The organism is Bacillus sp. NMTD17, from assembly GCF_002998735.1.
GTDB lineage: Bacteria > Bacillota > Bacilli > Bacillales > Bacillaceae > Bacillus.
The window spans coordinates 1-55,625 of sequence record NZ_PVRH01000009.1; the positions used below are offsets into that span (position 1 = coordinate 1).

At 41.8% G+C, this 55,625-nt stretch carries 58 protein-coding genes, 2 tRNA genes, 2 rRNA genes and 1 pseudogene; 62 read left to right on the forward strand and 1 reads right to left on the reverse strand.

Annotated features, from left to right (window positions below; all coding sequences use genetic code 11):
* Window positions 1-139 precede the first annotated feature (139 nt).
* From rrf to rsmI, 14 genes are all read left to right on the forward strand, one after another.
* Window positions 140-255: ribosomal RNA gene (rrf, locus tag C6347_RS18605) — 5S ribosomal RNA — on the forward strand.
* A gap of 171 nt (window positions 256-426) precedes the next feature.
* On the forward strand, window positions 427-618 hold the full coding sequence (locus C6347_RS18610) for a sigma factor G inhibitor Gin (protein ID WP_003217973.1): 192 nt from the start codon (window positions 427-429) through the stop codon (window positions 616-618).
* A gap of 128 nt (window positions 619-746) precedes the next feature.
* A complete protein-coding gene (locus tag C6347_RS18615) occupies window positions 747-1,361 on the forward strand; it encodes a 5-bromo-4-chloroindolyl phosphate hydrolysis family protein (RefSeq protein ID WP_106031933.1) in 615 nt (204 codons plus the stop codon).
* 19 nt (window positions 1,362-1,380) lie between these two features.
* Window positions 1,381-2,439 carry a toxic anion resistance protein gene (locus tag C6347_RS18620; protein ID WP_106031934.1) on the forward strand — a complete coding sequence of 353 codons (1,059 nt, stop codon included), beginning with the start codon at window positions 1,381-1,383 and terminating at the stop codon, window positions 2,437-2,439.
* A 77-nt stretch (window positions 2,440-2,516) separates the two neighbouring features.
* Window positions 2,517-3,926: an aminotransferase class I/II-fold pyridoxal phosphate-dependent enzyme gene (locus tag C6347_RS18625; RefSeq protein ID WP_106037502.1), complete on the forward strand. Its 1,410-nt coding sequence runs from the start codon at window positions 2,517-2,519 to the stop codon at window positions 3,924-3,926.
* On the forward strand, window positions 3,923-4,561 hold the full coding sequence (gene tmk, locus C6347_RS18630) for a dTMP kinase (RefSeq protein WP_034665671.1): 639 nt from the start codon (window positions 3,923-3,925) through the stop codon (window positions 4,559-4,561). Before C6347_RS18625 ends, tmk begins: the two co-directional genes overlap by 4 nt.
* A gap of 79 nt (window positions 4,562-4,640) precedes the next feature.
* Entirely contained in the window at window positions 4,641-4,970 is a 330-nt protein-coding gene (locus tag C6347_RS18635) for a cyclic-di-AMP receptor (protein ID WP_024425625.1), read from the forward strand.
* 12 nt (window positions 4,971-4,982) lie between these two features.
* Entirely contained in the window at window positions 4,983-5,423 is a 441-nt protein-coding gene (locus C6347_RS18640) for a YaaR family protein (protein ID WP_058015827.1), read from the forward strand.
* A gap of 11 nt (window positions 5,424-5,434) precedes the next feature.
* On the forward strand, window positions 5,435-6,424 hold the full coding sequence (holB, locus tag C6347_RS18645; RefSeq protein ID WP_106037503.1) for a DNA polymerase III subunit delta': 990 nt from the start codon (window positions 5,435-5,437) through the stop codon (window positions 6,422-6,424).
* 2 nt (window positions 6,425-6,426) lie between these two features.
* Entirely contained in the window at window positions 6,427-7,254 is an 828-nt protein-coding gene (gene ricT, locus C6347_RS18650) for a competence/sporulation regulator complex protein RicT (protein WP_012008643.1), read from the forward strand.
* A 14-nt stretch (window positions 7,255-7,268) separates the two neighbouring features.
* Window positions 7,269-7,622 carry a DNA replication initiation control protein YabA gene (gene yabA / locus C6347_RS18655; RefSeq protein ID WP_003217957.1) on the forward strand — a complete coding sequence of 118 codons (354 nt, stop codon included), beginning with the start codon at window positions 7,269-7,271 and terminating at the stop codon, window positions 7,620-7,622.
* 55 nt (window positions 7,623-7,677) lie between these two features.
* The gene (locus C6347_RS18660; RefSeq protein ID WP_106037504.1) at window positions 7,678-8,421 is read left to right on the forward strand and encodes a tRNA1(Val) (adenine(37)-N6)-methyltransferase; all 744 of its coding nucleotides are present in this window, start codon (window positions 7,678-7,680) and stop codon (window positions 8,419-8,421) included.
* On the forward strand, window positions 8,408-8,704 hold the full coding sequence (locus C6347_RS18665) for a GIY-YIG nuclease family protein (RefSeq protein ID WP_003217970.1): 297 nt from the start codon (window positions 8,408-8,410) through the stop codon (window positions 8,702-8,704). Before C6347_RS18660 ends, C6347_RS18665 begins: the two co-directional genes overlap by 14 nt.
* Entirely contained in the window at window positions 8,682-9,560 is an 879-nt protein-coding gene (rsmI, locus tag C6347_RS18670) for a 16S rRNA (cytidine(1402)-2'-O)-methyltransferase (protein ID WP_106039736.1), read from the forward strand. Before C6347_RS18665 ends, rsmI begins: the two co-directional genes overlap by 23 nt.
* Window positions 9,561-9,605: 45 nt before the next feature.
* Here the strand turns inward: rsmI and C6347_RS18675 are convergent, their stop codons facing one another.
* Entirely contained in the window at window positions 9,606-9,896 is a 291-nt protein-coding gene (locus tag C6347_RS18675; RefSeq protein WP_087975202.1) for a transition state genes transcriptional regulator AbrB, read from the reverse strand.
* 520 nt (window positions 9,897-10,416) lie between these two features.
* Here C6347_RS18675 and metG point away from each other — a divergent pair.
* The 48 genes and pseudogenes from metG to C6347_RS18915 form a co-directional block, all read left to right on the forward strand.
* A complete protein-coding gene (metG, locus tag C6347_RS18680) occupies window positions 10,417-12,414 on the forward strand; it encodes a methionine--tRNA ligase (protein ID WP_106071956.1) in 1,998 nt (665 codons plus the stop codon).
* Window positions 12,415-12,496: 82 nt separating this feature from the next.
* Window positions 12,497-13,264, forward strand: coding sequence for a TatD family hydrolase (locus C6347_RS18685; protein ID WP_034665688.1), 768 nt, complete (start codon window positions 12,497-12,499; stop codon window positions 13,262-13,264).
* 244 nt (window positions 13,265-13,508) lie between these two features.
* Window positions 13,509-14,711: a G5 and 3D domain-containing protein gene (locus tag C6347_RS18690; protein ID WP_034665691.1), complete on the forward strand. Its 1,203-nt coding sequence runs from the start codon at window positions 13,509-13,511 to the stop codon at window positions 14,709-14,711.
* A gap of 160 nt (window positions 14,712-14,871) precedes the next feature.
* On the forward strand, window positions 14,872-15,432 hold the full coding sequence (gene rnmV, locus C6347_RS18695) for a ribonuclease M5 (protein WP_060595350.1): 561 nt from the start codon (window positions 14,872-14,874) through the stop codon (window positions 15,430-15,432).
* The gene (rsmA, locus tag C6347_RS18700) at window positions 15,425-16,303 is read left to right on the forward strand and encodes a 16S rRNA (adenine(1518)-N(6)/adenine(1519)-N(6))-dimethyltransferase RsmA (RefSeq protein ID WP_060595351.1); all 879 of its coding nucleotides are present in this window, start codon (window positions 15,425-15,427) and stop codon (window positions 16,301-16,303) included. Before rnmV ends, rsmA begins: the two co-directional genes overlap by 8 nt.
* Window positions 16,304-16,438: 135 nt before the next feature.
* The gene (gene yabG, locus C6347_RS18705) at window positions 16,439-17,323 is read left to right on the forward strand and encodes a sporulation peptidase YabG (protein ID WP_034620903.1); all 885 of its coding nucleotides are present in this window, start codon (window positions 16,439-16,441) and stop codon (window positions 17,321-17,323) included.
* Between the two features lie 213 nt (window positions 17,324-17,536).
* Window positions 17,537-17,794 carry a biofilm formation stimulator Veg gene (gene veg, locus C6347_RS18710; RefSeq protein WP_003217979.1) on the forward strand — a complete coding sequence of 86 codons (258 nt, stop codon included), beginning with the start codon at window positions 17,537-17,539 and terminating at the stop codon, window positions 17,792-17,794.
* 163 nt (window positions 17,795-17,957) lie between these two features.
* Window positions 17,958-18,143 (forward strand): small, acid-soluble spore protein, alpha/beta type, encoded by a 186-nt coding sequence (locus C6347_RS18715; RefSeq protein WP_012008653.1) that lies wholly within the window; start codon window positions 17,958-17,960, stop codon window positions 18,141-18,143.
* Window positions 18,144-18,289: 146 nt separating this feature from the next.
* On the forward strand, window positions 18,290-19,159 hold the full coding sequence (gene ispE / locus C6347_RS18720; protein WP_060595352.1) for a 4-(cytidine 5'-diphospho)-2-C-methyl-D-erythritol kinase: 870 nt from the start codon (window positions 18,290-18,292) through the stop codon (window positions 19,157-19,159).
* Between the two features lie 55 nt (window positions 19,160-19,214).
* Window positions 19,215-20,048, forward strand: coding sequence for a pur operon repressor (purR, locus tag C6347_RS18725; RefSeq protein ID WP_034665706.1), 834 nt, complete (start codon window positions 19,215-19,217; stop codon window positions 20,046-20,048).
* A gap of 38 nt (window positions 20,049-20,086) precedes the next feature.
* Complete coding sequence (gene ridA, locus C6347_RS18730; protein ID WP_034665708.1) at window positions 20,087-20,464, forward strand: 2-iminobutanoate/2-iminopropanoate deaminase; 378 nt, start codon at window positions 20,087-20,089, stop codon at window positions 20,462-20,464.
* A gap of 225 nt (window positions 20,465-20,689) precedes the next feature.
* Entirely contained in the window at window positions 20,690-20,986 is a 297-nt protein-coding gene (spoVG, locus tag C6347_RS18735; protein ID WP_034324487.1) for a septation regulator SpoVG, read from the forward strand.
* Between the two features lie 199 nt (window positions 20,987-21,185).
* The gene (glmU, locus tag C6347_RS18740) at window positions 21,186-22,556 is read left to right on the forward strand and encodes a bifunctional UDP-N-acetylglucosamine diphosphorylase/glucosamine-1-phosphate N-acetyltransferase GlmU (RefSeq protein ID WP_034665711.1); all 1,371 of its coding nucleotides are present in this window, start codon (window positions 21,186-21,188) and stop codon (window positions 22,554-22,556) included.
* A 22-nt stretch (window positions 22,557-22,578) separates the two neighbouring features.
* Window positions 22,579-23,532 (forward strand): ribose-phosphate diphosphokinase, encoded by a 954-nt coding sequence (locus tag C6347_RS18745; protein ID WP_060595354.1) that lies wholly within the window; start codon window positions 22,579-22,581, stop codon window positions 23,530-23,532.
* A gap of 137 nt (window positions 23,533-23,669) precedes the next feature.
* Window positions 23,670-24,296: a 50S ribosomal protein L25/general stress protein Ctc gene (locus C6347_RS18750; RefSeq protein ID WP_106071957.1), complete on the forward strand. Its 627-nt coding sequence runs from the start codon at window positions 23,670-23,672 to the stop codon at window positions 24,294-24,296.
* Between the two features lie 140 nt (window positions 24,297-24,436).
* Window positions 24,437-25,003 (forward strand): aminoacyl-tRNA hydrolase, encoded by a 567-nt coding sequence (pth, locus tag C6347_RS18755; protein ID WP_012008658.1) that lies wholly within the window; start codon window positions 24,437-24,439, stop codon window positions 25,001-25,003.
* Between the two features lie 55 nt (window positions 25,004-25,058).
* Window positions 25,059-25,289, forward strand: coding sequence for an anti-sigma-F factor Fin (fin, locus tag C6347_RS18760; RefSeq protein WP_003217967.1), 231 nt, complete (start codon window positions 25,059-25,061; stop codon window positions 25,287-25,289).
* Window positions 25,290-25,356: 67 nt separating this feature from the next.
* Window positions 25,357-28,890, forward strand: a complete 3,534-nt coding sequence (mfd, locus tag C6347_RS18765; protein ID WP_060595356.1) for a transcription-repair coupling factor — start codon at window positions 25,357-25,359, stop codon at window positions 28,888-28,890.
* A 139-nt stretch (window positions 28,891-29,029) separates the two neighbouring features.
* The gene (spoVT, locus tag C6347_RS18770) at window positions 29,030-29,566 is read left to right on the forward strand and encodes a stage V sporulation protein T (RefSeq protein ID WP_003217990.1); all 537 of its coding nucleotides are present in this window, start codon (window positions 29,030-29,032) and stop codon (window positions 29,564-29,566) included.
* A gap of 193 nt (window positions 29,567-29,759) precedes the next feature.
* Window positions 29,760-31,364: a putative polysaccharide biosynthesis protein gene (locus tag C6347_RS18775; protein WP_066031451.1), complete on the forward strand. Its 1,605-nt coding sequence runs from the start codon at window positions 29,760-29,762 to the stop codon at window positions 31,362-31,364.
* A complete protein-coding gene (gene yabN, locus C6347_RS18780) occupies window positions 31,354-32,838 on the forward strand; it encodes a bifunctional methyltransferase/pyrophosphohydrolase YabN (RefSeq protein WP_106048783.1) in 1,485 nt (494 codons plus the stop codon). The genes C6347_RS18775 and yabN overlap by 11 nt, the downstream gene beginning before the upstream one ends.
* Window positions 32,835-33,095, forward strand: coding sequence for an RNA-binding S4 domain-containing protein (locus C6347_RS18785; protein ID WP_008341839.1), 261 nt, complete (start codon window positions 32,835-32,837; stop codon window positions 33,093-33,095). The genes yabN and C6347_RS18785 overlap by 4 nt, the downstream gene beginning before the upstream one ends.
* Before the next feature lie 74 nt (window positions 33,096-33,169).
* Complete coding sequence (yabP, locus tag C6347_RS18790) at window positions 33,170-33,478, forward strand: sporulation protein YabP (RefSeq protein ID WP_034665732.1); 309 nt, start codon at window positions 33,170-33,172, stop codon at window positions 33,476-33,478.
* Window positions 33,475-34,113, forward strand: a complete 639-nt coding sequence (gene yabQ, locus C6347_RS18795) for a spore cortex biosynthesis protein YabQ (RefSeq protein ID WP_060595359.1) — start codon at window positions 33,475-33,477, stop codon at window positions 34,111-34,113. The genes yabP and yabQ overlap by 4 nt, the downstream gene beginning before the upstream one ends.
* Window positions 34,114-34,131: 18 nt before the next feature.
* A complete protein-coding gene (locus tag C6347_RS18800) occupies window positions 34,132-34,506 on the forward strand; it encodes an FtsB family cell division protein (RefSeq protein ID WP_003217952.1) in 375 nt (124 codons plus the stop codon).
* 82 nt (window positions 34,507-34,588) lie between these two features.
* Window positions 34,589-34,987: a S1 domain-containing RNA-binding protein gene (locus C6347_RS18805; RefSeq protein ID WP_003217901.1), complete on the forward strand. Its 399-nt coding sequence runs from the start codon at window positions 34,589-34,591 to the stop codon at window positions 34,985-34,987.
* Window positions 34,988-35,164: 177 nt separating this feature from the next.
* Window positions 35,165-35,238 (forward strand) — tRNA-Met (locus C6347_RS18810).
* 26 nt (window positions 35,239-35,264) lie between these two features.
* Window positions 35,265-35,336, forward strand: a tRNA-Glu gene (locus C6347_RS18815).
* Between the two features lie 203 nt (window positions 35,337-35,539).
* Window positions 35,540-38,023 (forward strand): stage II sporulation protein E, encoded by a 2,484-nt coding sequence (gene spoIIE / locus C6347_RS18820; protein WP_034665738.1) that lies wholly within the window; start codon window positions 35,540-35,542, stop codon window positions 38,021-38,023.
* Window positions 38,024-38,100: 77 nt separating this feature from the next.
* Window positions 38,101-38,838 carry a vWA domain-containing protein gene (locus tag C6347_RS18825; RefSeq protein WP_066031448.1) on the forward strand — a complete coding sequence of 246 codons (738 nt, stop codon included), beginning with the start codon at window positions 38,101-38,103 and terminating at the stop codon, window positions 38,836-38,838.
* The gene (locus C6347_RS18830) at window positions 38,822-39,829 is read left to right on the forward strand and encodes a protein kinase domain-containing protein (protein ID WP_106031945.1); all 1,008 of its coding nucleotides are present in this window, start codon (window positions 38,822-38,824) and stop codon (window positions 39,827-39,829) included. The genes C6347_RS18825 and C6347_RS18830 overlap by 17 nt, the downstream gene beginning before the upstream one ends.
* A gap of 96 nt (window positions 39,830-39,925) precedes the next feature.
* Window positions 39,926-41,348: pseudogene (tilS, locus tag C6347_RS18835) on the forward strand (tRNA lysidine(34) synthetase TilS).
* On the forward strand, window positions 41,345-41,884 hold the full coding sequence (hpt, locus tag C6347_RS18840; protein WP_003217950.1) for a hypoxanthine phosphoribosyltransferase: 540 nt from the start codon (window positions 41,345-41,347) through the stop codon (window positions 41,882-41,884). The pseudogene tilS and the gene hpt overlap by 4 nt, the downstream one beginning before the upstream one ends.
* Before the next feature lie 95 nt (window positions 41,885-41,979).
* On the forward strand, window positions 41,980-43,881 hold the full coding sequence (ftsH, locus tag C6347_RS18845; protein WP_060595363.1) for an ATP-dependent zinc metalloprotease FtsH: 1,902 nt from the start codon (window positions 41,980-41,982) through the stop codon (window positions 43,879-43,881).
* Window positions 43,882-44,043: 162 nt separating this feature from the next.
* Complete coding sequence (locus tag C6347_RS18850; protein WP_060595364.1) at window positions 44,044-44,820, forward strand: type III pantothenate kinase; 777 nt, start codon at window positions 44,044-44,046, stop codon at window positions 44,818-44,820.
* A gap of 15 nt (window positions 44,821-44,835) precedes the next feature.
* Entirely contained in the window at window positions 44,836-45,711 is an 876-nt protein-coding gene (hslO, locus tag C6347_RS18855; protein WP_060595365.1) for an Hsp33 family molecular chaperone HslO, read from the forward strand.
* 46 nt (window positions 45,712-45,757) lie between these two features.
* Window positions 45,758-46,666 carry a peptidyl-prolyl cis-trans isomerase gene (locus C6347_RS18860; RefSeq protein ID WP_034665753.1) on the forward strand — a complete coding sequence of 303 codons (909 nt, stop codon included), beginning with the start codon at window positions 45,758-45,760 and terminating at the stop codon, window positions 46,664-46,666.
* Between the two features lie 77 nt (window positions 46,667-46,743).
* Window positions 46,744-47,667 carry a cysteine synthase A gene (cysK, locus tag C6347_RS18865; RefSeq protein ID WP_012008673.1) on the forward strand — a complete coding sequence of 308 codons (924 nt, stop codon included), beginning with the start codon at window positions 46,744-46,746 and terminating at the stop codon, window positions 47,665-47,667.
* Between the two features lie 124 nt (window positions 47,668-47,791).
* Window positions 47,792-49,210 (forward strand): aminodeoxychorismate synthase, component I, encoded by a 1,419-nt coding sequence (gene pabB, locus C6347_RS18870; RefSeq protein WP_066031446.1) that lies wholly within the window; start codon window positions 47,792-47,794, stop codon window positions 49,208-49,210.
* Window positions 49,211-49,223: 13 nt separating this feature from the next.
* Window positions 49,224-49,817, forward strand: coding sequence for an aminodeoxychorismate/anthranilate synthase component II (gene pabA / locus C6347_RS18875; RefSeq protein WP_060595368.1), 594 nt, complete (start codon window positions 49,224-49,226; stop codon window positions 49,815-49,817).
* A complete protein-coding gene (gene pabC / locus C6347_RS18880) occupies window positions 49,814-50,662 on the forward strand; it encodes an aminodeoxychorismate lyase (RefSeq protein WP_066031445.1) in 849 nt (282 codons plus the stop codon). The genes pabA and pabC overlap by 4 nt, the downstream gene beginning before the upstream one ends.
* 9 nt (window positions 50,663-50,671) lie before the next feature.
* Window positions 50,672-51,529, forward strand: a complete 858-nt coding sequence (folP, locus tag C6347_RS18885) for a dihydropteroate synthase (RefSeq protein WP_106071958.1) — start codon at window positions 50,672-50,674, stop codon at window positions 51,527-51,529.
* Entirely contained in the window at window positions 51,522-51,884 is a 363-nt protein-coding gene (gene folB, locus C6347_RS18890; protein ID WP_034665765.1) for a dihydroneopterin aldolase, read from the forward strand. The genes folP and folB overlap by 8 nt, the downstream gene beginning before the upstream one ends.
* Window positions 51,881-52,384 carry a 2-amino-4-hydroxy-6-hydroxymethyldihydropteridine diphosphokinase gene (folK, locus tag C6347_RS18895; RefSeq protein WP_060595371.1) on the forward strand — a complete coding sequence of 168 codons (504 nt, stop codon included), beginning with the start codon at window positions 51,881-51,883 and terminating at the stop codon, window positions 52,382-52,384. Before folB ends, folK begins: the two co-directional genes overlap by 4 nt.
* Window positions 52,336-52,569, forward strand: a complete 234-nt coding sequence (locus C6347_RS18900) for a helix-turn-helix domain-containing protein (protein WP_106071959.1) — start codon at window positions 52,336-52,338, stop codon at window positions 52,567-52,569. The genes folK and C6347_RS18900 overlap by 49 nt, the downstream gene beginning before the upstream one ends.
* Window positions 52,562-53,563, forward strand: a complete 1,002-nt coding sequence (dusB, locus tag C6347_RS18905) for a tRNA dihydrouridine synthase DusB (RefSeq protein ID WP_034665771.1) — start codon at window positions 52,562-52,564, stop codon at window positions 53,561-53,563. The genes C6347_RS18900 and dusB overlap by 8 nt, the downstream gene beginning before the upstream one ends.
* A 90-nt stretch (window positions 53,564-53,653) precedes the next feature.
* Window positions 53,654-55,153: a lysine--tRNA ligase gene (lysS, locus tag C6347_RS18910; RefSeq protein WP_106071960.1), complete on the forward strand. Its 1,500-nt coding sequence runs from the start codon at window positions 53,654-53,656 to the stop codon at window positions 55,151-55,153.
* Between the two features lie 342 nt (window positions 55,154-55,495).
* Window positions 55,496-55,625: ribosomal RNA gene (locus C6347_RS18915) — 16S ribosomal RNA — on the forward strand; the annotation flags it as partial.

Consider the following 55,625-nt stretch of genomic DNA (forward strand, 5'->3'; position numbering starts at 1 on the left):
ATCAGGTTGATAGGTCTGAGGTGGAAGCGTGGTGACACGTGGAGCTGACAGATACTAATAGATCGAGGACTTAACCTATATTCTAATGTGAAGCATGAACATTGTTATCTAGTTTTGAGAGAACATTCTCTCCATCAGGTTTGGTGGCGATAGCGAAGAGGTCACACCCGTTCCCATACCGAACACGGAAGTTAAGCTCTTCAGCGCCGATGGTAGTTGGGGGTCTCCCCCTGTGAGAGTAGGACGCCGCCAAGCTTTTCTAAGGATCAGTTCCATACGGAACTGGTCTTTTTTGTTTTTTAAGAAAAGGAACAAACACCCGATCTGACATGGATACATATACTAAACTACCATCTAAAACATTCTTAATTTTGTATACAATTGAAAGCGCTAGGGCATACTGAAGCTATAAGTGGAGGTGTCACAATGAGCAAAAAAGAGCGAGAAGCGATTTGTTTGATTTGTGAAGAGAAAAAGACAAAGGGAATTTATTTATATCATCAGTTTTTGTGCCGAGACTGTGAGCGAAAGTTAATTTCTACATCGACCTCGGATCCTAGCTATTCCGATTATGTGAGAAAGCTTAAAAATCTTCATACGCCGCCTTTGTATTCATAGACCACTAGATGGTCTTTTTTTATGAGCTATAAAGGATTGGTCTTGTTTTTTGGAACTTAGTTTGGACATCATCCGTAATTCATAATAAGATAAACAGAGAGCCTGATTATTCATAGGAGTCGATAAACATGAAATCAATCTTTTATACATTTATATGGGCCATCCTCTCTACTTTTTTTTCGCTTGTGATTTTAACCGTTAGTATTGGGGTTTTCCATCATCATGCTGGATTATCGATACTGTATGCGATGATTGGATGGGGTGTGATGTTTGTAGGGAGCAGATGGACTGCTTTCCAATTGTTTTTAAAGAAACACGGACTGTCTCGTAGTGATTATGTATATATCAAACAGCATTTAAAAGAAGCAGGGCAAAAGCTCGTGCGTTTAAAAAAAGCTTTATTTGCTGTGAAAAACGTACAAACGATCAAACATAATTATGAAGTTCTTCGGCTTGCACGACGAATCTATACAATAACAAAAAAAGAGCCAAATCGATTTTATGATGCACAGCGTTTTTATTTCGAAAGCTTGGATTCTGTCGTTGAACTAACTGAGAAATATGCACTATTGTATAATCAGCCTAATCGTAGTCATGAGCTGGAAATGACATTGAGCCAAACCCGAGTGACATTGACAGAGCTGCAAAAGCAATTGACCAATGATTTGCAGCAAGTTTTAGGAAGAGACATAGAAGCTCTTCATATTGAGCTTGAAGTAGCAGATAAAATGATGAAGAAATAGATGAAAGGAGTCAAACTCGATGAAACCGGAAGATCACGCCACACCATCACCTGCCTCCACTACAGATCTTCAGTTTCGGGTGTTTGATACCTTATCTGATGAGGAGAAAAAAGAAGCCGTGCAGCGTGCTAAGCAGATCCCTGACAATCCGCAAAAACTGCTTTTCTATGGTACACGTGTGCAGGAACGACTATTGGAACAATCACAACAGATGATGAAATATGTTGAGAAAAAAGATATTGATCAAATAGGAGACGTGCTTGAGACCTTTTTGCAGCAGCTGCATGTAGTGGAGCCTGAGGATTTACTGCCAAAGAAACAAGGTTTTTTTTTAAAATGGTTTCAACGGGATAAACGATCTACTCAGGAGATCATATCGCGTTTTCAACATGCAAAATCACAGATCGAGAGATTGTCAGCAAGGCTTCGTTATGCAAGAGGCGTATTAATCTCGGACCATATGTTATTAGAGCGTTTATTTGAAGAAAATCAAACTTATTTTCAAGAGATGACGCTGCAGGTCGCAGCAGTTGAAGCGAAAATGACAACGTTAGAGCAGCGGCCTATTTCAGAAACGCAACTTTCTGTTGACCGGACAATAGAGGAGCAATTGATGAGTCAAGAAGTCAATGAGGAAGAGTATGTGGAGAGACTAAAGGAACGAAAGTATGATTTGCTGTTAAGCCGGCAAATTGCATTGCAATGTAATGCTCAAATTCGGATGATCCAGCATACGAATCATACTTTGGCCAATCATATTCAATCAACTGTTTCTGCGTCTATTCCACTATGGATCAACCAAATGTCGATTGCGTTAACGCATATTCAGCAGCGGGCCAACTCAGCTCTTGAGAACCGAATCCAAAAAACATATGAAAAGGTATCGAAGCAGCAGGGACAGCTTCTTGAAGAGGCATCTTTTGCTCCTATAGATACGTTGAAAAAGGTCCAACGTCAATTAGCTGAAACATTACAGGAAACGTTACAGGTGAAAGAGCATGGAAGCCAAGAGCGAGCTCAATTGAAAAGCAGTATGTATGAGGCAGAGCAGCAGCTGGCGAATCCAATAAAGGAATGAGAAACCATCTTTCGGTTCACTTGTTTGAACGTTATAATAGACTTAAGATATCGTTAAAGTGAAAAGGGTCGATTTGTTTGAGAACACCTTTATATACAACATTAGCACAGCATGCGGAAAAGAAGCCTTATTCTTTTCACGTTCCAGGACATCACAATGGAGATGTCTTTTTTGATGAGGCACGGTCCCACTATGCTTCAATCCTTCAGCTGGATGTGACGGAGCTTGAAGGTCTAGATGACCTCCATCACCCGACTGGTGTGATTCAAGAGGCAGAAAATTTATTGACTAAGCTATATGGTTCAGATCAAAGCTTTTTCCTTGTAAATGGCACAACAGTCGGAAATTTGGCGATGGTGATGGCGGCATGCCGCACGGGAGACGAGATTTTTGTCCAGCGTAATTGCCATAAGTCTGTCTTCCATGCGATCGAGCTTGCAGGGGCAACGCCTATTCTGGTAGACGCTGAGATAGACCCACACTTGCATGTTCCAACACATGTGACGGATGATACAGTCAGAAAAGCCATCGCAAGACATCCTAATTGCCGAGCAATCGTTTTGACTTATCCGAACTACTATGGACATGCAGCTGATTTATCAAAGCTGATTCACATGTGTCATGAAGCAGGTGTGGTTGTTTTGGTTGATGAGGCTCATGGCGCGCATTTTGTATTAGGCGGCGCATTTCCTCCATCTGCTCTTTCCTATGGAGCGGACGTGGTGGTACAATCAGCACATAAAACCCTTCCGGCAATGACGATGGGTTCCTATCTTCATCTTCAAGGGGACCGAATCGATGCGAAGCGTTTGAAAACATTGCTCACGATGCTTCAAAGCAGTTCGCCGTCTTATCCAATTATGGCCTCATTAGATGTGGCGAGGGCTTATGTCGAGGAGATCAAAGGAAAAGGGACATTGGATGTAATCATGAAAGAACTGACAGAGCTGAAAGATCAGTTCAACCGTCTGACTCATCTTGAAGTGGTTGAGCCTGACTCGCTGCTTTCCGATCCATTAAAATGCGTCATTCGATCAACAAAAGGACTGACTGGTTACGAACTAAAACGGGTGCTTGAATCAGTGGATGTTCATCCAGAGCTTGCGGACGAACATCAGGTTTTACTTATTCTTAGCTTAGAACAGAGGAAGGACGTTCCTTTCAAGCGGATCGAGCAGGCTCTTAAGCAAAGTGATTCATTGCTCAAAGGAAAAAAACATATCCAAAATGAGACGTTATCTATTGAGACTGATGAGCAAAATCAAGACATAGAGGCTGTCCCATTTGAACATGCAGCAGGCCGGATGAGTGCAGAATCAATTATTCCCTATCCGCCTGGTATTCCTTTGATGATTAAGGGAGAGCGTATTGAGATAGATCAAATTAAGGCGTTAAGCCGTTTGCTTGGACATCAGGTTCATGTTCAAGCAAGTCAGGTCATTCATCAGAGAAAATTATATGTTTATATAGAAGAGGAGACACTATGAGCGGTATGTTTATTACGTTTGAAGGGCCAGAGGGCGCCGGAAAAACGACAGTGATTCGAAAAGTGTACGAAGAAATGGAACGTCAAGGATATGCAGTCATGGCAACACGTGAGCCGGGAGGCATTGAGATTGCTGAGCAGATTCGTGAAGTCATTTTAAATGAAAAAAACACGAAAATGGATGCGAAAACAGAGGCATTGCTGTATGCAGCAGCGAGAAGGCAGCATTTGGCTGAAAAGGTAGAACCGGCATTGCAGCGCGGAGACACAGTCTTATGTGATCGTTTTGTTGATAGCTCTCTCGCTTATCAAGGCTATGCGAGAGGGCTTGGAATTGATCAAGTCAGATCAATTAACGACTTTGCTATTGATGGCACGATGCCGCAAATGACCATTTATTTTTCCATTACACCTGAAGAAGGGTTAAAACGAATTCACGCCAATCAAGGAAGAGAAAAAAACAGATTAGACATGGAGACGCTGAATTTCCACCAGTTGGTCAGAGAAGGCTATGAACTGCTTATTGCGCAATCGCCAGAACGATTCCGTGTAGTAGATGCGTCTCAGCCGATACAGGATGTCTATGAAGAAGTACTTCGGGTGATTCAGGACACATTAAAGAAAAATCAAATATGACCTCATTCCCAATCGTTGTTATAATATAGAGGAAGACATCGGCATGTCACCTGTGCCTAAAACAAAGGAGGCCAATCAAATGAAATTAATTGTTGCCGTTGTACAGGACCAAGATAGCAGCAAGTTGTTGAAAATATTGACTGAACATCATTTCGGCGTGACAAAATTAGCTTCAACTGGTGGGTTTTTAAAGTCTGGGAATACGACTTTTATCATTGGTTGTGATGATGTCCGAGTGGATAAAGCATTACAGCTTATAAAAGAAAATTGCCGCAAACGTGATCAAATGATTGCACCTGTATCTCCAATGGGTGGTAACGCAGATTCATATGTACCATACCCTGTTGAGGTTGAAGTTGGTGGAGCTACTGTCTTTATTCTGCCAGTTGAACAATTTCATCAATTCTAAGGATGGGTTGCTGTGAAAATTAATCAAGATATGCGGCTGCTTTTAGAAAAGCGTGAACTCCAAGGCATTAAAGGAAGCCAAACATCTGCCTCCTTTAAAGCATCGATGGAGACGCAAAGCGGCAAAATGCGCTTAGAGCAGCTGACGGTCATGCTGAGTGATATCGAAGTGTTCGGTAAAAAGCTGACAAAGTCACGAAACCTAAAGGACTTGGCTAGGTTTAAAGGGCTTGTGAAGCGCTTTGTGAAAGAGACAGTCGATAATGGATTAAATATAGAAACATCAAGAAGCTTTGACATTTATGGCAACACGCGTACACTCGCTTTAGTCAAAGCATTAGATGAAAAGCTGATTGAATTAACAGAGGATATGATGGACCAAGAGAAACCTTCTATTGATTTGCTTGAACGTATTGGAGAAATAAAAGGTTTATTGATTAACCTTTACACATAGAGAGTGATAACATGGCAATTAGCTGGGATGACATGAATGATTTGCAGCCGCGCGTCATGCGGCTGATTTTTAATAGTATTGATAAAGACCGACTTGCGCATGCCTACTTATTTGAAGGAAAAAAAGGGACGGGAAAGCTGGATGCTGCGATGCTTTTGGCTAAGAGCTTTTTTTGCTTGAAAGCAGGAGTGAAACCATGTGAATCCTGCCAAAACTGCAAAAGGATTGAGTCAGGAAACCATCCCGATTTACATCTCGTGCAGCCTGATGGTCAATCGATTAAGAAAGCGCAAGTGCAGGCATTGCAAGAGGAATTTACAAAAGCAGGTGTGGAATCTCACCGAAAAATGTATATCATTCTTCATGCGGACAAAATGACGGTCAATGCCGCGAACAGTTTATTGAAGTTCCTAGAGGAGCCTAACCGGGAAACGATGGCAATTTTAATCACTGAGCAATCGCATAAAATGCTGGATACGATTATTTCAAGATGTCAGATGCTTAGCTTTCAGCCGCTGCAGCCGCAATCCTTGGAGCAGCAGCTATTACAAGAAGGCGTATCTCAGCATCTTGCAAGGCTTTTGTCGAATTTAACCAATAATTTAGCAGAAGCACTCGAATTAAGTCGAAATGATCAGTTTGCAGAGTCTAGAGCGAAAGTGATAAAATTGTATGAAGTCTTACACCAGCGAAAAGAACATGCATTTTTTTATATACAAGATCAATGGATGCCTTTTTTCAAAGAGAAAGACCTTCAAGAAACAGGTCTGGATATGCTTTTATTTATATATCGTGATGTATTGTCGATTCAAATAGGAAATGAAGATAAAGTCATTTATCAAGACTTATTCCAGACAATGAAGCAGCACGCGCTGCATTCCACACAGCAGATGGTGACGAACCAGATCCTTGCTGTATTAGAAGCGAAAAAGAGACTTCAATCCAACGTGAATGCCCAAGGGCTGATGGAGCAATTGGTGTTGATGTTGCAGGAGGGATAAGTTTGTACAACGTAATTGGTGTTCGTTTTAAAAAAGCGGGCAAAATCTATTATTTCGATCCTAATGGATTTCATATAGAAAATGATAGTTGTGTCATTGTAGAGACGGTCAGAGGAGTTGAGTACGGACAAGTGGTCATCGCTAATAAAAAAGTAGATGAACACGATGTCGTTCTTCCTCTGCGTAAGGTGATTCGTGTAGCAGACGAACGAGACCGGCTCATCGTTGAGGAAAACAAAGAAGCAGCGATGACAGCCTTTGATACATGTCTTCAGAAGGTAAGTGAACACGGGCTAGAAATGAAGCTGGTCGATGTTGAATTTACATTTGACCGAAACAAGGTCATCTTCTACTTCACAGCGGATGGCAGAGTAGATTTCCGCGAGCTAGTGAAAGATCTTGCTTCAATTTTCAAGACGAGAATTGAACTTCGCCAGATTGGTGTAAGAGACGAGGCAAAAATGCTGGGCGGCATAGGTCCTTGCGGGCGAATGCTTTGCTGTTCGACATTCTTAGGAGACTTTGAACCAGTATCCATTAAGATGGCAAAAGACCAAAACCTGTCGCTAAATCCTACAAAAATTTCAGGGCTTTGCGGCCGTTTGATGTGCTGCTTGAAATATGAGAATGATGAGTATGAAACAGCGAAAGAACAATTGCCCGATATCGGTGAAACGATTCAGACATCTAGTGGCTCTGCAAAGGTAGTAGGGCTCAACATTTTAGAACGAATTTTGCAAGTTGAATTAACCGGGCAAGAAAAAGTGATAGAATATACGTGGGAAGAATTATTACAAGAAGGCGTTGTATCTGCACAAACAACTGAGTAACGAGGTGTGCCACCTTGGATAAAAAGGAACTATTTGATACGGTGATCAATTTAGAAGAACAAATCGGTTCTCTTTATCGCCAGTTAGGTGATTTGAAAAATCATATCGGTGAAGTGATTGAAGAAAATCATCAGCTGCAGATGGAGAATCAGCACTTGCGTGAACGTCTGGATCAGTCTGATCGGGACAAATCGTCTGAGACAGAGAATGATTCTGCTCAGAAGCCAGGTCATTCTGATATAGGAGAAGGTCATGATAACCTGGCTCGGTTATATCAGGAGGGCTTCCATATTTGTAATGTACATTATGGGAGCATTCGTAAAGAGGGAGACTGTTTGTTCTGTCTGTCATTTTTAAATAAAAAATGAGAAAAGGCTTCCGCTGAATCGGAAGCCTTTTTCACAGGAAAAGAAAGGATACATCATGGTTTCGTTAAGAGAAGATGAACGATTAGATTACTTGCTCGCCGAAGATATGAAGATTATTCAAAGTAAAACGGTTTTCGCCTTTTCATTGGACGCAGTATTATTAGCGAAATTTGCGTATGTGCCAATCCAAAAAGGAGAGATCATTGATCTTTGTACGGGAAATGGCATTGTGCCATTGCTGCTTTCGACTCGATCTAAGGCCTCCATTACTGGGGTCGAAATTCAAGAACGGCTGTTTGATATGGCAAAAAGAAGTGTGGCGTATAATCAACTTGAAAAGCAGATTAAATTGATTCATGGTGATTTGAATGATATGCCAGCACGCTACGGCAACCACAAAGTAGATGTCATCACATGTAATCCGCCATATTTTAAGACACCTTCTAAGGAAGAAATCAATGAAAATGAATACTTGGCAATTGCTCGGCATGAAATCCATTGTACATTAGAAGATGTCATTCGCGTTTCTTCCACGCTGCTGAAGCAAGGGGGTAAACTGGCGATGGTTCATCGGCCGGGTCGGCTGCTTGAGATTGTGGAATTGATGAAGAAATACCGAATTGAGCCAAAACGAATTCAATTTGTTTATCCCAAACAGGGGAAAGAAGCCAATACCATCTTAGTAGAAGGTATAAAAGATGGAAAACCAGATCTGAAAATCCTCCCGCCTCTTTTTGTTTATGGAGATGATCAAGAGTATACAGAGGAAATCAGGACGATACTGTATGGAGAAGCATAATCATTATTTCTATGTATTGAAATGTGCAGACGGCAGCCTATATGCAGGTTATACAAATGATTTACAAAAAAGACTGACGACCCACAATAGTGGAAAGGGAGCAAAGTATACAAGAGCAAGACGGCCGGTTGAGCTGTATTATCATGAATGTTTTGCAACCAAAAGAGAAGCCATGCAGCAAGAATATCGTTTTAAAACGTGGACGCGGAAAAAGAAAGACCTTTATATAGAAGAAATGCGAATAGAAAAGGAGGCGGCACATGAAAACACAGAAAAGCTTTGATGGTCAATCAGATATGGGTATTCTATATCTCGTCCCAACCCCAATTGGCAATTTAGAAGATATGACGTTTCGAGCCATACAAACATTAAAAGATGTAGACTATATTGCCGCAGAAGATACAAGACAAACGAAAAAACTTTGTCATGTCTATGAAATTGATACGCCATTAACGAGTTATCATGAGCATAACAAAGACAGCAGCGGCCACAAGTTAATCGAATGGTTAAAAGAAGGAAAAAACATCGCACTCGTGAGCGATGCTGGTTTACCGACGATCTCAGATCCAGGTGCTGAAGTGGTTCGAGACTTTACTAATATCGGCGGCTATGTCGTTCCGTTACCTGGAGCAAATGCTGCACTTACAGCACTCATTGCATCAGGGATTACACCTCAGCCATTTTTCTTTTATGGTTTTCTTGACCGACAAAAAAAGGAAAAGAAAAAACAGCTCGAAGCTTTGAAGAAGCGTCAAGAAACAATCATTTTCTATGAAGCGCCCCATCGATTAAAAGAAACGCTGACTTTGATGAAGGAAGTGTGGGGCAACCGGAATATCGCCATTACGAGAGAACTAACGAAAAAATTTGAAGAGTTTATTCGTGGAGATTTAGAGTCTGTGCTGACATGGGCCGCAGAGCATCAAATCCGGGGTGAATTCTGTCTTGTTGTACAAGGTAATGATCAAGATGAAGAAGAGCTAAATGAAGATGTCTGGTGGAAGTCCTTATCTGAAAAGGAACACGTGATCCATTACATAGAAGAGGGATTAACGTCGAAGGAAGCCATTAAACGTACAGCCGTCGAACGTGGTATACCAAAGCGCATGATATACGATGCCTATCATATTGAACAATAAAGAAAGGTTCTTGCAAACGGTGCAAGAACCTTTTTTATATCAAACTTATTTTTGTGATTGAAGTTGGTTTTGGATTTCGTTAATAATTTGCTCTGCACCTTCACGGCTAAGAACTAATTTACCATTAGCAAGTTTAAGGTTATCGTCTGATACTTCACCTGTAACTTGGCAAGTCATGTTTGGTTTATATTTTTTTAGGATAATTTTTTCATCATCAACATAAATTTCCAAAGCGTCTTTTTCAGCGATTCCTAGAGTACGGCGAAGTTCGATTGGAATCACCACGCGTCCTAATTCGTCAACTTTACGTACAATACCTGTAGATTTCATCTTCATTCTCCTCCCAAAGAGTTCTTATTCTTAATATAATATTATCTTCGTCATTATTCGACAAATTCCTTACATTCATAGCATAACAAGGTTTCCATAAATCGTCAATCATTTTGTTTACTATTGTTTGTAAAATATGACTCTTAAAGTCAAAAGACCTTGAAACTATTGATTTATAAGGATTTCTCGGGTTTTTTCTATGAAAATATGAGAAATGACGAGTTCAGATTAACAAGACTTTTGCCCTAAATTAGACAATTGTAAATCTGGAAATAGATTTCATACGACAATATTCGACAAAATGTCGACAGGTTTGTCGTTTTTTTCGAAAAACTCATCTTTTTCGATCATTTCATCTTGTTCTATGTATATATGCTTGATCTTAAAGGCTAAGATGGTATCATAGAGAAAGCACAAGTGCAAAATTTAATGAATTGATCTAACACATTTTCATGTAATGATGATAACCGCTCTCGTCCATTGGGCGGGAGTTTTTGACATTTACACACACGCAGGAGGTTCCGACATGCCGGAAAAGAAAAAAACGTTTTATCTGACAACACCTATTTACTATCCGAGCGGAAAATTACATATTGGACATGCTTATACGACAGTAGCAGGGGATGCTATGGCTCGTTATAAACGTCTTCAAGGCTATGATGTGATGTATTTAACGGGTACAGATGAGCACGGACAAAAAATTCAGCAAAAAGCTGAAGAACAAAATATTACACCGATCGAGTATTTAGATCCGGTCGTAGCAGACATTCAATCATTATGGAAGAAACTCGACATTTCGAATGATGATTTCATCCGTACAACAGAAAAAAGACATACGAAAATCATTGAGCAAGTGTTTCAAAAGCTGCTTGATCAAGGTGATATTTATTTAGATCAATATGAAGGCTGGTACAGTATTCCTGATGAGACATTCTATACGGAAACACAGCTTGTGGATGTTGAGCGGAATGAAAAAGGAGAAGTCATTGGCGGGAAAAGCCCTGACAGCGGACATCCTGTCGAATTAATTAAAGAGGAATCATATTTCTTCCGTATGAGTAAGTACGCGGATCGTTTACTAGACTATTATGAGAAGAATCCAACGTTCATTCAGCCTGAATCAAGGAAAAATGAAATGATCAATAACTTCATTAAACCAGGTTTAGAGGATTTGGCTGTATCAAGAACAACCTTTGATTGGGGAATTAAAGTTCCTAACAATCCAAAACACGTCATCTATGTATGGATTGATGCGTTATTCAACTATTTAACTGCGATTGGCTACGGAACTGATCAGGATGAAAAATATAAAAAATATTGGCCTGCTAACGTGCATCTCGTAGGGAAAGAAATTGTACGCTTCCATACGATTTATTGGCCAATTATGCTGATGGCACTAGATCTGCCGCTGCCGAAACAAATTTTCGCACACGGCTGGCTGCTGATGAAAGATGGGAAGATGTCTAAATCAAAAGGGAACGTAGTAGATCCCGTCACATTAATTGATCGCTATGGCCTTGATGCCCTTCGTTATTACCTCCTTCGTGAAGTACCATTTGGTGCGGATGGTGTGTTTACACCAGAAGGATTCGTGGAACGTGTAAACTATGACCTTGCCAATGATTTAGGTAACTTGCTTAACCGTACAGTTGCGATGGTACAAAAATATTTTGACGGGACATTAAGCAGCTATAAGGGTCCAGTTAATGAGTTTGATGAGGAACTTAAAGCGGTAGCTGAGCAAACAGTCAAAGCCTATGAAGAAGCGATGGAAAACCTTGAATTCTCGGTGGCTCTTTCAAATGTTTGGACATTAATCAGCAGAACCAATAAATATATTGACCAGACAGCTCCATGGGTGTTGGCAAAGGATGAAACAAAACGAAAAGAGCTGCATTCTGTCATGTATCATTTAGCAGAATCACTGCGCATCACAGCGGTGCTCTTAACGCCATTCCTAACGAAAACACCTGAGAAAATCTTCTTCCAGCTTGGCATTGAAGAAGAGAAGCTTAAAAGCTGGGATAGCATTCTATCTTTTGGTGCCATTCAACAAGCGACGGTACAAAAAGGAGAGCCTTTGTTCCCTCGTTTAGAGGTTGAAGAAGAAGTAGCGTATATTAAAGAGAAAATGCAGGGAAGTGCACCAAAGGAAGAAGAGAAAGTTGAAATAGAAGAAACGGAATTACCTGAGCTTGGAGCAGAAATTGCATTTGATGATTTCTCAAAAGTTGATCTTCGAGTAGCACAGGTACTGGAAGCAGCCCCAGTGAAAAAAGCGGATCGTCTCTTAAAGCTTCAGCTTGATTTTGGATTTGAAAAAAGACAAATTGTTTCAGGGATTGCCAAGCATTATCAACCTGAGGAATTAGTAGGGAAAAAGCTCGTTTGCGTAGCGAATCTCACACCAGTCAAACTCAGAGGGGAAATTTCCCAGGGAATGATTTTAACTGGAGAAACTGATGGGAACTTGCAGGTTCTTGAAGTAGATCGATCTCTAGCAAATGGAACAAAAATTTTATAAATCAACAAAAGGTGTTCCACGTGTAACATTTCGTCGAACACCTTTTGTTTTTTAGAAGAATTGTCGAAAGGAGCAATCAACGATGTTATTTGATACACATGCCCATTTAAATGCTGAACAATATAATGAAGACTTAGAGCAGGTGATCGAAAGAGCGAAAAGTGAAAAAGTCGAAAAAATCGTGGTGGTAGGGTTTGACCGCCCGACAATTACGAGAGCAATGGAATTAATTGAAGAGTATGATTTCATCTATGCAGCCATTGGCTGGCATCCAGTCGATGCCATTGATATGACAGATGAGGATTTGCTGTGGATCAAAGAATTATCTCAACATGAAAAAGTCGTTGCGATTGGAGAAATGGGTCTGGATTACTATTGGGACAAGTCGCCAAAAGATGTACAAAAGGAAGTCTTTAGACGTCAAATTGCTCTTGCGAAGGAAGTGAATCTTCCAATCATTATTCATAATCGTGACGCAACGGAAGATGTCGTGACGATCTTAAAGGAAGAGGGAGCGGCTGATGTTGGAGGGATTATGCATTGCTTTACGGGCAGCCTAGAAATCGCAAAAGCGTGTATGGATATGAACTTTTATATTTCATTCGGTGGACCCGTGACATTTAAAAATGCCAAAAAACCGAAGGAAGTTGTCAAGGACATACCAAGTGACCGGCTTTTAATTGAAACAGACTGCCCTTACTTAACGCCAGCGCCATTTAGAGGGAAACGTAACGAGCCAAGTTATGTGAAATATATCGCAGAACAGATCGCGGAGTTACGAGAAACAAGCTTTGAAGAGCTTGCTGAATTGACCACAAAAAATGCGAAAAAAGTTTTCGGTATAAACTGACAGTATATGATGTCAATCCTTGTTTAAGCTTGTCCAATTGTGAAACATAACGAAAATGTTCTACACGTTTGCGCCTCCTCATAGGATAAGTTGTCGATAAGTCTTTCTTCCCTTCCTTCCATCAATCTCCCATAATAGGGTTACAATCGAGCATTTTTGTACAGTGGGAGGAAGGGTTGACAGGTTTTGAGATACTCTATATAATCTCTCCGAGGAGAAGGAGGCGTTTTTCATCGTACAAAAAATGAAAAATCTGTTTTCTGTTAAGCTAGGAAAAGGCAAGGTTTTATTACTAGTTGTTTGCTTGCTTTTAGCTGGAACTGGGACGGCTTACGGTGCGCATGAGCTCACTAAGCAGTCTATTACCATTTCAATCAATGGTAAAGAGAAGACAATTCGTACACATGAAGAGACAGTAGCACAGCTGCTTTCAGACCTTGGAATAAAGACCAGGGCGGAGGATCATATCTCTCCAAGTCTAAATACAAAAATTGAAGACAACATGAACATTGTGTATGATGCGGCTATACCGGTTCATCTGACCCTAGATGGGAAAGAGAAAACGATATGGACAACAGATCAGACGGTTGGAGCATTATTGAAGAATGAGAAGATAGATATTGGGAAGCACGATCAAGTAACTCCAGGAAAGAATGACAAGATTAAAAAGGATATGAATCTTGTGGTTCAGCAGGCCTTCCAGGTCAGCGTAAATGATGGAGGAAAAGATAAAAAGGTGTGGACCACTTCGACTACGGTCGCTGACTTTTTAAAGCAACAAGAGCTGAGGCTCAAGAAGCACGATAAGATCAAGCCTGCGTTACATAGTAACCTTTCTAAAAAGAGCGCAGATATAAAGATCACTCGGGTGGAAAAAGTCACCGATGTAGTGGAAGAGAAAATTGCTTTTGATACCAAACATAAAAAGGATCGTTCTCTTGAAAAAGGAAAAGAGAAGGTGCTTAAAAAAGGTGAAGAAGGTAAATTGAAGAAGCACTATGCCATTGTGAAAGAAAACGGCAAAGTGGTGTCTAAAGAATTGATTAAAGAAGTGACTGAAAAAGATAGCAAGGATCGTTTAGTGGCTATTGGTACACAAGTGTCCAATAAAGAGCCTAAAGCGACACCTGCCGTTTCAAGAAGCAATGAATCGTCTGGAAAAGAATTTTATGTGGCGTCGACAGCCTATACAGCGAGCTGTGCTGGATGTACGGGCAGAACGTCAACAGGCTTTGATTTAAAAGCAAATCCGGGTGCAAAGGTTATAGCAGTAGATCCGAGTGTCATTCCGCTAGGCTCTAAAGTGTATGTGGAAGGCTATGGATATGCCGTTGCATCAGACACTGGATCTGCTATAAAAGGGAATAAAATCGATGTGTTCGTCCCAAATAAGTCGGCAGCTTATCAATGGGGAAATAAACGAGTGAAAATTAGAGTACTCAAATAAACACATCAAATCATTTATATGAACAGAGGGCTTTGCGCACCCTCTGTTTTTTTGGTTATAATAGAAGCACTGTTTTCTAATTAATTAGACGCAAAAACAGCATGAAAGGTTTCATTTTTTAACCAAAAATTGTTTATTGTTTTTGCAAGCGGAGGAATACATGAAAATCAAAGAAATCATTGTGGTGGAAGGTCGTGATGACACTGCCAGAGTGAAGATGGCAGTTGATGCAGATACGATCGAAACAAACGGATCAGCTATTGGTGATACAGTTATTCAACAAGTGCGTCTTGCTCAGGAGACGAGAGGGGTCATTATTTTAACTGATCCTGATTTCCCTGGTGAGAAGATCCGGAAAACCATCGCAGAAGCGGTTCCTGGCTGTAAGCACGCATTTTTGCCAAAACATCTTGCGAAGGCGAAGCGAGACAAAGGAATTGGTGTCGAGCATGCTTCCTTGGACAGTATTCGAGAATGCCTAGCCCATGTCCATGAGGAAATGGAAGAATCGGAAAGTGACATTACATTAGATGACTTATTTGACGCAGGCCTTATCGGAGGAGAAGCATCGAAACGCCGCCGCGAACGACTAGGTATGCTTTTAAATATAGGATATACCAATGCGAAGCAGCTGCAAAAGCGCCTTCACATGTTCCAAATAACCAAACATGATTTTATTGCGGCCTTAAAGACCGTCATGCAGGAGGAAGCCGATGAATAAAGATATTGCGACACCCATCAGAACGAAGGAAATACTGAAGAAATACGGTTTCTCTTTTAAAAAGAGCTTAGGGCAGAACTTTTTAATTGATACAAATATACTCGATCGTATTGTCGATCACGCAGAGGTGACGGATGAGACCGGCGTGATTGAGATTGGGCCTGGTATCGGTGCATTGACCGAGCAGCTCGCTAAGCGTGCAAAGAAAGTCACCGCTTTTGAAATCGATCAGCGTTTATTGCCCATTTTAAACGATACACTCTCTCCATATGATAATGTCACGATCATTCATCAAGACGTATTAAAGGCGGATGTGAGGAAGGTCATCGAGGAAAATTTTGCTGACTGTAAAGAAGTGATGGTTGTCGCCAACCTTCCATATTACGTGACGACACCGATTATTATGAAGCTGCTTGAAGAAAACCTTCCATTGAAAGGGATTGTCGTCATGCTGCAAAAAGAAGTAGCAGATCGTATGGCAGCAGTCCCTTCATCAAAGGAATACAATTCGCTGTCTATCGCAGTTCAATACTATACGGAAGCGAAAACAGTAATGGTTGTGCCTAAAACGGTTTTTGTTCCACAGCCTAATGTGGATTCGGCTGTGATTAAACTAACCGTTCGTGAAACGCCTGCTGTCTCAGTAGAAAATGATGCGTTTTTCTTTCAATTGATCCGTGCGAGCTTTGGTCAGCGCCGAAAAACATTGATGAATAATCTCATGAACAATTTACCTGATGGAAAAAAACATAAAGCCATCATCGAAGAAGCACTTCAAACAGCAGACATTGATGGAAAGCGCCGCGGTGAGTCATTATCCATTGAGGAATTTGCCTGTTTGTCGAACGTTTTACAAAAAGCTCTGTCTTAAGGGCTTTTTTCTTTTGTTTTTCACCACTTTGTTCGTTCGGGCATAGGCTAGAAAGAACAGCACACATGAAAGAAGAACATATTTTAGCGTAAGACGATACCAACAGGATATGAGCCTGATTGTGGAGTGAAAAGCATGCAATTTCAAATAGGAGATATGGTGACAAGGGCATCCTATCAAATGGATATTTTGTTTCGAATCATTCGAATTGATGAGACCGATCAGCACGAAGCTACCGCCATATTGCATGGGAATGAAGTGAGGCTGATTGCTGATGCCAAGTTGTCAGATCTCGTCAAGGTTCAAAAAGAGGAACAGCTGACTAGAGAGAAAAATGACGAACGAAAAATCAATGAATCGCTTGACTTACTTAGACAGGATTATCAGCTGCTGCGGGAAAAACAAGAGTATTATACTTCTGGACAATATCAGCATCAAGAGCAGTATTTTCACATGCCTGGAAAGGTCCTTCATTTAGATGGAGATGCTTCATACTTAAAGAAATGCTTGGATGTATATGAACGAATTGGTGTACCTGTGTACGGTGTGCATTGCCATGAGAAGAAAATGCCAAGCATGATTGACTCGTTAATTGATCAATATCGACCAGATATTTTGGTCATCACAGGACATGATGCGTATTCCAAGCAAAAGGGCGGCGTACATGATATCAGTGCCTATCGCCATTCTCGTCATTTCGTTGAAACGGTTCAAAAAGCAAGACGGAAAATTCCTCATTTAGATCAGCTTGTGATCTTTGCAGGTGCCTGTCAATCTCATTTCGAATCATTGATCCAAGCAGGTGCCAATTTTGCGAGCTCGCCTTCCCGTGTGAATATCCATGCGCTCGACCCCGTCTATATCGTTGCGAAGATCAGCTTCACTCCATTTGTAGATCGAATCAACGTGTGGGATGTGCTCCGAAATACATTAACAAGAGAAAAAGGCCTCGGAGGCATCGAGACGAAGGGCGTTCTAAGGGTAGGTATGCCATATAAAAGAGACCATGAATCGACATAACCCGACTGATTTCAGTCTGGTTTTTTTTATGTTCAAAAAGAAATTGCAAAAGGATACATAATTCACCGGAATTTGAGAAAAATAGGGAGAAGAAAAGGTAGAAGTTTGTCAAAATTATTTTGTTGACAATGGCTCGTGTTCGTTGATATAATTTAATTTTTATTTGACAAAAACGAGCCGTTGTTGTATAATTATCTCAGTGAGGTGGATGCAATGGCGAAGACTTTGTCCGACATCAAAAGATCGCTTGATGGTAACTTAGGTAAACGTTTGACGTTAAAGGCTAACGGGGGCCGCCGTAAAACAATTGAGCGTTCGGGCATTTTAGCTGAAACGTACCCTTCTGTATTTGTGATTCAATTAGATCAAGATGAGAATTCGTTTGAAAGAGTTTCTTATAGTTATGCAGATATACTGACTGAGACGGTCGAATTAACGTTCGATGATACCGCTAGCTCAGTCGCCTATTAATGGGCAGTGAACTTCTTGTTTACTGCTTTTTGTTTTGCCTTTTTTTCTGAATGGGAGTCTGTCCATTTTTTGAAAGGGGTAAAAGAAAGGATTCGATACAAAATAAGAAAGCCACACAAGCAGTGGCACTGATTCGAATTCTCGACTAAAGGGGCTGTTTCGTTTGGGTAGACGCCGAGGTATTATGTCAGATGAGTTCAAATACGAGCTGGCGAAGGATCTTGGATTTTATGATACCGTCAAAAATGGAGGCTGGGGAGAGATACGTGCGCGTGACGCAGGTAATATGGTCAAACGTGCCATTGAATTAGCTCAACAGCACATGGCTCAGGATGAGAATCAACGATAGAAAAACGGTCAGGGATACCTCGGGTGTCTCTGGCTTTTTTTGATGAAAAAGTCAGTGTGCTCGGCGTAAAAGCCTATATTCATCAGATCCATCAAATGTGATACAATATTGATACTTATGTTTAGATGGAGAAGTAGGTGAAATGTTTGCGTATTTTAGAAAAAGCACCGGCAAAAATTAATCTCTCACTTGATGTTCATGGAAAAAGACCGGATGGATATCACGAAGTGGAGATGGTGATGACAACAATAGACCTTGCAGATCGACTAGAGCTGACGGAGCTGGACAAGGATGAAATCCGTGTATCATCTCATAATCGATTCGTGCCAGATGATCAGCGTAATTTGGCTTATCAGGCGGCTAAATTGCTCAAAACAAGGTTCGGTATTCAAAAAGGTGTATCCATTGTCATCACGAAAACAATTCCAGTCGCAGCAGGTTTAGCTGGAGGCAGCAGTGATGCGGCAGCAGCTCTTCGCGGCTTAAATCGTTTGTGGAAGTTGAACCTCACGTTAGATGAACTAGCTGAGCTTGGAGCGGAGATCGGCTCAGATGTGTCCTTTTGTGTACACGGAGGCACAGCACTAGCGACAGGACGTGGAGAAAAGCTGAAGCATATTGCGACACCGCCGCATTGCTGGGTGATTTTAGCGAAGCCGGTGATTGGGGTATCTACAGCTGAAGTCTATAGACAATATGACGCAAGCAAAGTAGAACACCCGAATGTAAAGCGTATGATTGAAGCGATTGAAGCGAAAGATTATAAAGAGATGTGCGGCTCACTCGGCAACGTTCTAGAGTCTGTGACATTAAAGATGTACCCAGAAGTAGATATGATCAAAAGACAGATGAAGCGTTTCGGTGCTGACGCTGTTTTAATGAGTGGAAGCGGCCCTACAGTATTTGGCTTGATTCAATATGAATCGAAGGTACAAAGAATATATAACGGACTGAGAGGATTTTGTGATCAAGTATACGCTGTCCGCATGATCGGCGAACAAAATGCCCTTGATTAAATCCGTATATTAAGTTATATTTATCATAAATTATTCGGGTTCTGGGGGTAAGTTCATGAAGTTTCGTCGAAGCGGCAGATTGGTGGACTTAACAAATTATTTGTTAGCCCACCCGCACGTACTAGTACCGTTAACTTTTTTTGCAGAAAGATATCAATCTGCGAAGTCCTCTATTAGTGAAGACTTAACGATTATCAAACAGACCTTCGAACAGCAGGGAATAGGCACATTGCTTACTGTACCTGGTGCTGCTGGCGGAGTGAAATATATTCCAAAGATTCACCTAAAAGAAGCAGACGACGTAGTAAACGATATCGGAGAGGCTCTATCGACTCCTGAACGTGTACTTCCTGGCGGTTATTTATATTTAACCGATGTTTTAGGTAATCCATCAATTCTTGCGAAAATCGGTAAGCTGTTTGCGACCATCTTTGCAGACCGTGCGATTGATGTCGTCATGACCGTTGCGACAAAGGGTATTCCAATTGCCTATTCTGTTGCGGGTTATTTAAATGTGCCTGTTGTGATCGTTAGAAAAGATAATAAGGTAACCGAAGGATCAACTGTAAGTATTAACTACGCGTCAGGTTCGTCTAACCGAATTCAAACCATGTCACTTGCAAAGCGGAGTTTAGATAAAGGATCCAATGTCCTAATCATTGATGACTTTATGAAAGCGGGCGGAACCATTAACGGCATGATGAATTTGCTTGAGGAATTTAATGCAAATGTTGCAGGGATCGGTGTTCTTTTAGAAGATGAAGGCGTAAATGAACGTCTCGTTGATGAATATGTATCGCTTTTAAAGCTTTCAACCATTGATATGAAGCAGAAGATCATTGAGATCAATGAAGGCAATTTCCACGAGTTTTTTCATTCGAAAGCTTAAGCTTTGATCAAACATGTAGTTGAATGGGAGAGATTGATATGACAAAAGTTGTTCAAACCAAACATGCACCAGCAGCCATTGGACCTTACTCTCAAGGGATTATTGTCAATAACATGTTTTACAGCTCAGGGCAGATTCCATTAACGCCAGCTGGAGACTTTGTAAATGGAGATATTAAAGAACAAACACATCAAGTGTTCCGTAATCTTAAGGCCGTACTTGAAGCAGCAGGTGCTTCCTTTGAGACAGTCGTGAAAGCAACAGTTTTTATCAAAGATATGGAACAATTCGCAGAAGTAAATGAAGTGTACGGTGAGTATTTCCATACACATAAGCCAGCTCGTTCATGTGTGGAAGTAGCAAGACTTCCTAAGGATGCACTCGTAGAAATTGAAGTAATTGCATTAGTAAAGTAAACAGGCAGTCTCAACGAAAGCCGTTTGGTTTCATCATATGCAGGAAAAGACATCATCATGATGTCTTTTTTTCACGCAAAGAATGTAAGCGTCGTCACCAAAATGACAAATAATGTATAAATATCCCGATATTTCAAAAAAAGTTTAAAAAAAGAGCAGGAGAATCACCACAATCGTTGAATACCTAAGTAATGCTTTTATATTGGGAAAAGGTGGTGAACTACTGTGGAAGTTACTGACGTAAGATTACGCCGCGTGAATACCGATGGTCGCATGAGGGCGATTGCATCCATCACGCTGGACCACGAATTTGTTGTTCATGATATTCGTGTGATTGATGGAAACAATGGGTTGTTTGTGGCAATGCCTAGCAAACGCACGCCTGATGGAGAGTTTCGCGATATTGCACACCCAATTAATTCAGGTACTCGGGGTAAAATCCAAGATGCTGTATTAAATGAATATCATCGCTTAGGCGAAGAGGAAGAAACAATTGAATATGAAGAAGCTGGAGCTTCTTAATCATATGTGAATCCAAAAAGACAGCTTTAAGAGAAAATGGAATGTTTTCTTTTAAATGCTGTCTTTTTTGCGTTTTTTCTCTTGTTTCTTATGTCTTTCATCCATTAGAAAATTATTGCACTTCCTCTTGTATCCTTGAAATCAGTCCTTATTTAGGATATATTTTTCTATGGATAATAGGGATATTGGAGGCCAATCAATGGATAAGCGGTTCGCAGTGATTTTAGCAGCGGGAAAAGGAACGAGAATGAAGTCAAAGCTATACAAAGTACTTCATCCAGTTTGCGGAAAGCCAATGGTCGAGCATGTGGCAGATGAAGCGTTAAAGCTTTCTTTAGCCAAGCTAGTGACGATCGTCGGTCATGGAGCAGAGAACGTCAAAGAGCAGCTTGGAGACAGAAGTGAGTATGCACTTCAAGAAGAACAGCTGGGAACAGCACATGCCGTCAAACAAGCAAAGTCGTTCCTTGCGCAGGAAAAGGGAACAACCATTGTCATTTGTGGTGATACGCCATTATTGACAGCGGAAACAATGGAAGCTATGTTGAGCGAGCATCAAAAACATCAAGCGAAAGTCACTATTTTAACTGCACATGCGGATGACCCGACAGGTTATGGTCGTATTATTCGTGACGAAACCGGTGCTGTCGTGAAAATTGTGGAGCATAAAGATGCGAATGATGCGGAACGTCAAGTGAATGAAATTAATACAGGGACCTATTGTTTTTCAAATGAAGATCTCTTCCGTGTGATTGAGCAAGTATCGAATGAAAATGCACAGGGTGAATACTATTTGCCAGACGTCATTGAAATTTTAAAGAATGAAGGGCAAACGGTTGCAGCATATCAAACACCGCATTTTGAAGAAACACTTGGAGTCAATGATCGTATCGCTCTATCACAAGCAGAGCAATTCATGAAGCGACGTATTAATCATCAGCATATGAAGAATGGTGTGACCTTGATTGATCCTGAGAACACGTATATTTCACCAGATGCTGTCATCGGTGAAGATACAATCATTTATCCTGGGACGGTCATCAAAGGGAATGTAAAAATCGGTGCAGACGCTACTATTGGGCCAAACACTGAAATTGTTGACAGCATCGTCGGAGATCGCACAGTGATTAAGCAATCTGTCGTCTGCGATAGTGAGGTTGGAGTCGATGTGACAATTGGGCCGTTTGCTCATATTCGCCCGTTGTCGAAAATTGGCGATGAAGTGAAGATCGGGAATTTTGTCGAAATCAAGAAAACGGTTTTCGGTGACCGCAGCAAAGCATCTCATCTAAGCTATATTGGAGATGCAGAGGTCGGAACTGATGTAAACCTTGGCTGTGGATCTATTACAGTCAACTATGATGGGAAGAACAAATTCTTAACGAAGATTGAAGATGGCGCTTTTATTGGCTGTAATTCAAATCTCGTAGCACCAGTCACTGTCGGAAAAGGGGCATATGTTGCAGCTGGTTCAACGGTTACAGAAGATGTACCGCAGGATGCATTGTCTATTGCTAGAGCAAGACAAGTCAATAAAGAAGATTATGTGAAAAATATTCATAAAAAATAATCCAAATACCCGGAGGTTTACCATGTCTAATCGTTATGCTGATGCGAATTTAAAGATATTCTCTTTGAATTCAAACCCTGAACTTGCTAAAGAAATTGCCGATCGTATCGGAGTTGATGTAGGAAAGAGCTCTGTTAAACGCTTTAGTGACGGTGAAGTCCAAATCAATATTGAAGAAAGTATTCGCGGCTGTGATTGTTATGTCATTCAATCAACGAGTGCGCCAGTCAATGAGCACATTATGGAACTGCTCATTATGGTGGATGCACTAAAACGCGCTTCTGCGAAAACGGTCAATATCGTGATCCCTTATTACGGATATGCACGTCAAGATCGTAAGGCAAAACCTCGTGAGCCAATCACTGCGAAGCTTTTTGCGAACTTACTTGAGACAGCAGGTGCTACTCGTGTCATTGCACTTGATCTTCATGCGCCGCAGATCCAAGGTTTCTTTGATATTCCAATCGATAACTTAATGGCTGTGCCAATCTTAACTAACTATTTCGAACAGAAAAACTTGAAGGATATCGTCGTTGTGTCTCCAGACCACGGTGGTGTGACACGTGCGCGTAAAATGGCAGACCGCCTGAAAGCGCCAATCGCTATTATCGACAAACGTCGTCCGAAGCCAAATGTTGCTGAAGTGATGAACATCATTGGTAACATTGAAGGCAAAACGGCGATTCTCATCGATGATATCATTGATACGGCTGGTACCATTACACTTGCTGCAAATGCACTTGTGGAAAATGGAGCGGCTGAAGTATATGCTTGCTGTACTCACCCAGTATTGTCTGGACCAGCAGTAGAACGTATCACAAATTCTAAAATAAAAGAATTGGTTGTGACAAACAGTATTCATTTAACAGATGACAAGAAAGTTGAAAAATTCATTCCGCTTTCAGTTGGGCCTTTGCTTGCAGAAGCCATCATCCGTGTACATGAAGAAGAATCTGTGAGCTACCTTTTTAGCTAATTTTCTGATTAAAAAAGGCCCTAGGCATCAGCTTGGGGTCTTTTTGCTGTCATCATTCAGAGCAAATAGGTTTAAAATGATTCGCTTATGGGTAATTATGAGAGTAGTGACAAAAATGAAATAGGATGGTGCTGAATATGGCAACTTTAAAAGCAAATAAAAGAACTGATTTCAAACGTTCCACACTGCAAAAAATCCGTCATTCAGGACACGTTCCTGGTGTCATATACGGAAAAAATACAGACAACCTGGCTGTTTCACTAGACAGCATCGATTTATTAAAGACCTTACGTGATGAAGGAAAGAATACAATCATCACATTAGACGTGAACGGTGAAACAAAATCCGTGATGGTCACAGAATTACAAACAGATCCGCTGAAAAATGAGCTTGTCCATGCAGATTTCCAAGTGGTCGACTTACAGCGTGAAATTGAAGCAGATGTACCTGTCCAGCTGATTGGCGAATCTAAAGGGGTAAAAGATGGCGGTGTGCTTCAGCAGCCACTATTTGAACTATCCATTACAGCGAAACCAAAAGATATCCCGCAGCATATTGAAGCAGATATTACAAACTTAGAAGTAAATGATGTCCTAACAGTCGCTGATTTGTCTGTTCAGTCATCATATCAAGTGAATAACGATCCAGAAGAAGTCGTTGCATCCATTTTGCCGCCTCAGCAATCAGAGGTTCCTGAGCCAGATAGCGAAGAGGAATTAAAAGAACCTGAGGCCATTAAAGAAAAGGATAACGATGGAGAATAACTGGTCATTTAGAGACGTAACCCTCCCGCGGTTGCGTCTTTTGTGCTAGAATGAAAAGAATTCATACGTTTTTACATGAGGCAATCCTATTGGCTCATTTTTTAGGCGTGTGCTTTGTGACAAAGGAGGTTATTGGTTTCATGATTGCATTCGTTGGATTAGGTAATCCAGGAAAAGAATATGAAAAAACAAGACATAATGTCGGGTTTATGACAATAGATGAATTATCGAAAAAATGGGACATCCCCTTAAATCAATCAAAATTCCATGGACAATTTGGAACAGGGTTTGTTTCAGGGCAAAAGGTTCTACTTGTAAAGCCGCTTACATATATGAACTTATCAGGAGAATGCGTGCGTCCGCTAATGGATTACTATGATATTCCACTTGAACATTTGAAAGTCATCTATGATGATCTTGATTTGCCAACTGGGCGGATTCGTTTGCGTACAAAAGGAAGTGCAGGCGGACATAATGGAATCAAATCGTTGATTCAGCATTTAGGGTCACCTGAGTTTGACCGATTCCGTATCGGCATTGGACGTCCTCAAAATGGCATGAAGGTCGTCGATTACGTGCTAGGACGCTTTTCTGAAGAGGAGCAGCCTGACATTGCATCAGCCATTCAGGCGTCTGTCGAAGCTTGCGAGGCGGCTTTAACAAAGCCATTTTTAGAAGTGATGAATGATTTTAACAAGAAGGTATAAGAATGATAAGCAAAGCACATACTGATTATAAAATCTCAGCATGGGAGGATCACGTATGGCTTTGCATTATTACTGCCGGCACTGTGGTGTAAAGGTTGGCAGTCTAGATGAATCCGCTGTTCAAAGTGAAGCACTTGGATTTCATCACTTAACAAATGAGGAAAGAAACGATATGATTTCTTATAGGGAAAATGGTGATTTACATGTACAAACCATTTGTGAGGATTGCCAAGAGGCGCTCGAAAGAAATCCTGATTACCATCAGTATCATACCTTTATTCAATAAAAAGCTTTGGTGTAGATAATAGACCAAAGCGTTTTTCTGTTTTAAACAAGCAGGGAGGAGGAGCCAAATGAAAAATATACAATCATTTATCAAACAAAGTGATGATTTTCAGTCCATTTTTAATGGGCTAAAGGAAGGGTTAAAAGAACAGCTGCTCGCCGGACTATCAGGCTCCGTCAGATCTTTATTTACAGCCGCTATATCAGACGAACTTAAGCGGCCGATGTTTATTGTGACTCACAACTTGTATCAAGCGCAGAAGGTAACAGATGATCTTGCCAGTGTGATTTCAGATCGCTCGGTCCTTCTTTATCCTGTTAATGAACTCATTGCTTCAGAAATTGCCGTTGCCAGCCCTGAGCTCAGAGCACAGCGTCTAGATGTTCTGAACCGGCTGGCGAATGGAGAAAACCCCATTATCGTCACACCGGCTGCAGCGGTGCGCAGAATGCTTCCGCCAGTTGAGCTCTGGAAGGAGAGTCAGATCCATTTAAAGCTCGGTGAAGAAATTGATTTGGAGGCGTTTTCAAAACAACTTGTACAAATCGGTTATGACCGGACGTCGATGGTTGCTGCGCCCGGAGATTTTAGTGTGCGCGGAGGAATCATTGATATTTATTCGTTAACGGAAGATCATCCGATCCGTATTGAGCTGTTTGATACAGAAGTAGACTCGATTCGAACGTTCCACTCAGATACACAGCGTTCATTAGAAACACTTCAAGAGATTAAAATCGGTCCCGCAAAAGAGCTGATTGTGAGAGGTTCTGAACGAGTGAGAGCCATTGAACAGCTTGATCAAGGACTTGCGAAGAGCTTAAAGAAATTTAACTCAGACCAGCAAAAAGAACTGCTTCATCAACATATTTCTGCTGATCGAGAGAAGCTGCTAGAAGGTATCGTGACACAGGAAATGACGAAGTACCTGTCCTATTTCTATGAAAAGCCTGCTAGTTTGCTAGATTACACATCACAGGATACGATTATTATTTTAGATGAAATTAGCAGAATTCAGGAGATGGAAGAACAGCTTGAACAGGAAGAAGCTGATTGGACAATTAGCCTGCTTGAAGAAGGTAATATCCTTCATGATTTATCCCTTTCTTTCCCGTTCCAACAACTGATCAATCAGCAATCGCGGTCTATTCTGTACTACTCCTTGTTTCTGAGACATGTCCAGCAGACAAATCCGCAAAATATCGTCAATGTATCTAGTAAGCAAATGCAGAATTTCCACGGGCAGATGAATGTGCTTGCGAGTGAAATTGAACGCTACAAAAAACAACAATACACAGTTGTCTTCTTAGGTGCGGATGAAGAGCGGACAGATAAACTATCTTCTGTCTTACATGATTATGACATTGAAGCCGCTCTTGCCAAGCCGGACGCCGAGCTTGTAAGCGGACAGGTGTATATTTTACAAGGTGAGCTGCAAACAGGCTTTGAACTGCCGTTATCGAAAATTGCCGTGATCACAGAAGGCGAGCTCTTCAAGAAACGTGTGAAGAAGCAGGCACGTAAGCAAAAGCTGACCAATGCAGAGCGAATTAAGAGCTATTCAGAGCTTCAAGTCGGCGATTATGTGGTGCACATTAACCACGGAATCGGTAAGTATTTAGGAATTGAAACGCTTGAAATCGGCGGCATTCATAAAGATTATTTAAATATTCATTATCAAGGAAGCGATAAGCTTTATGTACCGGTTGAACAAATTGATCAGGTGCAGAAGTATGTCGGATCAGAAGGTAAAGAACCAAAGCTGTACAAACTAGGCGGCAGCGATTGGAAACGTGTGAAGAAAAAAGTGGAAACATCTGTACAGGACATCGCAGATGATCTCATTAAGCTGTATGCGGAACGTGAGGCAAGCAAAGGGTATGCCTTCTCGCCTGATCATGAGATGCAGCGCCAGTTTGAATCAGCGTTCCCTTACCAGGAAACAGATGATCAAATCCGTTCGATTCACGAAATCAAACAAGACATGGAGCGGGAGCGTCCAATGGACCGCCTACTTTGTGGAGATGTGGGATATGGAAAAACAGAAGTGGCGATTCGAGCGGCCTTCAAAGCCATTGCTGACGGAAAACAGGTTGCTCTGCTTGTACCGACAACCATCTTAGCGCAGCAGCATTTTGACACGATTATGGACCGATTCCAAGACTACCCTGTCAAAATCGCTCAGCTGAGTCGTTTCCGTACAAGAAAAGAAACAACCGAAACGTTAAAAGGGCTGAAAAACGGAACGATTGATATGGTCATCGGCACACACCGTTTGCTTTCTAAAGATATTGTCTATAAAGACTTAGGTTTGTTGATCATTGACGAAGAGCAGCGTTTTGGTGTGACGCATAAAGAGAAAATTAAACAGATGAAAGCCAATATCGATGTACTGACATTAACGGCTACGCCAATTCCGCGTACGCTGCATATGTCTATGCTTGGCGTACGGGATTTATCGGTTATTGAGACACCGCCTGAAAACCGTTTCCCTGTTCAAACCTATGTGGTCGAGTACAATGGCGCTTTAGTCAGAGAAGCGATTGAGCGAGAACTAGCACGCGGCGGTCAAGTGTACTTTCTTTACAACCGTGTTGAAGATATTGAACGCAAAGCAGATGAAATCTCTATGCTAGTCCCAGACGCGAAAGTCAGCTATGCACATGGGAAAATGAGTGAGAACGAGCTGGAATCAGTGATGATCAATTTCCTTGAAGGTGAATCAGATGTATTGGTCAGTACCACCATCATTGAAACGGGAGTCGACATTCCAAATGTGAACACGCTCATCGTCCACGATGCGGATAAAATGGGGCTTTCTCAGCTGTACCAGCTAAGAGGACGAGTAGGACGCTCGAATCGTGTCGCATATGCTTATTTCACGTATCGAAAAGATAAAGTTCTGTCTGAAGTAGCAGAGAAGAGACTTCAAGCTATTAAAGAATTCACAGAGCTCGGATCAGGATTTAAAATTGCGATGCGTGATTTAACGATTCGAGGAGCAGGAAATTTACTTGGTGCACAGCAGCATGGATTCATTGATTCTGTTGGATTCGACCTCTATTCTCAAATGCTGAAAGAAGCCATTGAGGAAAGAAGAGGCGATACAACGGCTCAAGATAAATTCGAACCGGAAATCGATCTGCAAATCGATGCCTACATCCCGGACACTTACATTTCGGATGGGAAGCAAAAGATCGAGATGTATAAACAGTTCAGAGCGATTGGATCAATCGAAGAGCGAAAAGAGCTTCAAGATGAAATGATCGACCGATTTGGTGAATATCCGCAAGAAGTGGCGGACTTGTTCACGATTGCGACGATGAAAGTATACGCAGTGCAGGAACGTGTCGAACTGATCAAGATGGAGAAAGGCATTGTCAGGCTTACTCTTGAAGAGCAAGCAAGCAGTGAAATCGACGGTCAAAAATTATTTGCGCTCAGCAGTAAATATGGTCGTGATATAGGCTTGGGAATGGAAGGCAGCAAGCTGATTATTTCTGTTCAAACGAAAGGCAAGAAGACTGAGGAATGGCTTGAGATCGTTCTGAATATGCTTCGAGGCCTTCAAGAAGTGAAAAAAGAAACCATTCCATCTTCATAAAATTTTGTTTGTCTCTCGTGTATATTACGTTTGATGTGACGGATACTAAACTCAGGGTCAAGTGGTGAATGTTGCATAAAGTGGACGCTTTTGTTCCATTCACCCAACACATCATCAAACGAAAGAGAGGCAGCAGTGAATGAAAGCAACTGGAATTGTACGCCGCATCGATGATCTAGGTAGAGTGGTTATTCCGAAGGAGATTCGCAGAACATTGCGCATCCGGGAAGGAGATCCGCTTGAGATTTTCGTCGACCGCGATGGAGAAGTGATTTTGAAGAAATATTCGCCGATTAGTGAGCTAGGAGACTTTGCGAAGGAATATGCTGATGCATTATTCGACAGTTTGGGTCATTCCATCCTGATCTGTGATCGAGATACGTATATTGCTGTATCCGGCAGTTCGAAAAAAGAGTACTTAAACAAATCCATCAGTGATTTACTTGAACGAACAATGGACCAGCGTAATTCTGTATTAGAAGAAAGCAAAAAAGAAATTCAACTTGTCGATGGTATTGATGATGACGTATCTGCTTATACCATTGCACCTATTGTTGCAAACGGAGATCCGATTGGCGCCGTCGTCTTATTTTCTAAAGAGCGTTCAATGGGAGAAGTGGAGCATAAAGCGGCAGAAACGGCAGCTGGCTTCTTAGCCCGTCAAATGGAACATTAGGTCTAATAATTCTATATCATATAGATAAAATGAAAGAATGCCGATGAAATCATTTGATTTTGTCGGCGTTTTTTATATGGGATGAAACAAAACGAGGAATGTGCCGTCTACTCCTTAGAAAGAAACGGCTTTTCATTCACGTATGATATAATGAGTGCGTTTAACTGTAGATCTATTTTTAAAGGAGTCATCCATGAAAAATGCTGTGAATCAGCCGCATTGGCTTTTCCAGGGTGCGGTGATTTTGACCATCGCAGGCTTGTTATCAAAGGTACTAAGTGCCGTTTATCGTGTTCCGTTCCAGAACATCGTAGGAGACACAGGGTTTTATATTTATCAGCAAGTGTATCCCTTCCTTGGCATTGCCATCATGCTCGGCACCACAGGGTTTCCTGTCATGGTGTCCAAGCTTCTGAGTGAGCATGGGGAAGAGAATCGAAGGATCATTACAAGGGTATCCTTGGTCTATATCACTTTACTGAGCTTGGTCTTATTTCTTTGTCTTTACATAGGAGCAGGCAGAATTGCGAGCCTTATGGCGGACAGTCAATTAATCCTGCTCATCCAAATGAGTGCTTTCGTGTTTTTATTTCTTCCGCTTACCGTGATGCTGAGGGGAGTTTTTCAGAGTGACGGTATGATGCTTCCAACGGCTATTTCTCAATTGGTGGAGCAACTCATCAGGGTAGGCGTCCTGCTTGTTTTATCCTTCTATTTCGTGAGGCGCGGCTATTCGCTTTATGAAACAGGGGCGGGTGCGGTCTTCTCCTCCATAGCGGGGAGTGCGGCCTCGCTTATACTGCTTCTTTTTCTTTGGCTGACATACCGGAAACAGCCTGCTGCAAGTATGACAAGCAAACAGGCGACACTTCGGAAAAAGGATGTTTTGAAGAGTTTGGTGCTGTATACATTCACGATTTGTGTCAGCGGATTGCTCATTTTATGGATGCAAATGGTTGATGCCTTTCATCTGTATGCGTTGCTGCGCAGTGAGGGTCTGAGTGAAGCCGCGGCAAAAGCGGCAAAAGGTGTGTATGACCGAGGACAGCCGTTCTTACAGCTAGGGACGGTGTTTGCCATTAGCATCGGAACCTCTCTTGTGCCATTTTTATCGGCGGCCATGAGGAATGGAGAGCATGAAGCGATAAGGCAAAAAGTGCGTACATCGTTTAAGACCACGTCGGTTTTAGGGATTGGTTCAGCAGTTGGGCTGATTTGTATTCTAGCGTCAGTCAACACCATGCTTTTTCGTAATGACTTAGGCACCGATGCGCTGCAAATATTCTGTATTTCCATCGCATTTACATCGATTGCGATTACGCAAGCAGCTTTACTTCAAGGGCTCGGGCATACTGTGTATCCGGCTGTTGTGGTGATTCTCAGTGTGCTGGTGAAATGGATACTAACGCTTGCACTTGTCCCGCTATTTGGCATCTACGGTGCCGCATGGTCAACCGTATGTGGTTTTCTCGCTGCGGCTCTGCTCAATGCCGTTTATTTGAGGCATAAAGGATGGATTTCGTTGAGAGAGCTGTTCCCAGTGAAAATTCTTTTATCGGCTGCTTTCATGGCCATTGTCTTAATAGGGTATCAGGCACTGTTTTCTTGGGTCATTCCCTTTGAAAAACGTCCTTTTTTCGTTTTAGAGAGCCTGACGTCAGTTTTTATTGGTGGTTTCGCCTTTTTATATAGTATTCTTAAGCTAGAAGTATTTACGGACGAGGAATGGAGACTCATTCCATTAGGAGAAAAGATTTTATATTTTAAACAGATGAGAGGGAATCGAAATGGCAGGTAAGATTACCGTCGTCGGTCTCGGGGCAGGCGACATGGATCAGCTGACGCTCGGTGTATACAAGCAGCTGAAGCAGGCGAAAGAAGTATTTATGAGAACGCAGGATCATCCGCTTACCGCAGAGTTGATGCAGGAGGTCTCATCGCTGACCTTTTTTGATGAAATTTATGAAAAGCACGATCAGTTTGATTCGGTATATCAGGAAATCACTGAAATTTTATTTACAGAGGCTGCGGAAAAGGATATTGTGTACGCAGTACCAGGACACCCATTTGTCGCAGAAAAGACCGTCCAGCTATTAGTTTCTCAGCAGCAAGAGCGCGGGATTGAGGTGTCTGTTGCTGGTGGACAAAGCTTTTTGGATGCGACGTTTAACTCCTTGCAGATTGACCCAATCGAGGGATTACAATTCGTTGATGCAGGAGATATGAGAGCGGACGATCTGAAATTGACCCAGCATGTCCTCATTTGTCAGGTATATGATCAGCTGACCGCTTCGAATGTGAAACTCACGCTGATGGAAAAGCTTCCTGACGATTATGAAGTCTATATTGTGACTGCGGCTGGAAGCAGTCAGGAACAGATTACTGCCGTTCCTTTATTTGAACTTGATCGAGATGTGTCGATAAATAACTTAACGAGTGTTTATGTACCTCCGATTCAAGATGAAAAGCTGCTTTTTCAACAATTTGACACTTTCCGTGACGTCATACGTACATTAAGAGGTCCGGGCGGCTGTCCATGGGATCAAAAACAAACCAATGAGTCACTTAAACCATATTTAATTGAAGAATGCTATGAACTGCTTGAAGCGATCGATGAAGATGATCCAGACCATATGGTGGAAGAGCTCGGAGATGTGCTGCTGCAGGTGTTACTTCACGCCCAAATTGGTGAAGATGACGGCTTTTTCTCAATTGATGACGTCATCCAGCATGTCACAGAAAAAATGATTCGTAGACATCCCCATGTGTTTGGTGACACAAATGTTTCTGAAGCAGCAGATGTGGTCGCCAACTGGGAAAAAATCAAGCAGCAGGAGAAGCCGGAGCGGGCAGCCTCCATTTTGCAATCCATCCCGGCGACGCTTCCAGCACTAACAAAGGCATATAAGCTCCAAAAGAAAGCCGCCAAAGTAGGCTTTGATTGGACAGATGTGAAAGATATTTGGAACAAATACGAAGAAGAGAAGCAGGAATTTCTCGTTGAAGTGGCAGAGAAGCCGGACGAAAGTGCAACGAAGCAGATGAAAGATGAATTTGGAGATCTTTTGTTTGTTCTCGTCAACATTGGAAGGTTCTATCAGCTAGAGCCTGAAACGGCACTCGCTTCCGCCAACACAAAATTCATGCGTCGCTTTCAGCATATCGAACAAAAAGCAAAGGACATGGGACGTTCATTAGATGACTTAACGCTAGAGGAAATGGACGATCTATGGAACGATGCCAAACGTATAGAAAGAGGTGAGCATACATGAGACTAGATAAATTTTTAAAAGTGTCCCGTTTAATTAAAAGAAGAACATTGGCAAAAGAAGTAGCTGATCAAGGCAGAATTTCTATTAACGGCACACAGGCGAAAGCCAGCTCTGACGTGAAAGAAGGAGACGAGCTTCAAATCCGTTTTGGTCAAAAACTTGTGACGGTTCAAGTCAACGAGTTAAAGGACACGACGAAAAAAGAAGAAGCCGCTGGCATGTATACTGTGCTAAAAGAAGAAAAAACAGCAGAATAGGGCTTGTTCTAAATGATCCTCCTGTCACATACAATGCAGTAACAATGCAAGTATGAGATATGGGGGATGTATAAATGAATCAATATTATAATCAACCTCAAGGCACGAAGCTGTCATCAGAAGCGGAGCACAATGTCACAATGCGAAACAGAAAGCATTTAGATATTACCGGTGTCAAACAGGTGGAAAGCTTTGATAATGAAGAATTTCTGCTTGAGACGGTCATGGGGATTCTCGCTATCCGTGGAGAAAATCTGCAAATGAAAAACCTAGACGTCGAAAAAGGCGTTGTATCGATCAAAGGGCGTGTCTTTGACTTAATTTATGTAGATGAGCAGCACGGGGAGAAAGCTAAAGGATTTTTTAGCAAGCTGTTTAAATGACGCTGACAGTCCAGTTTTATACGATGCTTTCGATGGTAGCGATGGGCATCTGGCTGGGCGCATCGCTTGATACGTACAAGCTGTTTGTGAATCGGGAAAAGACAGCAAAATGGCTTTTGGTTATACACGATCTCCTTTTTTGGCTGGTACAGGGCCTCTTATTCTTTTATGTCCTGCTGCTGACAAATGAAGGAGAATTCAGGCTTTATATCTTTCTAGCCGTTGCACTAGGTTTTTCGATGTATCAGGCATTGATGAAACAGCTGTATATGAACATTCTCAAGTTTATGATGATGTGTGTGTATCAGACCGCTCTCGTCCTTAAACGGCTGGTCATGTCCATCGTCTTCCAGCCAATTCGCTGGCTGCTGACATTGATTATAAGTGCTATTATGTTCTTGCTCCACTTGCTCTTACGTCTTGTTCATTTTACGTTTCGGCTCGTGTGGAAGGTGCTGTCCATAGTTTGTTATCCGCTCATCTGGTTACTTAATGTGACCATTATTCATCGGATTCCCGAAAAATGGCGAACATCAATGAGATTGTTTTTCTCTAAAGGAGCAGGAATTTTACAAGGGACCAAGAAATTATCTGGTACCATCAAAACGAAATGGAAACAATTCTGGACAAAGTAAGAGAGGAGGCCTTCAACCTTGAACAAGAGAAAAAGAAATATCGCACAAATTCAAAATGATTACCAAAAACAAATGGAACAGCAAGCACAGCGCTTAAAACGCAAACGCCGTGGACTCCTTAGAAGGCTTACCGTGTTTGGTGTGATTGTGCTCATGTTTGCTGTCTTGGTGACAAGTGCCCTCTGGTCGCAATCGTCCTCATTAAAGGAAAAAGAAGAGAAGAAGGTTGCGCTTGAAAAAGAATTGAAGCAATTACAAACAAAGCAGGAAGATATTTCTGATGAAATTAAAAAGCTGAAAAGCAAAGAATACGTACTCGAACTGGCACGACGAGACTATTATATGTCCAAAAAAGGCGAAAAAATCTTTGATGTGGGCAATAAGAGCGATTAGCCTTGTTGACACTTAAAATTCAGTTTATGTATAATTGAACAAATGAGATTTTTTTATAAGTCTAAGGAGGAGCACTTTTTTTATGTCGATTGAAGTTGGCAGCAAGTTACAAGGGAAAGTTACGGGCATTACAAATTTTGGAGCTTTTGTGGAGTTGCCAGGCGGTTCAACTGGTCTCGTTCATATCAGTGAGGTAGCCGATAACTATGTAAAAGATATTAATGAGCATTTAAAAGTCGGTGAACAAGTTGAAGTGAAAGTGATTAACGTTGAAAAAGACGGTAAAATCGGCTTGTCCATTAAAAAAGCAAAAGATCGTCCTCAACAACAACAATCAAGACCGAGCAGAAATGATTTCCGTCCGAAGGAATCGTTTGAGCAAAAAATGAACAAATTCTTAAAAGATAGTGAAGACCGCTTAACATCTTTAAAACGTAACACGGAATCAAAACGTGGGGGACGCGGAGCAAGAAGAGGTTAACTTGTTGCTGCTTTCTATATATCTTTCACAACAAAGCACCTGCTGTCCGCAGGTGCTTTTTTTCTTGATCCATACGACATTTTTTGAGATTTCTTCATTTAATTTAGAACTTCCTATTGACGGACAAGCGATTCCTTTGTATTATAGATCTTGTGCTTCTTAGCGCATTTTTATTATGGCGGTGTAGCTCAGCTGGCTAGAGCGTACGGTTCATACCCGTGAGGTCGGGGGTTCGATCCCCTCCGCCGCTATCCTTTTTAGTAGAACATAAAAGCAAGGCCCGTTGGTCAAGCGGTTAAGACACCGCCCTTTCACGGCGGTAACACGGGTTCGAATCCCGTACGGGTCATCTTCAAAACAGCTTTCTTTAGGAAGGCTGTTTTTTTGTGTCTTCGTAAAATTCTGATGAAAGACATCGACTTTCATGAAAGTATGCCTCTTTGACGAATAAAGCGTCGAACGTTTTATGGAAACGACAACTTCTTTTGACAAAATTTCTTTTTCACCTTCGCTATAATGACAAGCAACGAATATCAGGTGGGGGATGAAAAGATGGAAAAACTAGAAAGAAGAACTGATTTAACAGGAGCGGGGTTTGAAAGAATCAGTGCAGGGTTAAAAAAGATGAAAAACTTGTTTCTTCATCACACGCATTCTCTTTTTTTCTATAAAGGGTTTATTTATGTTGTACTTGGTTTTTTATTAGGACGAGCCTTTATTTTATCTGAAATTATGCCGTTTGCTCTGCCTTTCTTCGGCTCCATGCTGCTTATCAAAAGAGATAAGGCCATGCTTGCTTGTCTCGCTTTACTCGCTGGAGCCATGACGATATCACCTCAAAACGCATTGTTTGTGTTTGCGTCGTTGATCGTGTTTCTCCTTATGTCCAAGGTGGTTTCTTTCATCATCAAAGACCCAGTGAAAACATTGCCGGTTGTCATTGTGCTGTCAATGCTGATCACCCGAGGAGCATTTGTTTACCTAGAGCAAGGTGCTGTGCAAAGCTACGATTACGTCATGGCGGGTGTTGAAGCAGGACTTGCCTTCATTTTGACACTGATTTTCCTTCAAAGCCTGCCGATTTTTACAGTCAGGAAAATCAAACACTCCTTAAAGGTTGAAGAAATTATTTGCTTTATGATTTTAATTGCCTCAGTTTTAACAGGTCTGGCTGGTATCACATTTCAAGGGATGCAGGCAGAGCATATTTTGTCACGTTATGTAGTGCTGAGCTTTGCCTTTATTGGAGGAGCCAGTATTGGTTGTACGGTGGGTGTCGTGACAGGATTAATTCTCGGTCTCGCTAACATCGGAAACCTTTATCAGATGAGTCTTCTTGCCTTTTCAGGCTTATTAGGGGGATTGCTGAAAGAGGGGAAGAAAGCAGGCGCAGCCATTGGCTTAATTGTGGGTTCCTTACTTATTTCCCTATACGGAGAAGGATCAGCAGGTCTCGTGACCACGCTGTATGAATCACTTATTGCAGTTGCGCTCTTCTTACTCACGCCACAATCAGTGACCTCTAAGGTAGCGAAATATATTCCTGGTACGGTAGAGCATGTACAGGAACAGCAGCAATACGCCCGGAAAGTACGAGATGTGACTGCAAAAAAGGTAGACCAATTTTCTAATGTATTTCATGCGCTGTCTGAGAGTTTTGCGACATTTTACGAATCCATTCCTGAAGAAAAGAAGCAGGAAGAGGATGTAGATCTTTTTTTAAGTACGATCACAGAACGATCCTGTCAAACGTGCTATAAGAAAAATAAATGCTGGGTGCAGAACTTTGATACAACCTATGAACTGATGAAACAAGTTATGCATGAATCTGATGAAAAAACCTACGAGCATAACCGAAAATTGAAGAAGAAATTTAGCCAGCACTGCTCAAAATCAAAACATGTCGAGGAATTGATTGAAGAGGAGATCGCTTACTATAAAGCCAACCAGACTCTGAAGAAAAAGGTCCAAGACAGCAGACGACTTGTAGCTGAACAGCTGATGGGGGTCTCACAAGTGATGGAGGATTTTTCCCGGGAAATAAAACGAGAAAGAGAACAGCATTTTATTCAAGAAGAGCAGATGATAGAAGCACTTCAGCACTTTGGGATTGAAATTCAGCAAGTAGAAATTTATAGCTTGGAGCAGGGGAATGTCGATATTGAAATGAGAATCCCATATTGCCAAGGACATGGTGAATGTGAAAAAATCATCGCTCCCATGCTCTCAGATATTTTAGAAGAACAGATTTTAGTCAAAGCAGAGCAGTGTGCAGAGCACCCAACAGGCTATTGCCACGTTGTATTCGGCTCTGCAAAATCATATCGAGTGGCTACAGGCGTAGCGCATGCAGCGAAAGGCGGAGGGTTAGTGTCTGGGGATAGCTACAGCATGATGGAGCTGGGTGCGGGCAAATATGCCGCAGCTATTAGTGATGGAATGGGCAATGGAGCAAGGGCTCATTTTGAAAGCAATGAAACGATTAAGCTGTTAGAAAAAATATTGGCGTCAGGTATCAATGAAAAAGTGGCAATCAAAACCATTAATAGTATTTTATCTTTACGAACGACGGATGAAATCTATTCTACATTAGATTTATCAATTATTGATTTACAGGATGCGAGCTGTAAGTTCCTCAAGATTGGTTCAACACCCAGCTTTATTAAACGGGGTGATCAGGTGATGAAGGTACAAGCGAGCAACTTACCAATTGGGATTATTGATGAATTTGAAGTGGAGGTAGTGAGTGAACAGATGAAGGCAGGAGATCTGCTGATTATGATGAGTGATGGCATTTTCGAAGGACCAAAGCATATTGAAAATCATGATCTGTGGGTGAAGCGCAAAATGAAAAGCTTTAAAACAGAAGATCCGCAAGAGATTGCTGATTTATTAATGGAAGAGGTCATTCGAACAAGAGCGGGTCAAATTGACGACGATATGACGGTTGTTGTCATCAGGCTTGATCACAACACACCAAAATGGGCATCCATTCCGACTGGTACATTCTATCTTGAGAAACAAGAGATTTCTTAAAATATCGTATAATATGAATTTCTTCTGGCGATGATGGGGATATAAAGCATTCAGTTACGATCCCAGGAGGAATGAAGATGCGAAAAGGTCACGTAAACCAAATCTTATTGATTACAGATGGCTGCTCAAATCACGGGGAAGATCCACTTGCGATTGCCTCATTGGCAAGGGAACAAGGGATTACAGTCAATGTCATTGGCATTATGGAGGAAAACAGACACGATCATGAAGCGATGAAAGAAGTTGAGGGGATTGCCCTCGCAGGCGGAGGCATCCATCAGGTTGTCTACGTCCAGCAGTTATCTCAAACGGTACAAATGGTCACAAAAAAAGCGATGACACAAACCTTACAAGGTGTTGTGAATAAAGAATTGCAGCAAATACTTGGCAAAGACACTGAAATTGAAGAGCTTCCGCCTGATAAGCGTGGGGAAGTGATGGAAGTAGTCGATGAGTTAGGAGAGACGGTTCATCTTCAAGTACTTGTGCTTGTTGATACAAGTGCAAGTATGAAACCGAAGCTGCCGACCGTTAAAGAAGCGCTCATCGATCTTTCTATTAGCTTAAATTCAAGGATTGGTGAAAATCAGTTTGGGATGTGTATATTTCCCGGGAAAAACTCAGATGCTGAAATTGTGTTGAATTGGACGCCTCGATTCGATTCGTTATCATCTATTTTCCCGAAACTGACCACGGGAGGAATTACTCCAACTGGACCAGCGCTTCGAGAAGCACTCCAGCATTTCAAATCAGTTCGTTCGCGTAAAGGGCTGCTTGAAGCAAAGGAAGAGCATGATAATGAATTCGGCTTCTAACATTCCGTTAGGCACGGTGATTCAAGGGAAATGGCATCACCATCATTACCGCATTGTAAAAGAGCTGGGAAAAGGGGCGAACGGTATTGTCTATCTAGCCGAATCGCCAAATGGTCAAGTAGCCCTTAAAGTGAGTGATGACAGTATGCTCATTGCATCTGAAGTCAATGTATTAAAATCCTTTTCTAAGGCTCCTGTGAAAACCATGGGGCCTTCTTTTTATGATATGGATGATGCGATTTATCCCGGTATGCTTCAAAAGCGTTCCTTTTATGTGATGGAGTATGTCAGAGGCCCGTTACTGCTTGAATTTGTAAAACAAAAAGGTGATGAGTGGATCGTCGTTTTAATGGTTCAGCTTTTATCTAACCTAGCTCATTTACATCAGGAAGGCTGGATTTTTGGTGACTTGAAGCCAGATAATCTCATCGTTTCAGGTCCCCCAGCCGCGATCCGGTGCATTGATGTAGGGGGAACGACAAAAGCAGGCAGGGCAATCAAGGAGTATACAGAGTTTTTTGATCGCGGCTATTGGGGATTCGGCACAAGAAAGGCAGAGCCATCCTATGATCTGTTTGCCTTAAGTATGGTGATGGTGAATTGTGCGTATAAGAAAGAATTCAAAAAAGGAGCAGAACCGGAAAAGCAGCTTTACAGAGCGATTGAAGGACATCCTTTATTAAAGCGTTATGAAAGGGTGTTAAAGGCTGCTCTACAAGGTAAATATCAATCAGCGGCGGCTATGAAGAGTGCGATGCTGAAAGAAGGACAGCTGATCGCTTCAAGAAAAGCGAGTCAAAAGAAGCAGCAGCAAAAAAACGGGCAAAAGCCCGCTGTTCAACAAAATCAACAGGTGACTTCACGATCGAGAGTTGCAGCAGCAAAAAGAACACCAGTACGTAAAAAATCAGGCGGGCTTTTTGAAACTATTCTGATCGTGTGCAGTGTACTTGCTCTTTACTGTGCATATGTAGTTTTGTTCCTGCTATAGACCTGTAAAAAAGCAGGCTTCATCTTTGCTTGGAGCTACTGAAAGTGATAGGATATGTATATCTTTAAATTACCTGCTCTTTGTGAGGAGGAAGTTGTGAATAGAATTGAATCATTTTTGAAAAAACATGATGTTTACCTTGAAAATACGACAGTCATTGTCGGGGTTTCTGGCGGACCAGATTCCATGCTTTTACTGCACGAACTAAACAAACGTCGAAAAGGTTCCTATCAGCTGATTGCAGCCCATGTAGATCACATGTTCAGAGGAGAAGAATCCTTTGCTGATTTGGCATTTGTTGAGGCTTACTGCAAGGAGCAAGAGATTCCTTTTGAATCGGCCCGCATACAGGTCACCCAATATGCAAAAGAAAACCACTTAAACAAACAGGCAGCTGCAAGGGAGTGCAGATATGCTTTCTTTCGTCAATTGATGGAGCAATACAACGCTCAATTTATAGCGCTTGCACATCATGGAGACGACCAAGTAGAAACAATGATGATGAGACTTGCGAGAGGGACTGTTGGAATAGGACTCGCCGGTATCCAAGCAAAACGTCCTTTTCAAGATGGATGGCTGATTCGGCCGCTCATTGGATATTCCAAGGACGACGTGCTGACCGCTTGTGAAAAAGAACATATTCCCTATGTCATTGATCAAAGCAATCACACTGATGACTACTTGAGAAACCGGATAAGAAGACACATTCTTCCCGTGTTAAAAGAAGAGGCACCTCATGTACATGAAAGCTTTCAGTTTGTAAGTGACATGCTGACTGAGGATGAGCAATACTTGCAGGCATTAACAAAGGAACAAATGAACCAAGTGATAACGAATCAATCGCCTAAGCAAATTAAGATCAAAACGAAGCCTTTGCTTGACCTGCCTTTGCCTTTACAAAGAAGAGGCATTCAACTAATATTAAACTATCTTTATGAAAACACTCAATCAGCGTTTTCAAACCAGCATATTCTAGGGACTTTGGACTGGTTATCTCATACCGAACAACCGTCTGGATCATTAGATTTGCCAAAAGGTTTACAAGCTGTCAAGTCTTATGATTACTGTATGTTTACCTTTGAACGATCGCTTGTACTAGACCAGTCTTATGCTCTTCACTTAAAGGGTGAGCTTGGAGAGGAGCTTTTCCTTCCGAATGGGCAGTCTATCGTGGTATCAAATCATGTTCCGAAGGATGCACGGAACGGAAACCATTTTTTCTTGCTTCAAAAAGATCATGTTCGTCTCCCTTTGATCATTCGCTCACGAAAAAATGGTGATCGAATCAAACTTAAAGGGATGAATGGATCAAAAAAGGTGAAGGATATATTTATTGATAAAAAAGTGCCTCTTGCAGAAAGAGACAGCTGGCCGATCGTCACTGACTCGGATCATCAAATCATCTGGATCCCAGGTCTGAAAAAATCCGTTTTTGAAGAAATTGATATGACAAACAGCGATCTCATTGTATTACAATATAGACAGCATGAAAATTTGTAGGGGGCAAGCAAAAGCATGAAACAAGATATTGAAAAGGTTTTGATCTCAGAAGAAGAGATCCAGCAAAAAGTGAAGGAACTGGGTGCAACATTAACCAGCGATTATGATGGTAAATTTCCCCTGGCTATTGGTGTTTTGAAAGGGGCTCTTCCATTCATGGCAGACCTGATCAAACACATTGATACATATTTAGAACTTGATTTTATGGATGTATCTAGCTACGGAAAATCTACCGTATCTTCAGGAGAAGTAAAGATCATTAAGGATCTTGATACTTCTGTTGAAGGAAGAGATATTTTAATTATGGAAGATATCATCGACAGTGGGTTAACTTTGAGCTATCTGGTAGAGCTTTTCCGATACCGTAAAGCAAATTCCATAAAAATTGTGACATTGCTTGATAAACCAAGCGGTCGTAAAGCAGACATCAAAGCAGATTATGTTGGATTTGAAGTGCCAGATGCATTTGTTGTCGGCTATGGATTGGATTTCGCTGAACGTTACCGAAACCTCCCGTATATTGGAGTGTTAAAACCATCTGTTTACGAAGGCTAATCAGCATACGTATACATGAGGTTATTGGTTGTATTGGAATGATTTTCTATGATACTATTGAACATAGTTGTGCTTACTGTGGGAGGAGGTAAGGAATGAATCGGGTTTTTCGTAATACGATTTTTTATATACTTATTTTATTACTTGTGATAGGGGTAGTCAGTTGGTTAGGATCCCCTAATCAAAAGCCTGAGAACATGTCTTACAGCAAATTTTCGCAAAATCTAAGTGCGGGAAAAGTGGAGAGTATCTCCATTCAGCCTGTAAGAGGGGTTTATGAAATTCGTGGTCAATTAGATGGCGCGAAGAAAGATCAATACTTCATTACCCATGTTCCAGATGGTCAAGGTGTTGACCAGATTTACAGTGCACTGAAGAATACAGATGTAAAAGTAGAACCAGCACCTGAAACAAATGGATGGCTGCAAGTTCTGACCACCATCATTCCGTTTATCATCATCTTTATCCTGTTCTTCTTCTTATTGAACCAAGCTCAGGGCGGTGGAAGCCGTGTTATGAACTTTGGTAAGAGTAAGGCGAAGCTTTACACAGAAGAGAAGAAACGTGTGAAATTTAAAGATGTTGCCGGTGCAGATGAAGAAAAGCAAGAGCTTGTAGAAGTGGTTGAATTCCTAAAGGACCCACGTAAATTTGCGGAGCTTGGCGCAAGAATACCTAAAGGGGTTTTACTAGTAGGACCTCCAGGTACAGGTAAAACATTGCTTGCGAGAGCATCTGCAGGAGAAGCAGGCGTTCCTTTCTTCAGCATCAGTGGTTCTGACTTCGTCGAGATGTTCGTCGGTGTCGGTGCATCACGTGTACGTGATTTATTCGAAAATGCGAAAAAGAATGCACCTTGCTTAATCTTTATTGATGAGATTGATGCAGTGGGTCGTCAGCGTGGAGCCGGTCTTGGCGGTGGTCATGACGAGCGTGAACAAACGCTTAACCAGCTTCTTGTTGAAATGGATGGTTTTAGTGCGAACGAAGGTATTATTATCATTGCTGCGACGAACCGTGCAGATATCCTAGATCCTGCATTGCTGCGTCCGGGACGTTTTGACCGTCAAATTACGGTTGACCGACCAGATGTCATTGGCCGTGAAGAAGTACTGAAGGTTCATGCGAAAAACAAACCGCTTGATGATACAGTGAACTTGAAAGCCATTGCAAGCAGAACACCTGGGTTCTCTGGAGCAGATCTTGAGAACTTACTAAACGAAGCAGCACTTGTTGCTGCCCGTCATAACAAAAAGAAAATCGATATGCGTGATATCGACGAAGCGACTGACCGTGTCATCGCTGGACCGGCGAAGAAAAGCCGCGTCATTTCGAAGAAAGAACGTAATATCGTGGCTTACCATGAAGCAGGTCATACTGTGATTGGACTTATCCTAGACGAAGCGGACATGGTGCATAAAGTAACGATCGTTCCTCGTGGTCAGGCAGGCGGATATGCGGTCATGCTTCCAAGAGAAGACCGTTATTTCCAAACGAAGCCAGAGCTTCTTGATAAAATTGTCGGCTTGCTCGGCGGTCGTGTTGCAGAGGAAATTACGTTTGGTGAAGTAAGCACAGGCGCTCACAACGACTTCCAGCGTGCAACAGGCATTGCAAGAAAAATGGTTACTGAGTTCGGTATGTCTGATAAGCTTGGTCCACTTCAGTTCGGTCAAGCACAAGGTGGTCAAGTGTTCCTAGGCCGTGATTTTAACAACGAGCCGAATTATAGTGAAGCCATTGCTTACGAGATTGACCAAGAAATTCAGCGTTTCATCAAGGACAGCTACGAACGTGCGAAACAAATTCTCACTGAGAACAAAGATAAGCTAGAAATCATCGCACAGGCCCTTTTAGAAGTTGAAACATTAGATGCTGAGCAAATTAAATCTCTTTACGAAACTGGAAAGCTTCCAGAGCGTGTATACGCAGATGACGAAGAGAAAAACGATGATGTGAAAGTGAACATCAAGAAAAAAGAAGATGAGGAGATCTAATCTCCTTCTGTGAAAGCTGCCGGGATCACCGGCAGCTTTTTTTATTTCGATTCCTAAATGGATCGGTTTCGAATTGTTTACAAATGGAACTCAATTCGTGTATGGTATGATAGAAAGTCGAAAAATGCTCTTTTTGAGAAACTATTCAAAGTGGTGATGAAGTTGTTACTCGTGATAGATGTAGGAAACACAAATACCGTTTTAGGTGTTTATCATAACGGCGATCTAAACTACCATTGGCGAATTGAAACAAGCCGTCATAAAACAGAAGACGAATTTGGTATGGCCATCAGGTCTTTATTTGATTATGTGGGGCTGATGTTTGATCAAATAGAAGGAATTATCATCTCGTCTGTTGTCCCGCCAATGATGTTTGCACTAGAAAGAATGTGCGAGAAGTACTTTCACTTAACACCCCAAATTGTAGGGCCTGGAATGAAGACTGGATTAAACATTATGTGTGACAATCCAAAGGAAGTCGGGGCTGATCGAATTGTGAATGCAGTAGCGGCGATTCACCTATATGGGGCACCTCTCATTGTGGTAGACTTTGGCACAGCGACAACCTACTGCTATATCAATGAACAAAAACAATACATGGGTGGGGCAATTGCACCTGGTATTACCATTTCAACAGAGGCTTTATATACAAGAGCGGCGAAGCTGCCGAGAATTGAAATTGTCCGTCCAGATCACATTGTTGGAAAAAACACCATTAGTGCGATGCAATCCGGCATCCTTTATGGATATGTTGGGCAAGTCGAGGGAATAGTGAAACGGATGAAGCAGCAAGCGAAACAAACACCGAAAGTCATTGCAACAGGCGGTTTGTCAACATTGATTGGAAATGAATCAGACTGCATTGATATTGTCGATCCGTTCTTAACATTAAAAGGACTTCAACTTATTTATGAACGTAATCGTGTCGGTGTACTATAGGAGGTTTAAAATCGAATGGATCACTTAGTTAAAGCGTTAGCATATGACGGAAAAGTCCGAGCATATGCTGCAAACACAACAGATACAATCAACGAAGCACAAAGAAGGCACCATACATGGCCAACAGCATCAGCAGCGATTGGCAGAACAATGACAGCTACAGTCATGATGGGTGCTATGCTGAAAGGCGAAAATAAGCTAACGGTCAAAATTGAAGGCGGTGGACCAATCGGTGCCATCATTGCTGATGGAAACGCAAAAGGTCAGGTGCGCGGATATGTCTCAAACCCACAAGTCCACTTTGACTTAAATGAACATGGCAAGCTGGATGTCAGACGTGCAGTCGGGACATCTGGAACGTTGAGTGTTGTCAAAGATATCGGACTGAAAGATCACTTTACAGGACAAACGGAGATCGTCTCAGGTGAAATTGGAGATGACTTCACTTATTATCTTGTCTCTTCTGAGCAAGTGCCTTCCTCTGTAGGCGTAGGGGTTCTGGTCAATCCAGATAACTCGATCCTTGCAGCAGGCGGTTTCATCATTCAATTGCTGCCTGGAACAGAAGATGCTGTCATCGAAAGACTAGAAAAGCGGCTCTCAACCATTGAACCTATTTCTAAACTCATTGAAAAAGGGATGACACCAGAAGAAATTTTAGAAGAAGTACTCGGAGAAAAACCTCAAATTTTAGAAACTGTACCTGTCGAATTCTCTTGTAACTGCTCAAAAGAACGTTTTGCTAATGGCATTATCAGCCTAGGGAAAGCCGAAATTGACGACATGATTGAACAAGACGGACAAGCAGAAGCTCAATGCCATTTTTGTAACGAAACGTATGTATTTACAAAAGAAGAGCTAGAAGAGCTACGTGAAGAAATAACCCGCTAAGCTCTAAGCAGCGGGTTTTCTTTTTAGAATGGAAAGGAGACGAAAAATGAGACTAAAAGCAAGAGTGGTATGGACATTTATCCTCGTGTTGCTTATGATCAATGCCGTTGTCATTGCATATGTATTAACAAAGTCGCAAATGTCACAGGCTTCTTCAAATGGGAAGAGCGGTGAAGAAATTGCGTCGATTGGAAAAGAGAAGGTGACGCGTCAAGAATGGTTAAAGAAGATGGAAGACCGCTATGGCAAGGCAACACTTGAGCAAATGATTAATCAGAAGGTGGTCAATCAGCTTGCGAAAGAAAACAAGCTTGAGGTGTCTTCAAAAGAGATCAATCGTGAATTGCTCATGCTTAAAGCGGTATCTAATAATTTCTACGAAGATGGACATACGAGTGAAAAGGAATGGAAAGAACAGATTCGTTATCAAATTTTATTAGAGCAGCTTTTAACGAGAGATGCTGTCGTTTCTGAAAAAGAAGCGAAATCCTTTTATGAAAAAAACAAGGACTTATATCAATATGATGATTCATACCGTATTCGTCATATCGTCGTGAAGACAAAAGGCGAAGCTGAAAATGTATTGAAGGATCTGAAAGGCGGATCTAGCTTCGAAGCGGTGGCAGCTGAACGCTCCATTGACCGCTACACCTCTCCATATGGCGGAGATCTTGGGTTTGTGACAGAAGAACAAGAAAGTATACCAGCCCTATACATACAGGAAGCTCAAAAGCTTCAGCCAGACGAATGGACAAAAGAACCGATCGAGACCAAGAACGGGTATGCCATTATTCAACTAAAAGAAAAATTAGATGGCCGCTCCTTCTCTTATGAAGAAGTCAAAGATCAGATCAAAAGGCAGATTGCCATGGAAGACCTAGGTGAAAAGGCGAATGTCAAAACCCTGTGGAAAGAAGCAAAAGTCACATGGTTTTACGATGGCGAGCAGGACTAAAAGCATTGACAAAATTTTTTGAAATTGATAATTTAATATTAATACAATAAAATTACTCGGAGATAGAGGTGTTAGTGATGGCTCGTATTGCAAATTCAGTTTTTGAACTAATAGGAAATACACCAGTCGTTAAATTAAACCGTTTAGTAGATGAAGACAGTGCGGATGTCTACTTGAAACTTGAATATATGAACCCGGGCAGCAGTGTAAAAGATCGTATTGCGTTAGCGATGATCGAAGATGCTGAAGCGAAAGGTACTTTAAAAGCCGGCGACACGCTCATCGAACCAACAAGCGGAAACACAGGGATCGGTCTTGCGATGGTAGCGGCAGCTAAAGGAATTAACGCAATTCTAGTGATGCCAGACACAATGAGTCAGGAGCGCCGCAACCTTTTACGCGCTTATGGTGCAGAGCTTGTATTAACACCAGGTGCAGAAGGAATGAAAGGTGCCATTAAAAAGGCAGAAGAATTGGCAGAAGAGCATGGTTACTTCATGCCTCAGCAATTTAGCAACGAAGCCAATGCGGAGATTCACCGTCGTACTACAGGAAAAGAAATTCTTGAACAGTTTGACGGCGAGCTTGATGCATTTATTGCAGGTGTTGGTACGGGCGGCACGATTACGGGTGCTGGTGAAGTCCTAAAAGAAGCCATCCCATCGATTCAGCTTTATGCGGTAGAGCCGACAGATTCTCCTGTATTATCAGGCGGAAAGCCAGGTCCGCATAAAATCCAAGGGATAGGAGCAGGTTTTATCCCTTCAATCTTGAACACGGAAGTATATGACGGTATTATCCAAGTGAAAAACGAAGATGCATTTGAGCTTGCAAGAAAAGCAGCGAAAGAGGAAGGGATCCTTGGCGGTATTTCTTCTGGAGCAGCTATTTACGCAGCACTTCAAACAGCGAAGAAGCTTGGTAAAGGGAAAAAGGTTCTGGCTATCATCCCAAGTAATGGGGAGCGTTATCTCAGTACACCTCTTTATCAATTCGATTAAACCAATTACCCCAGCATTTGCTGGGGTTTTTTTATGAAATCTGTAGATGGAAAGCAAATACTATTTTCTAAATAAATTGGATTGCATTACAATAAGATTAATGAAAATGAAAAAGGATGATAACATGACACAACGCAGGCCGATGGGCATCCAAATTCCTTTTACGAAAGATGCTTTCCTGAAAAGATACGAACAATTAACTGCTGGCGAAACACACCATGTTCTTCTTGAAAGTGCTCGCGGCGGTTCATACAGCATTGCTGGCATTGACCCGGTTGCTAAAGCGAAGGGGAAAGACGGGATGACAACCATCCATTATCAAGATGAGGTGCTGTTCAAAGAAGGCGATCCATTCAGAGCGTTTACGGATTGGTTCCAAACCCTTCAAACCGAAATGAATGAGGAATATCCTGATTTTCAAGGCGGGGCGATTGGATTTTTAAGCTATGATTATGCAAGATATATCGAGCATTTTAAAATGCTGTCCATTGATGACCTGAAAACACCTGATCTTTATTTTCTCGTATTTAATGATGTTGCGGTCTTTGATCATGAAGAAAACGTGCTGTGGCTGATCACTCACACAGAAGGAACGGAACCTGTGAGTGACACTCATCAAAGACTCGAAGATTTGAAGCGAAAGTGGACAAGCTCTTCAGAAGAATCAGCGCAATCTCCTGTTCATGAATCTTCTGCAGAATTTGTACCAGCAGCACCGTTTACCGAAGAAACCTTTGGAGAAGCAGTAGAGAAAATTAAACAATATATCGCAAGCGGTGATGTGTTCCAAGTGAATTTATCCATCAGACAAGATGAACAGCTCCACACACATCCGTATGATTTATACAAAACGTTACGTCAAGTCAATCCATCTCCGTATATGTCTTATCTGCACACGCCTGATTTCCAGATTGTTTGTGGATCTCCAGAGCTGCTTATTAAGAAAAAGGGGAATCAATTAGAAACAAGACCGATTGCGGGTACAAGATCAAGAGGCAAAGACGACGCTGAGGATCAAGCGCTGGCAAAAGAGCTCATTGAAAATGAAAAAGAACGCGCAGAGCATGTGATGCTCGTGGATCTTGAGCGGAATGACCTTGGACGCGTGTCTACTTATGGCTCAGTAAAAGTGAACGAATTTATGGCGATTGAGAAATATTCACACGTGATGCACATTGTATCCAACGTACAAGGGGAACTGCGTGATGATTGTGATGCAGTAGATGTCATGAGAGCTGTATTCCCAGGCGGAACAATTACAGGTGCTCCAAAGGTGAGAACAATGGAAATCATAGAAGAGCTTGAGCCGACAAGGCGTGGGCTTTATACTGGATCTATAGGCTGGTTTGGATTCAATCAAGATATGCACTTTAACATCGTCATTCGTACGGCGTACTGTACTGAAGGCAAAGCCTTTATGCAGTCGGGTGCTGGGATCGTCATCGATTCTGTACCAAAGCACGAATACAAAGAATCGATTAAAAAAGCCTATGCAGTGAAAAAAGCATTACAGTTGAGCAAAGAAGAGACTATTTTGAGTTAGAGGTGAGCAGAGCATGATATTAATGATTGATAATTATGATTCATTTACGTACAACTTGGTCCAGTATTTAGGTGAGCTTGGAGAAGAATTGATCGTGAAACGGAATGATCAAGTAACCATTCAAGAAATCGAAGAACTCAAGCCGGATTTTCTCATGATTTCCCCGGGGCCATGCAGTCCAGATGAAGCGGGAATTAGTATGGAGGCGATCAAGCACTTTGCGGGAAGTATTCCGATCTTCGGTGTGTGTCTAGGTCATCAATCCATCGCGCAAGTTTTTGGCGGGGATGTCATTCGTGCAGAACGCTTAATGCATGGTAAAACGTCAGAGATTGCTCATGACGGAAAAGGTGTCTTCACTGGACTCCAAAATCCGCTTGTCGCAACGAGATATCATTCATTAATTGTCAAAAACGAGACGCTGCCGGAGTGTTTTGACGCAACAGCCAGCACAAAGGAAGGTGAGCTCATGGCCATTCGCCATAAAGAGCTGCCGATTGAAAGTGTACAGTTTCATCCTGAATCGATTATGACGTCCTTCGGAAAAGAAATGCTTAAAAATTTCATTGAAACCTATCGTAAAAAGGGGCATGAAGTAAACGCATGATCATTTATCTGAACGGTCAGTATATAGAGGAGAAAGACGCGACTCTTTCTCCTTTTGATCATGGTTTTCTATATGGCATCGGTGTATTCGAAACATTTACCAGCCTGGCAGGACAAGTCTTTCTGTTAGATTGGCACCTTGAAAGGCTCAATCAATCATTGCGTGACCTTTGCATCGAATCCACAATAGAGAAACCATTTGTACTCGACATTATTCATACCTTACTAAATAAAAACGAAATAGCCGGTGGACACGCGAGAATTCGCTTCAATGTTTCTGCGGGCAGGGGCAATGGATTTTCTGCAGATCCTTATGAAGAGCCTGTCGTGTTTGTCATGATCTCTCCATTCCGGCCCGAATCTGTTTTAGATGAGAAACAGGGAGTCATTCTTCAAACGAGGAGAAATACCCCGGAAGGTCCGAGGCGCCTTAAGTCTCACCATTATATGAACAACCTGCTGGCTAAAAGAGAAGTGGGAAATGATCCGAAATTAGAAGGTATCTTTTTAACAAAAGAAAATGATGTGGCAGAAGGAATTACTTCCAATGTATTTTGGCGAAAAGGCGATGTGATTTATACACCGTCACTTGATACAGGCATTTTAAATGGAGTCACTCGTCGATATTGTATCGAAACACTCCAAGCGATGGAGGCTTCACTAAAAGTAGGGCGATATACAGTCTCCCATTTGCTATCAGCTGATGAGGCATGGATGACCAATTCTGTTCAAGGGATTGTGCCTTTCAGAAGTATAGGGGAAATCTCCTTTCCTCAAAACAGCCGGATCTTCTCAACAAAATTGAGAACACAATATACAAAAGAACGTCTAGATTATAAAGAGTAGGTGGACACAATGACACAACAAGTGATAAAACAGCCTAAAATCATACAAGCCAAGCACCACACCCTTAGTTATGAAGAAAAGACATTGGTCATGGGCATTTTAAATGTCACACCTGACTCTTTTTCAGATGGAGGAAAGTTTAATCAAGTGGATAAAGCGCTGGCTCATGCAGCCCAGCTGATAGAGGACGGGGCACATATCATTGATATAGGCGGAGAATCGACTCGCCCAGGAGCGGCATTTGTCTCAGAACAAGAGGAGCTTTCAAGAGTGATTCCCGTCATTGAAAAGATCACAAAACAATTGGATGTACCGATTTCCATTGATACGTATAAAGCCCATGTTGCAGATGAAGCGGTGAAAGCTGGAGCTTCCATCATTAATGATGTATGGGGAGCGAAGGCAGATCCTCAAATGGCGCATGTGGCAGCGAAGCACAATGTGCCGATTATTTTAATGCACAATCGGCCAGAGCGAAACTACACACATCTGATTTCAGATATGATCGCAGATTTGAAAGAAAGTGTTCAAATTGCAAAACAAGCGGGTGTCCGTGATGACATGATCATATTAGACCCAGGTGTAGGATTTGCGAAAAATAAAGAGGACAATCTCATGGTCTTGAATGAGCTCGAACATTTTTGTCACCTTGGGTATCCACTGCTCTTAGCTACATCTCGAAAGCGATTCATCGGAGCTGTCTTAGACCTGCCGCCGGAAGAACGTACTGAAGGAACGGGAGCCACGGTCTGCCTTGGGATTCAAAAAGGCAGTGCGATGGTTCGTGTACATGATGTAAAAGAAATCGCAAGAATGGCAAAAATGATGGATGCCATGTTGAATAAGGGAGGCGCTTATCATCGATAAAGTATATGTAAATGGAATGGAATTTTACGGCTATCATGGCGTATTTGCAGAAGAAAATAAATTAGGACAGCGATTCCGTGTGGATTTAACAGCTTCACTTGATTTAAGTAAAGCCGGACAAACTGATGACCTCAATGAGACCATTAATTATGCAGAGCTCTACCAAATCTGCAAAAGCATTGTAGAAGGTGAATCAGTCAACCTCGTTGAAACACTGACAGAAAGAATTGCGAACCAAGTGTTAAAGGACTTTCCGACAGTTCAGGAATGTACAGTAAAGGTAATCAAACCAGATCCGCCAATTCCAGGACACTATCAGTCCGTTGCAATTGAAATGACGAGATCACGCACATGAACAATACCGCATACATCGCTTTAGGTTCGAACATAGGTAAAAAGGAAACCTATTTAAAAGAAGCTGTCAAAAAACTGCACGAACATCCAGAGGTTCAAGTAGAATTGATCTCCTCTATATATGAAACAACACCTGTAGGTTACGAAAACCAAGATGACTTTTTAAATATGGCTGTGAAAATTTCCACTTCGCTTCGTCCAAATGAACTACTGGTACTTACTCAGAAAATCGAGCAAGAGTTAGGCAGAACAAGAGAAGTGAGATGGGGACCGCGAACGGCTGACCTTGACATTTTACTTTATAATCGTGAAAATATTGAAACAGAACAGCTTGTAGTACCACATCCTAGAATGTACGAACGTTTATTCGTTCTTGTTCCGATGAGTGAGATTTGCCCAGAAATCGGCGAAGTACAAATAAATGCCGTAACAGACCAAGAAGGTGTAAGTATATGGAAAAAGACATGTGGGGTAGAAGAATTCGTGCATACCGAAAGCTAAAAGGGTATACTCAGGAAGGGTTCGCGAAAAGACTAGGCATCTCTGTCTCTGTCTTAGGAGAAATTGAGCGAGGCAATCGATTACCAACAAACCAATTGGTTGGTCAAATAGCAGATGCTTTAAATATAACGGTGGAAGAACTTTCGCCAATTCTTGAAGAAGGAAGGAGTGGAAATGATGTTTAAAATCGGAGATATCGACATTAAAAACAAAGTGGTGCTCGCGCCTATGGCTGGTGTGTGCAACTCTGCCTTCAGACTGACAGTTAAAGAGTTTGGAGCGGGTTTAGTCTGCGCTGAAATGGTCAGTGACAAAGCGATCCTGATCAACAATGCAAGAACAATGGGTATGCTATACATTGATGAACGTGAAAAACCTTTGAGCCTTCAGATATTTGGAGGTGAAAAAGACACACTCGTTGAAGCAGCAAAGTTTGTAGACCAGAACACAACAGCGGACATTATTGATATTAACATGGGCTGTCCTGTACCGAAGATTACGAAATGTGATGCAGGAGCGAAATGGCTGCTTGATCCAAACAAGATTTATGAAATGGTCTCTGCTGTTGTAGATGCTGTAGATAAACCTGTTACGGTGAAAATGAGAATGGGCTGGGACGAAGATCATATCTTCGCTATCGACAATGCCCGTGCTGTTGAACGAGCAGGTGGACAAGCGGTTGCGCTTCACGGACGGACACGTGTGCAGATGTACGAAGGAACAGCGAATTGGGATATTATAAAAGAGGTCAAACAATCTGTTTCCATCCCTGTCATCGGCAATGGAGATGTCAAAACCCCTCAAGATGCAAAACGTATGCTTGATGAAACAGGTGTAGATGCTGTCATGATCGGAAGAGCCGCACTAGGAAACCCGTGGATGATCTATCGAACGGTTCATTATTTAGAAACGGGTGAACTAAAAGAAGAGCCAAATGTACGTGAGAAGATGTCAGTGTGCAAACTTCACTTAGACAGACTCATTGACCTAAAAGGCGAACACGTGGCTGTCAGAGAAATGAGAAAGCACGCAGCATGGTACTTAAAAGGTGTCCGAGGCAATGCGGACGTAAGAAATCAAATCAATCAAAGTGAAACGAGAGCGGAGCTGGTACAAGTTCTTGATGACTTTACGATCGAAGCCGAGGCAAAAGAGCTTCAAAGTATAAAAGTAGGATAAGACTATCTTTCTTTTTGTAGCTCACTGCTAGTGCATGTACTGGCAGTTTTTCTGCTTTTCTCTGCAAAATACATTATTGGAGTGATATAAATGAGTAATGAAGGGCTTAATAACGAAGAATTAAATGACCAATTCCAGGTCAGACGTGACAAAATGAATAAAATGAGAGAAGAGGGTATCGATCCATTCGGCGAACGATATGACCGCTCTCATCAATCCGCACAAATTATCGCAGAATATGATGAGTTTTCTAAAGAAGACTTAGAAGAAAAGTCTACCCAAGTGACAATCGCTGGACGTATGATGACAAAGCGAGGAAAAGGGAAAGCTGGCTTTGCGCATATACAAGACTTAGAAGGACAAATTCAAATATACGTTCGTAAAGATAGTGTAGGAGAAGAAGCTTACGAGTTATTCAAAAGCTCAGACCTAGGCGATATCATCGGTGTAACAGGAATGGTATTTAAAACGAACGTTGGAGAACTTTCAATTAAAGCGACTAGCTTTGAGGTTCTCACAAAAGCACTTCGCCCGCTTCCTGATAAATATCATGGACTCAAAGATGTTGAACAACGTTATCGTCAGCGCTACCTTGACCTGATTGTAAATCCAGAAAGTAAGCAGACGTTCATCATGCGAAGCAAGATTATTCAATCCATGAGAAGATACTTAGATTCTAAAGGGTACCTAGAAGTTGAAACACCAACAATGCACAGCATCCCTGGTGGTGCATCAGCACGTCCTTTCATTACTCATCACAATGCACTGGATATGCCGCTTTATATGCGTATTGCGATTGAACTGCACTTAAAACGCCTGATTGTCGGTGGCCTAGAGAAAGTATACGAGATTGGCCGTGTATTCCGTAACGAAGGTGTATCAACTCGTCATAACCCAGAATTCACTATGATCGAGCTGTACGAAGCTTACGCAGATTACAAAGACATCATGAACCTAACTGAAAACCTGATTGCTCATATTGCCGAAGAGGTACTAGGAACAACCACTATTCAATATGGAGAAGATGAAATTGATCTCAAGCCTGAATGGAAGAGACTCCATATGGTTGAAGCGGTCAAAGAAGCAACTGGTGTGGACTTTTGGCAGGAGATGTCTGTAGAAGAAGCGAAGCAGCATGCCGCTGATCACGGAATTGAAATCACGAAAAACATGACAGTAGGTCATATCATCAATGAGTTCTTCGAGCAAAAAGTAGAAGAAACATTGGTTCAGCCTACATTTATTTACGGACACCCAGTGGAGATTTCTCCATTAGCTAAGAAAAATCCTGAAGACCCTCGCTTCACTGATCGCTTTGAACTATTTATCGTACGCCGCGAGCATGCTAATGCATTCACAGAGCTAAACGATCCAATCGATCAAAGAGAACGATTCGAAGCTCAATTAAAAGAACGTGAAGAAGGGAATGACGAAGCGCATCTAATGGATGACGATTTTGTTGAAGCATTAGAATATGGTATGCCTCCAACAGGCGGACTAGGAATCGGTATCGACCGGTTAATCATGCTATTAACAAATTCTCCATCAATCAGAGATGTACTGCTTTTCCCACAAATGAGAAACCGTTAATACATCAATCAAAGCGCCATTTTAACTATGGCGCTTTTTATTTTTCATAAAATGAAACTTTTTTTAAAAAAACTATTGCAAGGAAAGAATCAAGATGGTATATTATTATTCGTTGCCGCAAAACAGCAACGAGGTTAAAAAAGAAATTGAAAAAATTCTTGACTTTAACCGATACGAAATGTTAAGATATTAAAGTCGCTTACGAGCGATAATGAAAATGATCTTTGAAAACTAAACAAGACAAAACGTACCTGTTAATTCGAGTTTTTATAAAAAAATCCTATGAAACATCATAGGTAGTCAGTCAAACGCTGACGAAAAACAAAACTTCGGTTTTGTACTTTTTCGGAGAGTTTGATCCTGGCTCAGGACGAACGCTGGCGGCGTGCCTAATACATGCAAGTCGAGCGGACAGAAGGGAGCTTGCTCCCGGATGTTAGCGGCGGACGGGTGAGTAACACGTGGGTAACCT

Bases quoted from the DNA above. Each gene is read 5' to 3' on its own strand.
- C6347_RS18610 (WP_003217973.1), top strand. From the start codon at position 427: ATGAGCAAAAAAGAGCGAGAAGCGATTTGTTTGATTTGTGAAGAGAAA.
- C6347_RS18615 (WP_106031933.1), top strand. From the start codon at position 747: ATGAAATCAATCTTTTATACATTTATATGGGCCATCCTCTCTACTTTT.
- C6347_RS18620 (WP_106031934.1), top strand. From the start codon at position 1,381: ATGAAACCGGAAGATCACGCCACACCATCACCTGCCTCCACTACAGAT.
- tmk (WP_034665671.1), top strand. From the start codon at position 3,923: ATGAGCGGTATGTTTATTACGTTTGAAGGGCCAGAGGGCGCCGGAAAA.
- C6347_RS18635 (WP_024425625.1), top strand. From the start codon at position 4,641: ATGAAATTAATTGTTGCCGTTGTACAGGACCAAGATAGCAGCAAGTTG.
- holB (WP_106037503.1), top strand. From the start codon at position 5,435: ATGGCAATTAGCTGGGATGACATGAATGATTTGCAGCCGCGCGTCATG.
- C6347_RS18660 (WP_106037504.1), top strand. From the start codon at position 7,678: ATGGTTTCGTTAAGAGAAGATGAACGATTAGATTACTTGCTCGCCGAA.
- C6347_RS18665 (WP_003217970.1), top strand. From the start codon at position 8,408: ATGGAGAAGCATAATCATTATTTCTATGTATTGAAATGTGCAGACGGC.
- rsmI (WP_106039736.1), top strand. From the start codon at position 8,682: ATGAAAACACAGAAAAGCTTTGATGGTCAATCAGATATGGGTATTCTA.
- C6347_RS18675 (WP_087975202.1), bottom strand. From the start codon at position 9,896: ATGAAGATGAAATCTACAGGTATTGTACGTAAAGTTGACGAATTAGGA.
- metG (WP_106071956.1), top strand. From the start codon at position 10,417: ATGCCGGAAAAGAAAAAAACGTTTTATCTGACAACACCTATTTACTAT.
- C6347_RS18685 (WP_034665688.1), top strand. From the start codon at position 12,497: ATGTTATTTGATACACATGCCCATTTAAATGCTGAACAATATAATGAA.
- C6347_RS18690 (WP_034665691.1), top strand. From the start codon at position 13,509: ATGAAAAATCTGTTTTCTGTTAAGCTAGGAAAAGGCAAGGTTTTATTA.
- rnmV (WP_060595350.1), top strand. From the start codon at position 14,872: ATGAAAATCAAAGAAATCATTGTGGTGGAAGGTCGTGATGACACTGCC.
- rsmA (WP_060595351.1), top strand. From the start codon at position 15,425: ATGAATAAAGATATTGCGACACCCATCAGAACGAAGGAAATACTGAAG.
- yabG (WP_034620903.1), top strand. From the start codon at position 16,439: ATGCAATTTCAAATAGGAGATATGGTGACAAGGGCATCCTATCAAATG.
- veg (WP_003217979.1), top strand. From the start codon at position 17,537: ATGGCGAAGACTTTGTCCGACATCAAAAGATCGCTTGATGGTAACTTA.
- purR (WP_034665706.1), top strand. From the start codon at position 19,215: ATGAAGTTTCGTCGAAGCGGCAGATTGGTGGACTTAACAAATTATTTG.
- ridA (WP_034665708.1), top strand. From the start codon at position 20,087: ATGACAAAAGTTGTTCAAACCAAACATGCACCAGCAGCCATTGGACCT.
- glmU (WP_034665711.1), top strand. From the start codon at position 21,186: ATGGATAAGCGGTTCGCAGTGATTTTAGCAGCGGGAAAAGGAACGAGA.
- C6347_RS18745 (WP_060595354.1), top strand. From the start codon at position 22,579: ATGTCTAATCGTTATGCTGATGCGAATTTAAAGATATTCTCTTTGAAT.
- C6347_RS18750 (WP_106071957.1), top strand. From the start codon at position 23,670: ATGGCAACTTTAAAAGCAAATAAAAGAACTGATTTCAAACGTTCCACA.
- pth (WP_012008658.1), top strand. From the start codon at position 24,437: ATGATTGCATTCGTTGGATTAGGTAATCCAGGAAAAGAATATGAAAAA.
- fin (WP_003217967.1), top strand. From the start codon at position 25,059: ATGGCTTTGCATTATTACTGCCGGCACTGTGGTGTAAAGGTTGGCAGT.
- mfd (WP_060595356.1), top strand. From the start codon at position 25,357: ATGAAAAATATACAATCATTTATCAAACAAAGTGATGATTTTCAGTCC.
- spoVT (WP_003217990.1), top strand. From the start codon at position 29,030: ATGAAAGCAACTGGAATTGTACGCCGCATCGATGATCTAGGTAGAGTG.
- C6347_RS18775 (WP_066031451.1), top strand. From the start codon at position 29,760: ATGAAAAATGCTGTGAATCAGCCGCATTGGCTTTTCCAGGGTGCGGTG.
- yabN (WP_106048783.1), top strand. From the start codon at position 31,354: ATGGCAGGTAAGATTACCGTCGTCGGTCTCGGGGCAGGCGACATGGAT.
- C6347_RS18785 (WP_008341839.1), top strand. From the start codon at position 32,835: ATGAGACTAGATAAATTTTTAAAAGTGTCCCGTTTAATTAAAAGAAGA.
- yabP (WP_034665732.1), top strand. From the start codon at position 33,170: ATGAATCAATATTATAATCAACCTCAAGGCACGAAGCTGTCATCAGAA.
- yabQ (WP_060595359.1), top strand. From the start codon at position 33,475: ATGACGCTGACAGTCCAGTTTTATACGATGCTTTCGATGGTAGCGATG.
- C6347_RS18805 (WP_003217901.1), top strand. From the start codon at position 34,589: ATGTCGATTGAAGTTGGCAGCAAGTTACAAGGGAAAGTTACGGGCATT.
- spoIIE (WP_034665738.1), top strand. From the start codon at position 35,540: ATGGAAAAACTAGAAAGAAGAACTGATTTAACAGGAGCGGGGTTTGAA.
- C6347_RS18825 (WP_066031448.1), top strand. From the start codon at position 38,101: ATGCGAAAAGGTCACGTAAACCAAATCTTATTGATTACAGATGGCTGC.
- C6347_RS18830 (WP_106031945.1), top strand. From the start codon at position 38,822: ATGAATTCGGCTTCTAACATTCCGTTAGGCACGGTGATTCAAGGGAAA.
- hpt (WP_003217950.1), top strand. From the start codon at position 41,345: ATGAAACAAGATATTGAAAAGGTTTTGATCTCAGAAGAAGAGATCCAG.
- ftsH (WP_060595363.1), top strand. From the start codon at position 41,980: ATGAATCGGGTTTTTCGTAATACGATTTTTTATATACTTATTTTATTA.
- hslO (WP_060595365.1), top strand. From the start codon at position 44,836: ATGGATCACTTAGTTAAAGCGTTAGCATATGACGGAAAAGTCCGAGCA.
- C6347_RS18860 (WP_034665753.1), top strand. From the start codon at position 45,758: ATGAGACTAAAAGCAAGAGTGGTATGGACATTTATCCTCGTGTTGCTT.
- cysK (WP_012008673.1), top strand. From the start codon at position 46,744: ATGGCTCGTATTGCAAATTCAGTTTTTGAACTAATAGGAAATACACCA.
- pabB (WP_066031446.1), top strand. From the start codon at position 47,792: ATGACACAACGCAGGCCGATGGGCATCCAAATTCCTTTTACGAAAGAT.
- pabA (WP_060595368.1), top strand. From the start codon at position 49,224: ATGATATTAATGATTGATAATTATGATTCATTTACGTACAACTTGGTC.
- pabC (WP_066031445.1), top strand. From the start codon at position 49,814: ATGATCATTTATCTGAACGGTCAGTATATAGAGGAGAAAGACGCGACT.
- folP (WP_106071958.1), top strand. From the start codon at position 50,672: ATGACACAACAAGTGATAAAACAGCCTAAAATCATACAAGCCAAGCAC.
- folK (WP_060595371.1), top strand. From the start codon at position 51,881: ATGAACAATACCGCATACATCGCTTTAGGTTCGAACATAGGTAAAAAG.
- C6347_RS18900 (WP_106071959.1), top strand. From the start codon at position 52,336: ATGGAAAAAGACATGTGGGGTAGAAGAATTCGTGCATACCGAAAGCTA.
- dusB (WP_034665771.1), top strand. From the start codon at position 52,562: ATGTTTAAAATCGGAGATATCGACATTAAAAACAAAGTGGTGCTCGCG.
- lysS (WP_106071960.1), top strand. From the start codon at position 53,654: ATGAGTAATGAAGGGCTTAATAACGAAGAATTAAATGACCAATTCCAG.